Source organism: Streptomyces sp. TE5632, from assembly GCF_054061295.1.
The window spans coordinates 1-57671 of sequence record NZ_JBSSEA010000002.1 but is presented as its reverse complement, the minus strand read 5'-3'; the positions used below and the strand labels follow the sequence as shown (position 1 = coordinate 57671).

Here is a 57671-nt window from a genome sequence, read left to right as displayed (position 1 = left end):
GCCAGACGGAGCTGGACCGCCTGGTGGGCGACGGCCGGCACGTGACGGACGTCCTGCCGCTGACGCCCCTGCAGGCCGGGATGCTCTTCCACGGCCTGGTGGACACGGCGGGCGCCTACTTCGACCGGACGGCCGTACGGCTGTCCGGGGTGGCCGACCCGCAGGCCTTCGCCGTCGCGTGGCAGCAGGTCGCCGACCGCACCGAGGCCCTGCGCACCAGCGTCCACTGGCAGGGCCTGCCGCACCCCGTCCAGGTCGTCCGCCACCGCGTGGAGCTGCCCGTCACCCACCTGGACTGGCGGCACCTGACGCCCGAGCAACGCGAGAGGGAGACCGAGGAACTGCTGGCCGCCGACCGCACGGCGGGCATGGACCTCACCACCGCACCCCTCACCCGCATCACCCTGGCCGCGCTGCCCGGCGACGAGATCTGGCTGCTGTGGTCCTCCCACCACCTGATCCTGGACGGCTGGAGCACCGGGCAGCTGCTCACCGAGGTGTGCGAGCGCTACGCCGCGCTCACCGGCGGCCGCGAAGCCCCCGCGCCGGTCCGGCGCCCGTTCTCCGACTTCCTGCGCTGGCTGAAGGACCAGCACGCCTCGGACGAGCCCGCGGCCGAGGCGTACTGGGCCGGCACCCTCACCGGCTTCCCGGCCCGCACCCCGCTGCCGTACGACCGCACACCGGCCGAGGCACACCGCGCCCGCGCCGCCTCCACGGTGCACCGGCAGCTGGACGAACGGGCCTCGGCGCGGCTGCGGGAGACGGCGGCACGGGCCGGGCTGACGGTGAACACCGTGATCGAGGGGGCCTGGGCGCTGCTGCTGGCCCGCCATGGTGGACGCGACGACGTCGTGTTCGGCACGACCGTCTCCGGGCGTCCGGCCGAACTGCCGGGCGTGGAGGCGATGATCGGCATGTTCATCAACACCGTGCCCACCCGGATCCGCGTCACGGGCGGGGGAGTGGCGTCCTGGCTGCGGGGCGTGCAGGAGCGGCAGAGCGACGCCCGGCGCTTCGACTTCCTCGCGCTGCCCCGCATCCAGACGCTGAGCGAGGTCCCGGCGGGCGAGGCGCTGTTCGACAGCATGGTGGTGTTCGAGAACTACCCCGTCGACGAGTCCGCCACGGCCCGGACGGGCGTGCACGTCGAGGAGGTGCGGGCCGACGACGCGCCGACCTTCCCGCTGTGCCTGCGCGCCCACCTCGGCGACCGGCTCGGCATCGACCTCGCCTACGACGCCGACCTGTTCGACGCGCACACGGCCGAACGCCTCGCGGCCAGGCTCGCGGTCGTCCTGACCGCCCTCGCCGACGGCGTCGAGGCCGACGCGGACGCGACCGGCCTCGAGCTGCTGACCGAGGACGACCGCGCCCTGCTGGAGCGGTGGAACGCCACCGCCCGGCGGACGGCGCCGCGCAGCCCCGTCGAGCTGTTCGCCGAGCAGGCCCGCCGCACCCCCGATGCGCCCGCCCTGCGCGACGGCGACACGGAGCTGACGTACCGCCGCCTCGACGACTGGTCCGACACCGTGGCGTCCCGGCTCCTCGCCGGCGGCCTGCGGGCGGAGGACCGGGTGGCGCTGCTGATGGACCGCTGCGCCGAACTCGTCGTCGCCCAGCTCGCCGTCCTCAAGGCGGGCGGCGCCTACGTACCGGTGGACACCCGCGCCCCCGAGGAGCGGCGCCGCACGCTGATCGAGCGGGCGGGCGCGACGGCCGAGCTGACCGCCGCGGACGTCGACGCCGCACGCACCCCCGTGCCGGGTGCGGCGTCGCTCCTCGGGGGCGTTCCTGCGGACGCCGACCGGCTGGCGTACGTGATGTTCACCTCCGGGTCGACCGGCGAACCCAAGGCGGTCGCGGTACGGCACCGCGACGTGGCCGCCCTCGCCACCGACAGCCGCTTCACCGGCGGGGTGTGCGACCGGGTGCTGCTGCACTCCCCGGTGGCCTTCGACGCCGCCACCTTCGAGGTGTGGGCGCCCCTGCTCACCGGCGGCTGCGTGGTCGTGGCACCGCCCCGGCCCGTGGACGCGGCACTGCTGCGGCACCTGGTCCGCGACGGCGGCCTGAGCGCGCTGTGGCTGACCGCAGGCCTCTTCCGGCTGCTGGCGCAGGACGCGCCGGACTGCTTCGCCGGCCTGCGCCAGGTGTGGACCGGCGGTGACGTGGTGCCCGCCGAGGCCGTACGCCGCGTGCTGTCCGCCTGCCCCGGCCTGACCGTCGTGGACGGCTACGGCCCCACCGAGACGACGACGTTCGCGACGTCCTTCGCGCTCACCGACGCGACGGCCGTCCCCCGCGCCGTACCCATCGGCCACCCGCTCGACGACATGCGGGTCCACGTCCTCGACGGCCGTCTGCGGCCCGTACCACCGGGCTGCGCCGGCGAGCTGTACCTCGCCGGCGAGGGCGTGGCACGCGGCTACCTGGGCCGTCCCGGCGACACCGCCGCCCGCTTCCTCGCCGATCCCGCAGGCCCGCCCGGCACGCGCATGTACCGCACCGGCGACCTGGCCCGCCGCCGTCCCGACGGCACGGTCGAGTTCCTGGGCCGCGCCGACGATCAGGTGAAGATCCGCGGTTTCCGCGTCGAACCCGGAGAGGTGGAGGCAGCCCTCGCGGCGCATCCCGGCGTCGCGGACGTGGCGGTCGTGGCCCGCGAGGACCGGCCCGGCAGCCGGCGCCTGGTGGCCTACGTGGTCGGCCCCGAAGACCTCACGGACGTGCGGGAGTCCGCCCGGCGCTCGCTCCCCGACTACCTCGTCCCCTCAGTGTTCGTCGCCCTGCCCGCGCTGCCGCTCAGCGGCAACGGCAAGGTCGACCGGGCCGCGCTTTTGGCGCCGGAAAACTCCAGCGGGGACCGGCAGGGCGCGCCGACCGCGCCGCGCACCGACGCCGAGCGGCGCACCGCCGACGTCTTCGCGGAGGTCCTCTCCGTGCAACAACCCGGCGTGGAGGACGACTTCTTCCAGCTGGGCGGCGACTCGATCCTCAGCATCCGGCTGGCCGCCCGCCTGTCCGAGGCGTTCGGCACCGACCTGTCACCGCGCGCGGTGTTCACCCACCCCACCCCCGCGGCCCTCGCCGCCCTGCTCACCGCGGAGCCGTCCGGCGACGCCGCGCCCACCGTGATCGTCCCGGTCCCCCGTGACACGCCCGCCCCGATGTCGTACGCCCAGCAACGCCTTTGGTTCCTGGAGGAGTTCGCGCCGGGCAGCGGCGAGTACGTCACCGCGCTGGCCCTGCGCCTGCGCGGCCGGCTCGAGGTGCCCGCTCTCACCGCGGCCCTGCGCGCCCTGGTCGAGCGGCACGAGGCGCTGCGCACCACCTTCGACACGGTGGACGGCCACGGCGTGCAGATCGTCCACCCGGCGCCGGACGTGCCGCTGCCGCTGCACGACCTGTCGGGAACGGACGAGACCGACCGGACGGCCCGGCTGGAGGAACTGCTGGAGGCCGAACGTGCCCGCGCGTTCGACCTGCGGCGCGGCCCGCTGCTGCACGCGGGGCTGATCAGGCTCTCGGACGACGAGCACGTCCTGACGCTGACCCTGCACCACATCGTCACCGACGGCTGGTCCACCGGAGTGCTCACCGGCGACCTCGCTCACTTCTACCGGGTCGAACTGGGCGCGGCTGCCAAGCAGTTGTCGCCGCTGCCGGTCGAGTTACGCCGACTACGCCCACTGGCAGCGCGGCAGCGGCACGGACGAACACCTCGCATACTGGAAGGAGCACCTGGCCGGTCTGGAAACGCTGGACCTACCCATCGACCGGCCGCGTCCGGCGGTGCGCACCCACGACGGCGCCACCGTGCGCCTCGTCCTGCCGCGCGGCACGACCCGCCGCCTCGTCCAGGTGGGCCGGGACCGGCAGGCCACCCTGTTCTCCACACTGGTCGCCGCCGCGCAGACCTATCTGGCCCGCCTGACCGGCGGCCGGGACATCACCGTCGGCACGGTCACCTCGGGCCGCGACCGCGCCGAGACCCAGAACCTCGTCGGGTTCTTCGTCAACACCCTCGTCCTGCGCTCCCGCGTCGAACCCGACCGTCCCTTCCCCGAGTTCCTCACCGAGGTACGCGGGACCGTACTGGACGCCTTCGCCCATCAGGAGGCGCCGTTCGAGCGGGTGGTGGACGAGGTGCAGCCGGTCCGCGACACCAGCCGCACCCCCCTGTTCCAGGTCATGGTGGTGCTGCAGAACGTCCCGGCCGCCGACCTCGACCTGCCCGGCGTCGAGGTCACCGGCGTCGACACGGACCTGCGGCACGCGGCGTTCGACCTCACCCTGGAGTTCGCCGAGACCGACACCGGAGAACTGCACGGCCTGCTCACCTACAACACCGACCTGTTCGACGCGGCCACCGCCGAACGGATGGCCGACCAGCTCGGCACGCTCCTGACCGCCGTCGCCGACGACCCCGACCGGCCCCTGGGCGCCCTGCCCCTCGCCACCGGCGAGACACTCGAGGCCGTCCTCGACCAGGGACGCGGCACCGCCCGTCCGGTACCGGCGGCAACGCTGCCGGAGCTGTTCGAACAGCAGGCCGCCCGCACGCCCGACGCCGTGGCCCTGGCCGACGCCGACGGCCGCGAGCTGACGTACGCGGAGGTCGAGCGCGCCGCCAACCGGCTGGCGCACCGGCTCATCGCCCGGGGCGTGGGACCCGAGCGGGTCGTGGCGCTGGCCCTGCCCCGCGGCGCGGAGACGGTGGTGGCCCAGCTCGCCGTGGCCAAGGCCGGCGGTGCCTTCCTGCCCGTCGACCCGGACTACCCCGAACAGCGGAGGGAGTTCATGCTGCGCGACGCGGACGCCTGGCTCGTCCTGGACGACCCCGCCGCCGTACGGGCTGCCGACGGGCCGGACACCGCGCCCACGGACGTCGACCGCACGGCCGCGCTGACCGTCGCCCACCCGGCGTACGTGATCTACACGTCCGGTTCCAGCGGCACACCCAAGGGCGTGACGGTGACCCACCGCGGCCTGGCCGCCTTCGCCGAGGCCGCCGCCGACCGCTACGACGCGGGCCCCGGCGACCGGGTCCTGCAGTTCGCCTCGCCCAGCTTCGACGCCTCGGTGCTGGAGCTGTGCGTGTCCCTGCTCAGCGGAGCCACCTTCGTCACCGGGGAGGAAGGCCCACTCGTCGGCGAGCGGCTCACCCAGGTCCTCGCCGAGCGGCGCATCAGTCACACGCTGATCCCGCCCGCCGCCCTGGCCACGGTCGCCCCCGAGACCTCCGACGCCCTGCCGCACCTGCGCACCCTCATCGTGGGCGCCGAGGCGTGCCCGGCCCACCTCGTCGAACGGTGGGCACCCGGCCGACGCATGATCAACTCGTACGGCCCGACCGAGGCCACCGTCGTCGCCACCTGGACCGGCCCCCTCGCCCCGGGCACGGGCGCTCCGCCGATCGGCCGGCCGGCCGGCGCCACCCGCGTCCACGTGCTCGACGCCGCGCTGCGCCCCGTCCCGCCCGGTGTCACCGGCGAACTGTACGTGGCCGGACCCGGACTGGCCCGCGGCTATCTGAACCGGCCCGGCCTGACCGCCTCGCGTTTCGTCGCCGACCCGTTCGGCGCGCCGGGGGAGCGGATGTACCGCACCGGTGACCTGGCCCGCTGGGACTCGTCCGGCGAACTGCGTTTCGCCGGACGCGCCGACGACCAGGTGAAGCTGCGCGGCTTCCGCATCGAGCCCGGAGAGATCGAGAGCGCGCTGCGCCGCAGCCCGCGGGTGCGCGACGCGGTGGTCACCGTACGCGGTGGCGGGACCGACCCGGACGGCCGGTCCGGCGGACGACTCGTGGCCTACATAGTGCCCGCCGAGGGCATCACGGAGGAGCTGCCGGTGCCGGAGCTGCGCGACCACCTCGCCGGGCTGCTCCCGCCGCACATGGTGCCGTCGGCGTTCGTCCCGCTGGAACGCCTGCCGCTCACCCCGAACGGCAAGACCGACCGCGGCGCCCTGCCCGAACCCGGACCCACGCACACCGCCGCCGGGCCGCCCACGGCACCGCGCACCGAGACCGAACGCCGTATCGCCCGCATCTGGGCCGACGTCCTCGGCGTGGCGGACGTCGGCGCGCACGACAACTTCTTCCACCTCGGCGGCGACTCCATCCTCAGCATGCAGGTCGTGTCACGGCTGCGGCGGGACGGACTGCACCTGGCCACCCGCGACCTGTTCACCCACCAGACGGTCGCCGAGCTGGCCACCGTCGTCACCGGAGCGCCCCAGCACTCCGGGGACGGCCCGGTGAGCGGAGACGTGCCGCTCACCCCCATCCAGGAGTGGTTCCTGACCAGCCCGCGCGCCGGTCACAGCCACTTCAACCAGTCGCTGCTGCTGGAGCTCGGCACCTCCCCGGACGCCGCCGCCCTGGAAACGGCCCTGAACGCCCTGCTCGACCACCACGACGCCCTGCGCATGCGCTTCACCGAGGGCCACGACGGCTGGCGCCAGTTCAACCCGCCGCCGTCCGACACCGACCGCGACCGGCTCCTGAACCGCCACGACCTGAGCGGGCTGACCTCTGCCGAGGCCGACGCGGCGATGGAGAAGGCCGCCGACGACCTGCACACCGGATTCGACCTGGCGCACGGCCCGCTGTTGCGGGCGGCCCTGTTCACCGGGTGCGCCGGCCGGCCCGCCTTCCTCCTCCTGGTCGCTCATCACCTGGTGGTGGACGCCGTGTCCTGGCGCATCCTGCGCGACGACCTGGAGGCCGCCTACCGGCAGGCCGTCCAGGGCGAGACCGTCGCCCTGGGCGAACGCACCACTTCTTTCCGCGAGTGGGCCCGGAGCCTCGCCGCGCACGTCACGGCTGGAGCCCTCGACGACGAACTGCCCTACTGGGAAAGGGCGGTGAACGCCGATCCCCTGCCGGCCGGGACATCGACCGGGCCGCAGACGGGTGTCGTCGACACGCTCACCGTCGAGCTGGACGAGGCGGACACCGAGGCACTGCTACGCGCCGCGCCCACCGCCTACCGCACCCGCGTCAACGACGTACTGCTCGCCGCCCTCGCCCTGGCCCTGGCCCGCTGGACCGGCCGCGAGGAGGTTCGCCTGGACCTGGAGGGACACGGCCGCGAGGACGTCTTCGAGGACGTGGACCTCTCCCGCACGGTCGGCTGGTTCACCACCGTCCACCCCGTCGCCCTCCAGGTGTCCGAACCCGAAGACCTCGCCCCCGCCCGGGACTGGCGGACCCTGGTGAAGTCGGTGCGCCGCCAGCTGCGCGCCGTGCCCGGCAACGGCCTGGGCTTCGGTGTGCTGCGCACCTTCGGCCCGCCCGAGGTGCGCCGGCGGCTCGGACGGGCCGCGCACGGACAGGTCGTCTTCAACTACCTGGGCCAGTGGGACGCCCGCCCGGAGAACCCCGGCGACGGCCTGGTGCGGGCCGAGCACGGGTCGTTCGGACGCCACCACGACCCGCGCGACAGCGGTTCCCACCCGCTGGAGGTCGTCGGCGCGGTGCAGGGCGGCCGGCTGTCCTTCACCTGGCACCACCGGCCCGCCCTCCACACCACGGACACCGTGCGACGTGTCGCGGACGACTTCGCCGAGGCCCTGCGCCACATCGCCCACTACGCCCGGAACAACCGGTGACGCCCCGCCCCGCGGCCCGCGCCCCACCGCCGGGCACCACACCAGCATCCCGTTGCCTGCCACTCATCCGACCCGAGAGAGCGAGACCGACAGACATGGACGAGAACACCCGCTACCAGGTGCTGCGCAACGACGAGGAGCAGTACTCGCTGTGGCCCGTCGACGTCGAGGTGCCCGCCGGCTGGCAGCCCGTCGGCAAGGAGGGAACGGAGGCGGAGTGCTCCGCCTACGTCGACGAGGTCTGGACCGACATGCGCCCGCGCAGCCTGCGGGAGCGCATGGAGAACGCCGAAGCCTGACGCGTCCCGCACCGCCACGAAGCACAGGCCGGGGTGCGTGCCACCACCGCGCCCCGGCCTCGGCCCTGCCCGCCCATCCGCCCGCCCGCCCGTCCCGAGGAGCCGCCATGACACCGATCCTGCACACCGAACGACTCACGTTCCGGCCCTACCGCCCCGAGGACGAGGACGTCTTCGTGGCCCTGCTGCGCGACGAGGAGGTCTGCCGCTGGATGGGCCAGGAACGCGTGCCGGAGGCCGACGTCCGCACGCTGTTCCGCGCCATCCTCACCGATGTCTACCCGCAGCACAGGTTCGACGTGTGGGGACTGTGGTGCGAGGAGGCCTACGTCGGCCACGCGGAGGTGAAGAAGACCGGCAACGTCGACGGCCACGAACTGATCACCGCCCTCGCCCCCGGGTACTGGGGCCGGGGCCTGGGCACCGAAGTGATCCGCGGCCTGCTCCGCCACGCCGCCGACAACCTGGGCCTGAAGGAGGCCTACGGCATGGTCGGCGCCGACAACACCGCCAGCCTGGCACTGTGCCGCCGACTGGGCTGCCGGCACGTGCGCGACGTGGTCGGCGACGACGGCACCGTGACCAAACTGGTGGTCATCTCGACGACGGACCCGAACTGACACCGGGAGCCGGCCCGGAACGTCACGGTGCCGTCCCGTGCCCTCCCGGTCGTGGCCGGGTCCGGGAGGGCGTCCGGGCCGTGTGGGACGGCTGGTGCCGCGGCTTCGGACGGACAGGTCAGCCCCGACCCCGCCCGAGGTCCGCGACGAACCCGGACCATGCTGTGGGGCTCGTGAAGTCACCGCTGCAGCTCAAGCCGTGTATCGGTACTCGTTGACGGCCCCTGCGCCTGCCGAATGCCTCATCCATGCCGGTCAGGGCTGGTCAGGGCTGGTCGGGCCGCATGGTGGTGCTCGTGGAGGATGCCGCCAAGTCGCGCCCGCCGTCGTATGTCCAGATGGGTGATCCGGTCCGGGTCCTCGATCGGAGCGGGCAGCGGGTGGGTGGGGGAGGGCGTTCGCAAGGCCCTGGTGCGGCCTGTGCTTGTTGCAGAACGTCTCGAACTCGCGCAGGGCGTGCAGAAGATGGCGTTGGTTCCAGATCAATGTGCGGCCCAGCAGCTCTCGCCTGCAGGTCGGCATCCACCGCTCCATGATCGAGTTCGTTCACGGTGTCCGGACGCCGCTGAGCACCACCTCGATACCCGCGTCCTCGAGGTCCGTAACAAGATTTTTGACGGCCTGGACCACCCGGGACGCGGTTGGATGCGCGGTCGCGCCCAGGATCCGGATCCGGCGGTTCGCGTGCTCGATCGCGGCGAACAGTACGAGCGGGCCCCGGACAGGGTGCCGGCTTCGAAGAAGTCGCACGCCAGGAGCGCGTCGGCCTGGGGGCGCCGGAAGCCCGCCCCGGTGCTCGAGGCCCGCTCGGGCGCCGGCTCGTTGCCGGCCTCCTTCAGGATTTCCCAGACCGCGGATGCTGCCGCCTCGCCCAGGACACACCGCTTGAGACATCACTTCACCGATCGACCGCACTTCGTGCGCACTTCGTACGAACAAAGTGCGTGCTTCGTACGGTTCACGGGATAGGGTGCCGGCCAGGAGGTGTTCCATGTCCGAGCTGTTCGACGCGGTCGACGCGCTGGTCGCGTCCCGCTCTGCGCTGCCGCCGACGGAGGAGCGCAAGCGACTGCGTACCGCGCACGGCTTGACACTGGACGAGGTGGCGGCCGCGCTGAAGGTGCGCCGTGCCACGGTGAGTGCCTGGGAGTCCGGCAAGACCGAGCCCCGCCCGCCGGAGCGTGAGGCGTACGCACGGCTGCTCAAGCAGCTCGCGGAGCTCTACCCCGCGCCCAGTGCAACGGAGGAGCGGATCGCCACAGTCCCGGCACCTGCCACGTTCACCGGCACGGCCGCCGCCCCGGCGGAGCAGACTCCGTCCACAGGCCCGGCCCCGAAGGCCGCGGCCATGACTGCACACGAGAACGCGCAGACCGCCCCCGCCTCTGCCGAGCCGGCCGCGCCGCGTCCGGTGCGCACCGGCAGGAGCACGTCGGAGCCGCGCCGCCCGGGTGCGCGGAAGGCGGCCCAGGCCGGTACTCCGGTGGGCGGCGCCGACGCGCGCTTTGAGAACGGGCCGCTCGCCGTCGTCGATGTCGAAGACGGTCAGGTGCTGGCGCACTGCACCGGCGGCCTGGTCCTGGACGTGCCCGCGAAGTCGCTTCCGGCCCTGGTGGAGTGGACGCTGCACGAGGCGAAACTGGGGCAGCCGAAGCTGTCCGGGCCGGGCAAGGACGCCGACCCGCTGCTGGTGCTCACCGAGGCCGCGCTGGAGCGCTACGGTCTGCCGGTCGCCCTCACCGAGGAAGAGCGGCTCGCCGGGCGGCTCCCGGACGGCCACAAGGTCGTCAAGCAGTTGGTCCGCGCCGACTGGAAGCTGACGAAGCGCGGGTTCGGGCCGTGGGCGCGGATCTACCGCCCCGCCACCGGTTCGGAGCGGGCCTGCGTGCAACTGTGCGTCCCGTCCTGGCAGGCGCTCGACTCCCGCCACTGGGGCGGGGCCGCCCAGCTTCCGCCGGCGGACCTCGCCCGGGTGCTGGGCGTGTACGCGTCCCGGGTGATGACGCCGCGTGGCTCCACCGCCGTCACCGGCCTGGAGCTGATGACCGCGCTGCACCCGCCGACCCGGGCCTCCGAGCCCGACACCAACGGCAAGCGGCACTCCGAGCACAACCCCGGCAGCCTGGGCAAGGACCCGGTGGACTGCGCGCCGTGCGAGGCCCCCGACGGGCACCCGCTGCTGGCGGACCTGTCGCGCTTCCATGTGCGCGGCCCGGCGGAGAAGCTGTTCGAGGAGGCGTACGACTGGGCACGTCCGATGACCGACGATGAATGCATGCGCCGCAACCTGGTCGGCATCGACGTGAACATGGCCTTCGCCGCCGGCGCCAACGGTCTGGTCGTCGGCCTCAGCTCGCCGACGCACGTCAAGCAGCCAGTGTTCGACCCGAAGCTGCCCGGCTCGTGGCTGGTCGACCTGTCCCACGTCGACCTGTCCCGCGTGAAGGGCGCCAAGGACAAGTGGGTGGAGCTGGACGCCGGTCTGCTGCCCAGCCCGTTCACGCCGACGGGCGCACGCCCCGGGGGCCCGGCCTGGTACGCGACACCCACCGTCGCCTACGCGGTGGAGCTGGGCTACGAGGTGCGTCCGATCGAGGCGTGGGTCCGCTATGACAACGGCCGCTACCTGGACGGCTGGTACCAGCGGCTGCGCGACGCCTACCTCGCCACGATGGCCGACCTCGGCGTGGACGCGGCCCTGTCGCCGGCAGGCTTCCTGGCGGCCATGGACGGCTACAGGGAGCGCGATCCTCAGCTGGCTGTCGTCGTCTCGGCGATCAAGGCGACGGTGAAGGGCGGCCTGGGCAAGCTGCGCGAGCGGCCCCGCGGGGAGGGCTGGCGACCCGGCGAGCCGTGGCGCGCGCTGTCCCGCCCGACATGGCGGCCGGACATCCGCGCGGCGGTCATCTCCCGCACCCGCATCAACCTGCACCGCAAGATCGTCAAGCATGCGGCGTTCACCGGCGACTACCCGGTCGCGATCCTGTCCGACTGCGTCGTGTACGCGGCCGACGGCACCAGCCCGCTGGACTTCCTGCCCTACCGGGACGGCAAGCCGCTGCCCGGCGGCTTCAAGCTCGGCATCAACCCGGGCCTGGTGAAATGGGAAGGCACCCAGAGCGTGCTGTGGGGCGAGGCGGTCCGCGAGCGGTTCAACGCGCCGGAGCTCAACCTCGCCCGGTACATCAAGGACGGCACCGTCACCGGCCAGGACAACGGGGAGTAGCAGGCGATGAGCATGTTCGGGGACGGCCTGGACGCCGCAGTGCAAAAGGCGTTCACCCGCCCGACGCCCAAGAGCGCGCCCGCGCAGATGCGCTACCTGGTCAAGCAGCTGGGGGGCACCAAGGCGGTCGCCCAGATGCTGCGGATCTCCCAGCGCACCGTCGAGCGGTACGTGAGGGACCAGATCAAAAAGCCGCGTCCGGAGCTCGCCGCGCGCCTGGAGCGCGAGGTGAAGAAGCGGTGGCAGCCGCAGGTGAGGGCCAAGGCGCGGCAGAAGGCGGCGACCACCGGCGGCATCGTCATCGACACCCGCGCCCGCCTCGGTTACACCGCGCCGATCGGGTCGACGGACCAGGACCGCATCCGGCACCTGACCGTCGCCCTGCCGCCCCGCTACGCCGCCCGCCTCTTCGACGCCCAGCAGGCCGGCGCCGGCGACCAGCAGCTCAAGGAGATCGCTGCCGAAGCCCTCAAGGAGGTCTACTTCCAGGACGGCGGCCGCCGTGCCGGCCAGCTGGAGGAGGTCCGCCTCACGGACATCGAGCACCTGGAGTTCGACCTGTAGCGCGCCATACCGCGGCGAACCCGAAGATCGGGCTGACGATCGCGGCGACCCTGCCGCTGGAGGAGCTCCGCTCGGCCCGTGCCGAGCCCCTCCTGCGCGTACTCCACCACATGATCGACCTCCAGGACTCGATCCCCCTGGAGCCGGGCAAGGTGACACAGGCGCGCCCGGAGAGCCAGGAGCTGACCAGCGCCGTCCCCGGCCTGAACCGTGACTTCGTCATTCGCCTCCCCGACCTGCTGGACCGCGAACCGGCTCACCGGGCCGTGGGGGCCGCAGGTGCCTCCCGCAACGAGAAGGAATGGTCGCGCGGCACCACCCGCACCGTGTTCGCCTTCCGGAAGGCGACCGATCTGCACTCCTACGTGTCGACCACGGCTGTCAGTACACGTCCATCAAGCTCACCACACGCTTGATGCGGGCGGGAATTGAGGCGTCCATGGGGTCGGTGGGCGACTCGTTCGACAATGCCCTGGCGGAGAACCCGTGGATGCTGGTCAAAACCGAGTGCATCCGCGGCCGGATCTTCGCCACCCAGGCCGAGGCCAACCTCGCCCTCTTCGAGGATCTCGACGGGCTGCACCAGCTCCTTGAACTCCTCAGCACCCACGGCGACACCGCGAACTCCCCGGTCCCGGTTGCGATCGAGACCTCCCGCGGCCTTCTCGTCGCCTGCCTCCGCGCCACCGGCCGGCCCGTCTACGCCATCAACCCGACGGCCGCCGCCCGCTACCGCGACCGCTACACCGTCACCCGCAAGAAATCCGACCACCTCGACGCGATGGTGCTCGCGAACATCCTGCGCACGGACAAAGCCGCTCACCGTCCCCTGCCCGACGACAGCGAACTCGCCCAGGCCATCGCTATCCTGGCCCGCGCCCAGTAGGACGCCGTCCGGGACCGCACGCAAGCAGGCAACAAGCTCCGCTCCCACCTGCACGAATACTTCCCCGGCTTCCTCGCAGCCTTCCAGCACACCCGCGAAGGGATCAGCAGCAGCGTCGCCCGCACCGTGCTGGCCGCGGCCCCCACCCCCGAGAAGGCGGCCAAGCTCACCCGCACCCAGCTGCGTTCGCTTCTGAAGAAGGCCTGCCGCCAGCGCTGCATCGAGGCGGAAACCGAACGGCTCCGAGACGCACTGCGCATCCCGCAGATGCGCCAGTCCTCGCAGGTCGAGCAGGCCATGGGCCGGCAGGCCATCGCCCTGCTCAGACAGCTCGATGCCGCCTGCAGCAGCGTCGATGACCTCACCCAAGCGACGGTGGAGTCTTTTGATACGAACCCGGACGCCGAGATCATCTCCAGCTTCCCAGGCCCCGGGTCTCTTACCGGCGCCCGGGTGCTCGCCGAGATCGGTGACGACCGATCCCGCTTCACTGACGCGAAAGGGCTCAAGGCCTTCGCCGGGGCCGCACCGGTCACCCGGGCGTCCGGCAGAAACCTCGCGGTCACGGCCCGCAGGGTCAAGAACCAGCGTCTGGCCTCGGTCGGCCACGTCCGGGCTTTCGCCAGCCTGACCGCCTCACCCGGCGCCCGGGCCCGCTACGACCGGCGACGAGCCGACGGAGACCGCCACACCGCCGCCCAGCGCAACCTCTTCACCCGCATGCTCGGCTGCCTCCACCGCTGTCTCAACAAGCGCACCGTCTACGACGAGGGCACGGCCTTCCCTCTCTCTGCAACTCCTGCGCTGAGGGCCGCCGCTTGAGGCTCTCAGTCCGGCAGAGGATGCAGCCTGCCGCTCCAACGCTCGTCGTCAACGTCGTCGGGTTGCCTCAGGCGGATGTCAAAAGCGTGCTCTGCCAATGCCAGGACGCTGTGCAGAGGCGCAACCTGGCCAGGGATGAGCCCAAGGGGCCTCATGGCGTCATCAAGTCTTGCCGGGTCCTGCCCGGTCGGTTCGATCGCCTGGAGAGTGTGGAAGTCGACGATGATCTCGCCGCCCACCGCGTACCTGAACCAGTGCATCGGCTTCTCGTTGTAGTGGAGCACGACGGCCTCAGTGCCCGCGGAGACGTGACGCAAGATCCTTTCATCGAGTCCGTGCACGCCGCCCTGCTCCCATGCCCACGTCCACGAGCCGTCGATGCCGCTGATGACGACGGGTTCCTCATCGTCGAAGAGGTCGTCACCCAAGTCGTCGGACAGGTCTACGGCGCTGCGAAGCCCCAAGGTCTCCGGATCCACCCCCATGCGGGTGAGCAGATCTGCAGGGTGCAGGTCCCGCACGAAGGTCAGCGTATAAATGGGAAAATCGCCCTCTCGGAACAAGTCCAATCCACGGCCTGTCCCTGTACGCGTCATGCCGTGGATGCTGCCACACACCACCGGCACACTTCCCGCAGGGCGAACGCCGGGCGAGAGGGGGTGATGCGCTTGCCGACCCAGCGGTCCTGCGGGCTTGAGGCCACCAGCTGTTTCTCTGTCTTCACACACCGATGCCCACTGGTGGCCGTACGCACACCCCAGGGCACCCCAGCCAGTAAAGCCATGATCTACGGCTGGATTATTCGGCCCGTCGCGTTGGTGGACCGTCCGAGGAAGTGGTCCTGCATCGGGCCGAACCCGGCGGACGGGACGAGGAGAGGGGCGGCGGGGACTTGGGCCCTTCTCCTCGGGACTGTGCCGGGAGTCACCCCATCTCCTCCAGCGCCTTGCCCTTCGTCTCCTTGACGAACTTCAGGACGAACGGGATGGAGAGCGCCGCGAAGAACGTGTAGATCAGGTAGGTGCCGGAGAGGTTCCAGTCGGCCAGCGACGGGAAGCTCGCGGTGATCATCCAGTTGGCGATCCACTGGGCGGAGGCGGCCACGCCCAGGGCGGCGGCGCGGATCTTGTTCGGGAACATCTCGCCGAGCAGCACCCAGACGACCACACCCCAGGACAGGGCGAAGAAGAGGACGAAGAGGTGGGCGGCGACCAGGGCAACCAGGCCCTGGGTGGCCGGCAGCTTGCCGTCGACCAGCGGGTGCGAGAACGCCCAGGCCTCCAGGGCCAGGCTGACGACCATGCCGGAGGAGCCGATGAGCGCGAGCGGCTTGCGGCCGATGCGGTCCACGAAGATCATCGCGATCACGGTGCCGACGATGTTGATGATCGATGTCGTGAACGAGTAGAGGAACGAGTCCGTCGGGTTGATGCCGACCGACTGCCACAGCGTCGCGGAGTAGTAGAACGCGACGTTGATGCCGACGAACTGCTGGAATGCGGACAGGCCGATGCCGATCCAGACGATCCGCTTGAAGAGGAAGCTGCTGCCGAGCAGGTCCTTGAAGGTGGACTTGTGCTCGCGCTTCATGGCGTGCTCGATCTCGGCCACGCGGGCGTCGAGGTCGACGCCCTTGCCCTCGACCTCGATGAGAATCTCGCGGGCGCGCTCGCGGCGGCCGACGGAGAGCAGGAAGCGCGGGGACTCGGGAATGACGAAGGAGAGCATCCCGTACAGCACGGCCGGGACGACCATCACGCCCAGCATGACCTGCCAGGTCTCCAAGCCGATCAGGTTGCCGCGCTGGTCGCCGCCGGCGGCGTGGAGCAGACCCCAGTTGACCAGTTGGGAAGTGGCGATGCCGACGACGATCGCGGCCTGCTGGAAGGATCCGAGCCGGCCGCGGTAGGCGGGCGGGGCGACCTCGGCGATGTAGGCGGGGCCGATGACCGAGGCCATGCCGATGGCGAAGCCGCCGACGATCCGCCAGAAGGCGAGGTCCCACAGGGCGAAGGGCAGGGCCGAGCCGATGGCGCTGACGGCGAACAGGGTCGCGGCGATCTGCATGCACCGGATGCGGCCGATGCGGTCGGCTATGCGGCCCGCGGTCGCGGCACCGATGGCACAGCCGATCAGGGCGATGGCGATGACCTGGGCCAGCTCCGCGGATCCGATGCCGTAGCGGCTCCGGATGGCCTCGACGGCGCCGTTGATCACGGAGCTGTCGTAGCCGAAGAGGAAACCGCCCATGGCGGCTGCCGCCGCAATGAAGATGACGTGTCCGAGATGTTCGGGATGAGCCGTACCGGATCCTGGCCTGGGGGCCTGCTCTGTGCTGGTCACGTGTACTCCTCGGGCGCACCGGCAACGCTGCCGGGGTGGGGTCAGCCCTTCCAGGTGAAACCTGAAGGCAAAAACAACGCTGCAGAGACCATCTCTTCACATATCGAAGTCAGCATTCCTGCTGCTGCGAAATTTCGCCGCCCGTCGAGCGGGCTTGTTTTCACATGTTGTAGTCAAATATCGGACATGATCCGACTACCCCGAAGTCGCGAAGGCACGCGGGGTCCATGGCACAGGAGTTCCCAGTCAGCGCAGCCCCACCCCGTGGCCCTCACCCACCTCCGGCTGCTCACGGCCATCGGCCTGCTGCGCACCAGCCACGTCGCCGGACGCCGGTACTACCGGCGCGACGAGGTACGGATCGCCGCGGTCGCGGCGGTGTTCGAGAAGGGCTGGCGGCGCACGCCACCGCGCGACGACCACGGCAGCGTGCAGTGACCCCTGGGCGAGTCTTTTTGGGTGCCTGCGGGCACGGAGTGAGGGTGCTCAAGATCCGTTTGTGACGGCGAGCTCGACCACCCCCGTGACCGCGCCGTGTGTGAAGGCCGGCGACGACCGGGCCGGGATCGCCCGGCTGCCGGGCGGGCCACCGCGAGAATCCCTCCGAGTCGCCGTGCCCGGCCGTCATGCGGGCCCTGCCCGGCTTTCGCAGCGGGGCCCGCCGGCTGCGGCAGGCACGCGCCCGCCACCGCGGCATGCTCGCACGCCCCGCAGCACGCCGGCTGCCGCAGGCGCCCACGGGCCGCGCTGCCGCGGGGCGAACGCCTGCTGCGGGGCCTCGCCGGGGACACCGGCTTCCGGCACGACACCGTGTGGCTCGGCGACTTCGCGCCGGTGCCCTGCGGGATGTCACGGCCCACGGTGAAGCGGTCCGAGGCGGCGGCCCGGCGGCGGCTGCTCGCCACCTTCACGGTTCTGCCGGGGGCCGCGGCCGTTTCCGGCGTGCACCCTCGTCGGGCGTGCCGGTCCCTCGGGCCCCGGCCGGCCCGGGGCCCGAGGGGCGTGCGGTCCTGGCGGCGATGCGGGGGGCCGCCCAGTTCGTGCGGGAGCGGCCCGGCCTGCTGCCGGTCACCGGCAGGGGGTGTGCGTCCAGGGTCTTTGCGCGGTCGCTGGGCGAGCAGGGCCGCACGCTCCCGCGGCCGTCGCTGCAACGCGGGGCCGCCCGCCCCGGAGGGCCGGTGCCCCTGGAGGTCCGCCGGCCGATCGAGTCGGTGAACGACAGCCTCAAGGGCCGGCTCGACCTGGAACATTGCGGCGGTCGCGGCTGTGCGGGCGTGGCCGCGCGCGGCGCGCGGCGCGTCCTGGCGCCGGCCGCCGTGCTCTGGCGCGGCTTCCGGACCGGGCAGGCGGTCAGCCGCTCACTGACCGCCTACGACCCCTGAACGCGTTCGGAAAGACTCGTCCAGGAGACGACGACACCGCGCTCGGGCATCAGCTCCTCGACCTCGAGGAAGCTGAGCGGGAAGCGGAAGCACCGCCACACGTAGTGGGAGATGATCTTCATCGGGTACCGGTGCCCTTGGTACGACGACGGCGCGCTGCCCACGGATGACCCACCCAGCGTGACCAACCAGAAGATCATCCCCGGCCGGTCAGCCAACGCGACTCTAAAACTGACGATCATCGTTGACACCTGGGTCTCCGATCACTACGGAGATCCACGTGCCGAATGTCGAAGCTCGAAGGAGATCAGCACGATGACCGCACCCGACAGTGTGCCCCTGCACGCCCTTGCCGAGGAGAACCTTGCCTGGGGGTGCCCCCGCTGGCGGGGGAGAGTCCCGGCGGGGCCGTGCGGGGCGTGGCGGGGTGTGTCCTGGCCGGAGTTCTTTTTCTGGCCGGTGCCGGGATCGGTGCCTGCGGGGTCGTCGATGCGGGTGTGCCCTTCCTGGTCGGCGGTTTCATCGCCGCTGTGGCCGGTGCCGTTGCGGGTGTTCTTCTGCTGACTCGTGGACCGCGGCCGGGCGGGGTCGTGGGAGGGCTGGCCGTGTGGCCGGCCGTCATCGGCTGCGTCGTCATCGGTGCCATGCCGGTTCCCGCCGGCGGGGGCGGCTGCGGCAACTGGCTGGAGCCCCTGGGTGTCTGCTCGTTGGTCATCCGGGGCGTCGTGGTCATGGCCGTCGTGGCGCTGGGCGGGCCCGTCCGGCTGCGGGCGGGCCGCCTTGTTTGGGGGGCGAAGCCGGTGGCACCCGGCTTTTGTCCCGGTGAACCAGGTTCCGGTCCGTCTGGCGAGCCGTCCTCGTCACCATGAACAGAGCCGGTTGCGGGCGGCGGACACGCGTCCGGGACGCTCACGTGGGTTTGCCGGCCGGCCGCAGGTGCACAGTGGTGAGGGTCTGGGCCAGCGTCAGGTCTTCGCCTTCATCGAGATGTTCTGCAGGAACGTCACCCTGCGGACGGCGGCACGTCACGGGCCCGCCCGCGCGCTCGAGCGTCCCACCCGCCGCCCGGCAGTACAGCGGGAGTGCCGGTTTGGCCTGATGTGTCAACGAACGACACGCTGCGGCTGGGGGTGAGCGGGCGCCGGCAAAGTCCCCCGGACAGCGTATCGGGGCTTCAAGTCCACTACAGGAAACCTCATCTGAGTGTCCATCAGAAAACCGTGACACAGCATGCAGGCGCCCGCTGTGACCTGATCGGAGTCAATCCGACCACGTCACTTCATCTCCCGATATGACAGATATGAGAACCGGTCAGTACGTTCATCACGAGTCGGCCGGCCAGCCGACCCCCCGAGACAGGAGAAGCGCGTGATGATTACCCGTCCCACCGTCGTTACCGTGGCCGTCGCGGCCGCCGCGGGCCTGGCCGTCACCGGTATCACCTACGCCTCGGCGTCCGCCTACGAGCCGGCCCGGGCCGTCCCCGCGGTCCGGCAGGCGGCCGCCCCCGCCTCGGCCCCCCTGGACGGGGACTCCGGCCGGGGCGGCGAAGGGCGGGGTGATGAGGGCCGGGGCGGTGAAGGCCGGGGTGATGAAGGGCGGATTCACATCAACGAGCGTTCCTACTCGGACAACCCGGGCGACTGCATCACCGTCGTGAGCGGCCTGGGCTCCCGAAGCCTGAACATCCGCAACGACAGCCGGAGGAGCGTCGAGGTCTTCCGCGGAGTCACCTGCGACAACGGTGCCCCCATCGCCATCGTCGGACCGCACAGCTCCAGCGACGGTGTGTTCCCCTACCACGCCGAGGGCGGCGTGTTCCCCCACCACGTCGAGGGCGGCGTCTTCGTCGAGGACGGCGTGGTGGCCAGCTTCCGGGTCATCGACCGCCACTTCGGCGGACACGGCGGACACGGCGGATACGACGGACGCGGCGGACACGGCGGACACGGCGGACAGGGCGGACAGGGCGGACAGGGCGGACAGGGTGGGCATGGCGGTAACAACGGATTCGGCGGTCAGGGCGGACGCTGACCGAACCGCCACCCCGGCGCAACGTGAAGACCCCGGCCCGCTGGAATCGGGCCGGGGGCCCCCTGTGGCACCCCACCCCGAACGCCCCGCTTTCACATGCCCGCCCGGGCATCCCGCCATGAATCCGGACAACGGAGCCCTGCCGGCCCGGCCCCGCCACGCCGGCGCACCCAGGGCGTTTTCAAAGCCGGAGTGATCATGCAGGTGTGCAGGTCACGGCGGTGTGACGATGCCGGATGGGTACGCGACCGTACGCACCGGAGTTCCGTTGGGGGTGGCCTTCCCAAGTGCCCTTCGCGCACCGGAGCTTCGATGTGCCGTCAGTCTTCCGCCGTCTGTCCGGCCAGGTCGCCCGCTCATCAGCACCGCTCGGCCGGTCCGCCGGCCGAGCGGTGCTGACGCAGCCGATCCGCGGCGCCGGTGCGGGAAGCGTCATCCGTCCGGGGCGGTACTGCTGATCGCGTGCTCCGCTGTCGTCACCGGAGCGAAGACGTTCACGGCGCTCGGTGGGTGGGCGGCAAAGGCCCGGCAGGACGTCCTGGCCCGTCGCGGTGCCCGCACCGCGACGGCCCCGGCCGTACGTATCCCGCCCGGCAGCGCGACCGGGCGGATCGTCGGTGCCGGCGGCGACGGGAAACCGGCGAGGACCCGACCGGCATGGTCGCCTCCTCCTTGTATGCGGGACTGAGCGGGGGCACCCGCCCGGCCCGCGAGCGAGTGCTGGAGCTGGCGTCACCTGAGCTGTCGCGCCAACGGCGGAGACAACGACTTCGGCGGAACACGCCGGAGCCGCCCTTCCGGGAGGTGGCAGGTGAGCGTGCCCCGACCCGGATCAGCCGTACGCAAACCGGCGCCACCCGGCCCGGGGCGGCGGTCTGTGCGGGCGGTGACCTGCCGCTGGGCCGGGCCTGCCTCCAGGCGCAAGAGTCGCTCCGTGATCTACCGGTCCTGCCGCTGGCGCTCGGAGGGAGGGGTGGTTGGTGTGCGGGGTGGCGGCTGAGCTGACCCTGTGAGGTCCGGGCCCCCTTGCCTGCTCAGCCCGGCGGTGCCTGCCGTCCGGGTATGGAACGGGCCCGGGAAGGAGGCCCTCGCTGTCTGTCTGCGTCGGTATCGACGTGCAGCGCAAGCGGTCGCAGATCGCCGTGGTGGATCACGATGGCGCGGTGCGGGTCAACCGGAATGTGCCCAGCGGGGTCACGACGGTGCTGTCGGTGGTCGGGGATCCGCCGATCGGGGCACCGGCCGCGTTCGAGGCCGCCTGCGGCTGGGGCCGGCTGGTTCAGCTGCCGGAGGATCACGGCTTCGAGCCGCACCCGGTGCCTCCGCTGCGGTGCAAGGCGATCGCCTCCGCACGGCTGAAGAACGACAGGGCCGACGCCGCGGCCCTGGCCCGGCTGCTGCGGGCCGACCTTTGCCGGCGTACTCGCGCATGTGGCGCTGGCAAGATTTTCGTGGCCGGAGACCATCCTGCTGCGGCGGTCGCCCCGCCCGCACAGTGGGCAGCCTATGAGTGTCCTCTGGTGAACTTGCCTCGCTCTTACCGCAGTTGGCTGACGTGCTGGTGGTCTCGGCGGATGTTTCCGGTCCTGTCGTCGTAGTCCACGCCCATACGAGATCGGGTGTTCCAGCAGGGTGCACGGGGTGCGGCATGCCGAGCGGGTGGACGCACAGCCGTTACGTTCGGCACCTCGCCGATGTCGCGCCCGGAGGTCGGCCGGTCCAGATCGACTTGATCGTACGCCGTCCGTACCGCGAGAACTCGGACTGCCCGAAGGTGACTTTCGCCGAGCAGGTGCCGGGGCCGACCGTGCGCTATCCGCGTCGCACTTTGCTGCTGCAGCACCTCGTCGAGGCGGTCGGCGTGGTGCCGGCAGGCCGGGGCGGAGCGAGGATGCTGCGCCTCCTCGACAGCGGGCTGTCGCGGTGCACCGTGCTCGCCCAACGGATGCGGGTACCGCTGCCGCCGCTGCTCACCCCCCCCGGGTGCTGGGGGTGGACGACTTCACACTGTACGGCGAGACGTACGGCACGCTCCTGGCCGACGCCGGCACCAGGCCCCCGCTGACGCTCTGGGAAGGCAGAGGCGCCGAACAGCTCAGCCGCTGGCCGCGGGGACATCCGGGAGTGGAGATCGCCTGTTGCGACGGCTCGCGCACCTATCGGCAGGGCATCGCCGCCGGCGCCCCCGGTGCCCTCCAGGTCAGCGACCGCTTCCGTCTGCGGCAGGACCTGTCCCGGCGGGTCCAGGAAGTCGCTGCCGCCCACCGCGGCTGCCCGCCGGCGGCTCTTCCCGCCCCTGGACCGGCCGGGCCCAGGCTCCCGGAGGAACCGGCAAGGAAACCCGCGGCAGCGGACACTCCGGCCGTGCGGCATGCCCGAGGGTTTTCGAGGCCGTGCACGCGCTGACCGACGCCGGCCGCTCCCACAGCTCGGCAGCCCGCGCACTCGGACTCGACCGCCGGACGGTACGCACGTACGCCCGGGCCCGCACCTGGCAGGAGGTGGTCCGCCGGCCACCGCGCCGCCCCTCCACCCTCGACCCGTACCTCGACCACCTGCGCAGGCGCTGTGGCTTCGTTGATCTCCAAGAACAGCGTTTGTCGACGGTTTCCGGAGGCAGTTGGTGATCAACCGGCTCTGGAATGTGGATGAGAAATGGGTTCTGGCACAGATCTTGGGGAGCGGTCGCAGAACGCAACGGCAGCGTTCGATTGCGAGGGTTCGGGTTCGGGTGAGACCGCGCATACCCTGCCACCCTACAAGCGAAGTGACGCTTCCTCAGGTACGTGACAGTCTCCGCCGTAGTCCGCTGTGGCCGGTGACGGTACTGGTCATGCAGGCCGACGCATCATTCTGGGACTCTCTCGTATTCGGCGGGATCGACGACGTGGACGTCGAGGCGGTGACCGCTGCCTTCGGCACGGTCGACGTGACGGCCAGAGGCCGGGCAGCCGACGCGGCATGTCCGGACTGCGGCCGGTTCTCGGACCGGGTGCACGACTCCTACCAGCGCAGGCTGAAGGATCTTCCGCTCGGCGGGCAGAGCGTCGTGATCCGGCTGACGGTCCGGCGCTTCATCTGCGGTGCAGGCGACTGCCCGCGCCGTACCTTCGCCGAGCCGTTCGCCCGGCTGACCACCCCGTACGCGCGCTTCACCACGCGGCTCAACCACGTTCTGGGACGTGTCGGGCTCGCCCTCGCCGGGCGGGCCGGCGCCCGGCTGGCGGGCCAACTGGGCATCAGTGCAGGACGGATGACCTTGCTGCGCAGGGTCATGGCACTGCCGGATCCGCAGTTCAGCACGCCGCGCGTGTTGGGTGTGGACGACTTCGCGATCCGCCGGGGGCAGACCTACTCCACCGTCTTGACCTGCCAAGAAACCCATCGTGTAGTCGATGTGCTCCCGACCCGAGAAGCGGGACCGCTGGCCGCGTGGCTGACCGCCCACCCCGGCGTGGAGATCATCTGCCGGGACCGGGCGGGCGCCTACGCCCAGGGTGCCCGGCTCGGTGCCCCCGGCGCGCTCCAGGTCGCCGACCGGTTCCATCTGTGGCAGGGCCTCGGCCGGGCCGTGGAGACCTGCGTCGCCGCTCACAGGGAGTGCTTCCGAGCATCGGCACCGCTCAAGGCGACGAGCGCCGACACTCCGCCGGGCGGCTCGGAGTGTGCGGTCCGGGAGCCGGTCGGCAGGCGGGCTCAGCGCAAGAAGGCCGCGCACGCCCTGGTCCATGAGTTGCTCGCGCAGGGCCACTCGCGCCGGGCGATCGCCCGCCACCTGGGATGGGGCCTCAACACCGTGCTGCGCTACGCGCGCGCCGCGCACTGGCAGGACACCCTGCGTGAAAACCGCCCCCGGCCCAGCAGGCTGGACCCCTACAAGCCCTACCTGGAGCGGCGATTCACTGAGGGCTGCTCGAACGTCACCCTGCTGCACCGCGAGCTCCTCGCCGAGAACGCCCCCGTCACCTATCAGATGGTCCGCGCCTACATCGCCACCCTGCGCGCCGCACCGCCGCAGGCACCGCACCCTCCGCCGAAGGTGCGGCAGGTGACCGGCTGGCTCACCCGCCACCCCACAGCCCTGAGCGAGGAAGAGCACGCCGCTCTGAAGGACGTCCTGGCCCGCTGCCCCGAGCTGGACGCCGCCGCCGGGCACGTCCGCGACTTCGGCGAGATGATGGCCCACCGCCGCGGTCCCACGCTCCCCGCCTGGATCGACGCCGTTGACGGCAGTCAGCTGCCGGGCCTCACCGGCTTCGCCCTCCACCTGCTCCGCGACCTCGACGCCGTGACGGCCGGACTCACCCTGCACTGGAGCTCCGGCGGCACCGAAGGCGCCGTGAACCGCATCAAAAAGATCAAGAGGCAACTCTACGGACGAGCCGGATTCGACCTGCTCCGCAAGATGATCCTGCTGCAGTGACCCACCCTCGATATTCGAGTGAACGTACGGAAGGGGCTGCGTAGGGTGACGAGCGTGGCTCCAGCTGACTTCTACACCGGCATCGTTGCGGAGCTCTACGGACCGCTGAAGTCCTTCTCCCAGGACCCCGAACCCTACGCAGCCTTCATTCAGCAAGCCGGCATGCCCGCGCTGGAGCTGGGGTGCGGAGACGGTGATCCCCTGCTCGAACTGCGCCGACGCGGCCTGGACGTCGACGGCGTCGACTCCTCCGCCGACATGCTGGAGCGGCTCCGGCGCCGGGCGGACGACCAAGGCATCCGTGCCACCGTGTTCCACCAGCGCATGGAGGCTTTGAACCTGCCCCGCCGCTACCGGGCGATCTTCCTCGCCGGGCCGACCTTCACCCTGCTCCCCGACGACGCCACCGCGCTCGCCGCCCTGCGTGGCATACGTGCGCACCTGGCCGAGGGCGGCACCGCCCTGGTGCCCCTGTTCACCCCCGCACGGACCCCGGCCGAACAGATCGGCCGGGTGCGCACGGCCGCCGCACCCGATGGCGCCGAGCTCCGGGTATCCGTCGTCGCCGAGCAACGCGACGAGACCGCCCGGACACAGACGACGCTTCTACGCTACGAACGGCACCACGGCTCCGACAGCACCATCGAAGAGCGCCCGTGGGTCATGCACTGGTACACCCGGGAGCAGTTCGAGAAGCTGGCCACGACCGTCGGCCTGGCCTTGACCGCGGTCACCGATCCGGACGGCAAGCCAGCCCCTGCCGATGTCACCAACCTGCTGCACTTCCGACTCCGAGCCACCTGACCGCCTACCTCTGAGAAGGTCCGGGAACACCTTCCGTGACCGCTCCCCAAGATCTGTGCCAGAACCCACTACTGCTCGATAAAGCCAGCGCTGGGACGAGCGCGAACGAAATGCCACCATCCTTCATCAGGAACTCCTTGCCAAGGGCTACCGGGGCCACTACCGGCGCGTGAAGACGGTCGTCGCACCTCTACGGCGTGGCCTTCCCCCGGACGAGCCGCGCGAGAGGCCGCCCTCGCCCCGTGAGGCCGCCCGCTGGATCATCACCCCTCCCGACCGGCACGGCCCGCAGACCACCGAACGTCTGCGACGGCTGCCGGGGCACTGCCCGGAGCTTCACCGCACCCACGAGAACCGGTACGGCAGTCTGCCGCCATGCTCGATGCCCGTGATGCCGCACCCTTGCCGGACTGGCTCGACACGCCCGCTGCCAGCGGGCGAGCTCCGCTCGCTGGCGTCGCCACGGCTCTGCGCGAAGACCAGCACACGGTTGCCCAAGGGGATCACCACCCCCTGCAGCGCGGGGGTCAACGAAGGACGCATCACCGACCTGAAACTCCCCAAACGCATCATGGGAGGACGTGCCGGCATCCCACTCCTCCGCCACCGGGTGATCCTGACCGCCCGCTTACTGAGCCGGAACTGATGGGTTTCCTGCCGGACCGCGCATCCGCGGTCGGGCCGCTTCTACGCGAGGGTCCGGGGCGGTGGCGCGGGCGAAGTTCACCGCCCGGTACAGGATCCACTGGTGGTCGGAGAGGAGCCGGAATGCCCGCTTTCTGAGATCGTCGAAGTCGTCGTCGACGGACAGTCGGCTCAGGCGCGCGCTGAGCTTGTGGGAGACGGAGATCTGTTCCCCGCCGGTCTGCGTCACCACGCGGTCGGCGACGGGCTGGGCTGCCCACGGCCTCGTCCACGATCGCCGGCAGCGCGGCCGGCTGCTCCGGCCGGGGCACCGGCCCGCTCGCAGCGCCTCCTCGGCCACCCGTGAGACAGGGCGGCCACGGCCCGCCGCGGCCGCCCCAAAGAGGCGGCGGTGCCCGGTGCAAGATGCCCGCCGCGCACCGCGGCGGGCATCTTGCACCGGCGTGCCCGGGCGGCACACTTCCCGTGTGCCGCCCGGGCGGATCAGCACGCCGCCCGGTCGCTCACCTGACACAGGCAAGCCGGTTCACCCACTGGGACAGCGTGAGCGAGGCGGCCCGGGCCCCCCGGGCCGCGCCGGGCCGGCGGCGTCGGTGCCGCGCGCCGGGGCGGCACCCGGCCGCCCCGGGCAGGTACGACGGCTGCTGCCCGCCCGAACCGTGTGCCAGGGCCTGGCGAAGAGAGGACAGGTGTGCGGCCACGGCCGCGAGACAGTGGTGCTCCTCCCGGCAGCCGGGGCAGGTCGCCAGGTGGGTGCGGACCGCGCTCGCCTCGCCGGGGTCCAGGACGTTGAGGGCGTGTCCTTCGAGCAGGTCGCCGATGGTGCGGCAATCCTGGGCGGGAGTGAACATGGCGAATCCCTTCGTGCCGGGGCGCGAATCGCACCGTCAACGGGGCCGGTGTGCGGCTGGCGCACCGGTACCCGGCTCCGTTTCCTGACCTCACCCTCGCCCAGGAACGGCCCCGTGCGCGTCGTCCCCGGGCAGCAATTCCCGGGTACCACGGCCGCGGTATCCGGCAGGCCGGCCTACCACAGGGCCACAGCGCGCTCCGCGGGCCCGCCGGCACTCACCCGGCCCCCGAGGGGTGTGACCGAGATATGCGTCAAAGGGGCAACGGGGTGATCTTGAAGCCTTGAGCGCCCGTCACCCATTCGGCTCAGTGTCGTTGGTGGTGATGTTGAGCGTCGTCTGGGGCCCGGGGTGGGTTGTGACATCGATTGAACGGACCGCGTATCCGCGGTTCAAGCGGCTGATCACCGCGTACGAGCTGCATCTGTTCTTCTCCCCGAGCCGCGATGAACTGGAGTGGGCGGCCGATGCCACGGACTGCGATGAGCATCTGCTGGCGCTGCTGCTGATGCTGAAGTCGTACCGGCGTATGGGGTGTTTCCCCGCGCTGGAGGACGTCCCGGAAAGGGTGGTGGACTTCGTCCGGCGAGCGGTGGAGCTGCCAGAGGGCACGCTGCCGGTGTACCGGGCGGAGCGGACCGCCAAGCACCACCGGGGCCTGGTCCGCAAGCGGGTCGGCGTGACGTACGACCAGGCCAAGGCCCGGCAGATCGTCGGGCAGTCGATCCGCAAGGAGGCCGCGGCGAAGAACCGCCCGGTGGACCTCATCAACATCGCGCTGGAGAAAGTGGTGGGGGCCGGGCTGGAGCTGCCCGGGTTCTCGACCTTCGACAAGATGGCCTCGAAGATCCGCACCGAGGTGAACGCCTCGATCTGTACGGGTATCCACGACCGCATGAGCGCTGCTCAGCGGGCGGGGCTCATGCGGCTGCTGGAGGACCGTGACAGCGACGGGACGACGCTGTTCAACCGGCTGAAGAAGCCCGCCAAGGGCCCGACCTGGTCGCACTTCAAGAACCTGACCAAGCGTCTGGAATGGCTGGACGAGCTCGGCGACACCGACGTGTGGATGGACGGAGTCATTGCGGGAAAGGTCACCGACTTCGCCGGGGAGGCCGACGCGGCGGACGCCTCGGAGCTGCGGGACTTCGTTCCCGTCAAGCGCATCGCGCTGGTCGCTGCCCTGACACACGAGGCGAGGATGCGGGTGCGGGACGACCTGGCGACGATGTTCTGCAAGCGCGTGGCGACGAAGATCAAGAAGGCCAAGGCGGAGCTGGAAGAGATCCGGCTCGCGGAGCGGGAGATCGTCGAGGCCCTGATCGGGAACTACCGCACGGTGCTCAAGCACATCGACGAGGGCGGCCCGGCCCAGGAGGCGCTCGCGAAGGCTGCGGCCATGACCGCCGAGGCCCGCCAGGCCCTGGAGGGTCTGGACGAGGAGGCGTCGGTGGACGAGGTCACGCGGCGGCTGGAGGGCAGGGTCTCCCCGGCGGTCCTCGCCCTGGTGAAGGCCCAGGTGGTGCAGGCCGACGGGTTCGGCGCGGTCACCCGCGCGGTGGACGGCCTCGGTGGCTTCGCGAAGCAGTACGAGCAGATCGAGAAGGTCTCTGCCCATCACGGCAACTTCTGGGAAGTGCTGCTGTACGGGCAGATCGGCCGGGACCGGGCGGTGATGTTCGACCTGGCCGACAACGACAAGCTGAAGTTCACCGCGACCAGCGAGGACAGCCGGGTACTGGACGCCCTCGCGTACGCCCAGCGGCACCAGGCGGCCCGCGGCGAGTACATCACCGCCTTCAACGCGGAGGGCAAGGAGGTCGACATCTCCTTCGCCACCCAGAACTGGCGCAAGGCCGTGGTCGACAAGACCCGGACTGGGCAGTTCGTGCGCAAGCACTTCGAGGCGATGGCCTTCACCGCGCTCGCCGAGGAACTGCGCACCGGCGGCGTCGCGGTGGTCGGCTCGGAGGAGTACGCCGACTGGTCCGAGCAGCTGCTGGCCTGGGAGGTCGTCCAGGAGACGCTGGGGTCCTACCTGGTGGAGGTCGGTCTCGCCGAGGCGGGCGAGAGCGCCGAGTCCGACGCGACGTTCTTCCGCCGACAGCTGGAGGACAAGCTGCGAGGCGCCGCCGCGGCAGCGGACGCCGGGTACCCGGAGAACGACGGCCTGGTCATCGATCTGGAAACGGGCATCCCCTCGCTGAAGGCGTTCAGGGCGGACGGCCAGCGGCCCTCGGCGAAGCGGCTGGAGCAGGAGATCAAGGCGAGGATGCCGGAGCGTTCCCTGATGGGGATCGTGGCCCGGACCGCGTACTGGGTGGAGTGGTGGCGCCGTTTCGGCCCCCCCGTCGGGCAACGAGCCCAAGCTCACCGACCCCTTGGGCCGCTACGTGATCGTCACGTTCGTCAAGGGCACCGACATGGGCCCGTACGAGGCCGCCCGACACATTCCCGGCGTGAGCGGGCACGAGCTGTCGTACGTCGCCAACAAGCACTTCTCCATCGTGCTGCTGAACGAGGCGATCTCCGACCTGGTGAACGCGCACGCCCGTCTGGACATCTCGCAGGCATGGGGCGACAGGACCGCCGTCGCTGCGGACGGCACCCGCATGGACACCTATCTCGACAACCTGCTCTCCGAGACGAGCGTCAGGTACGGCAAGCCGGGCGGGATCGCCCATCACCACGTCTCGGACACCTACATCGCGCTGTTCACGCACCTCATCCCGTGCGGCGTGTGGGAGGCCGTCTACATCATCGAGGGCCTGCTGAAGAACACCAGTGAGGTGCAGCCGACCACCGTGCACGCGGATACCCAGGGCCAGAGCTTCCCCGTCTTCGCGCTCGCCCACCTCCTGGGCTTCGACTTGATGCCCAGGATCAGGAACTGGAAGGCACTGACCTTCTACCGGCCCTCCAAGCAGACGGAGTATGTGCACATCGACGCCCTGTTCGGCGAGCCGGGCAAGAACGTCATCGACTTCGACCTGATCGAGTCCCAGTTCCGTCACCTGATGCGGGTGGCCGTCTCCGTACGCGAGGGCACCATCTCCTCCTCCACGCTGCTCAAGCGGCTGCGCTCCGGGTCGCGGAAGAACGCCACCTACGCCGCCTTCCGCGAGGTCGGCCGCGTGATCCGCACCGTCCAGCTCCTGCGCTACCTCTCGGACGCGCCGCTTCGCCGGCGGGTGACCGCGGCGACCAACAAGGTAGAGCCGTTCAACCGGTTCTCCCAGTGGATCGGCTTCGGCAACCGCGGCGTCATCGCCGACAACGACCCGGTCGAGCAGGAGAAGGCGATGAAATTCAACGCCCTGCTCACGAACATGGTGATCTTCCACAACGCCCTGGACATCGCCGAGATCATCCGCCAGCTGCTGGAAGAAGGCTGGGAGATCGACCCCGAGGACCTGGCCCACATCTCGCCGTACCTGACCGAGCACGTCAACCGGTTCGGCGAATACAGCACGCACGAACTCGGTATCCAGCCGGAAGCGTACGACCCGAAGCTTGACGTCGACTTCACCCCGCTCCGTGAGCAGAGTCTGATCGCCGCCGGCCCCGGTCAGGCCGCTTGACCCAACGTTCTCGCCCACGCGGCCGCCCCATTTTTTTGGATCGGGATGCGGGTCGGCTATGTGGTGGGCCGCAGGAAGCGGGCGACGGCGTCTTCCTCCACATCGACCTCCCGCTGGATCTGAGGGGGGACAGGTTCGAACGCATCCACCTTGATGGAGCGCGCGCCGGAGCCACGGCTCCAGGTGGCGATGGCCAGGCCGTCGGCGATGACGGTGGGCCGGATGAGGCCGCCTCCTGGCCAGACGCGGGCCTGGTGGAGAGCGGGGACGGACATCTCGCGAGTGCGGTAGCCGATCAGGTAGTTGTCGTAGGCGGGCAGCATGCGAACGTCCGGGGTGTCAGACGGGCCCGGGAGTTCCTCCACCCGTCCGGCGAGCATGGTCGACGCGCCGTATTCGTTGATCGCGCCGTATTCCGCCAGCATTTTCCAGGCCGTGCGGGCCCAGGTGACCGGCAGCCCGGACCAGGCGGCGAAGTCCTCCAGGGTGGCGGGGGCGTGCGCGGCCAGGTAGCGACGGGCCAGCTCGGCGAGGGCAGCGCCTTCCTCCCACTGGGCGCCCACGGTGGTGGGCAGCCAGTCGTCGAGCAGTACATACGTGGCCTCACCGGCGCGCTGCGGACCGTGACAGAGGACGCCGGTGAGTGCCGCGTGGCGGATCAGGTGGAAAGGCGCCTGCCCGTCCGGCGAGATACCGAGGGTGGTGAGGTGCTCGGTCAGCTCGGCCCGGGTAAGCGGGCCGTGCGCGGCGAGAACGCGCCGGATGAGATGGTCGGCGCGCTGGCGCAGATCGTCGTCCAGGCCCAGCTGCTGGTAGCGGCGGTTGGTTGCGGCAAGGATCCGCGGGGACAGCAATCGCAACACCCAGCGGGCGTCGTCGCTGGGGATGGTGTGCAGGGTGCCGCGCATGTACCAGCCGCGGACGAGGCTCCGCTCTTTCTCGTATGCCGTGCGGATGGCCTGGGCGGTGATGTCCCGGCCGCGTACCCGGATGCCCAGGTCGGAGGCTGTGGCGTCCTGGGCCTGGATGGCGAAGACCCGTCGGACGACCGCCTCGGCAGAGTCCTCCCGTGCTCCGCCGGCCAGGGCCTGGGCGTGGGCCCGCAGTCGGCGGACGCTCTCGTGGTCAAGCATCGGGCCGTGCCTCTCGGCCGGCCGCGGTCAGGAGACGGCCTTGTCGAGGATGTCGGCGAGTTCGGCGGGCGCGGACAGCATCGGCCAGTGGCCGGTCGGCAGATCGAAGCGCCGCCATGGCGGCTGGTTCAGGTAGGCCAGCATCGGCACCCCGGCATCCAGCAGTCCCGTGAAGTCATGGCAGGCGACCAGGACACGGTCCACACCGGGACCGGGCTCGGCCGGGCCGGCAAGACGCTGGGTGAAGGCGCCGAATGGCTGAGGGGTGGCACGCGAGCGCAGAGCGTCCCGCTGGCCCTCATCGAGCCCGTCGAGGCTGCTGGACAAGCCCAGGACCTCAAACGGCGGCATCGGCAGCCGCCACCCGTCGCCAGACGCGTCGACCTGCTGGCGCAGCTGGTCCGCTGCCTGCGGTGGCATGAGGTCCAGCATGCACATGCCCGCGGCGAACGGGGCGCTGTCCACATAGACCACGCGCTCCAGCCGGTCACCGAGACGTCCGGCTGCCCCGGTCACCGGAGCAGCCGCATAGCTGTGGGCGACCAGCGTGACGTCGCGCAGATCGTTCCGCTCGACGAATCCGGTGATGTCCGCGATGTGCGCATCCAGGTCCGTCTCGGGTCCGCCCTGGTCTGCGTGCTCGGCCAGGCCCGTCAGTGTCAGCGGCAGCGCCGTGTGACCGCGCTCCCGCAGAGCGCGGGCGGTGTCTTCCCAGGCCCACGCCCCGAGCCAGGCGCCGGGAACGAGTACGAAGGTGGTCATGTGATCTCCCAGAAGTAGGTGCTGCGGGGAGCGTAAGGTCGATACAGGACAGAATCCGCCCTGAAATGCCGAGTGATCCATGTCGCATCCCCTGACCCGTGTGCTGACCCTGCTGGAACTCCTCCAGTCCAACGTCCGGCTCACCGGGGCGGAGCTGGCCGACCGCCTGGACACCGACGTCCGCACGGTGCGCCGCTACACGGCCCACCTTCGCGACTTGGGCATCCCCGTGGAGGCCGAACGCGGCCGCTACGGCGGCTACCGACTGGCCCGCGGCTACCGCATGCCACCTCTGGTCCTCACCAATGACGAGGCCCTCGCCGTCGTTCTTGGCCTGCTCGCGGCAGAACGGCTGGGCATGGGCACTGCCGCGCCGGCCAGTACCGGTGCCTTGGCCAAGATCGAGCGGGTGCTTCCGCACGCCCTGCGCGAACCGCTCGCCGCCATGCGGGAGACCCTGTCCTTCACCGCCAACGCCGTGATCGGGCAGGCACCCGGAACCGGCGTCCTGCTGGCACTGGCCCAGGCCTCCCGCGCCCACACGACCGTCGGTATCAGCCACCAGTCCTGGCGCCAGGAACACACCGAACGCGACATCGACCCATACGGCGTGGTCTTCCACACCGGCCGCTGGTACGTCGTCGGCCACGACCACCTCCGCGACAGCCTGCGTACCTTCCGCATCGACCGCATCGCCTCCGTCACCTCCCGAGCCGACAGCTTCACCGCACCCGACGGCTTCGACCCCGTGGCCCACCTGACCTCGACCCTCGCCCAGGGGCCCTACCGCTGGCAGGTCGAGGTGACGATCCATGGCCCCCTCGATGAGATCGGCCGCCGGCTGCCCCGCTCAGCGGTGACCCTCACCGCCCAGCCCACCGGCGTCCTGATGCACGCACGGGCAGAACGGCTGGACGGCATGGCCCACATGCTCGCCTCCCTGGAGTGGCCCTTCACCATCCACCATCCCGACGAACTACGGCAGGCGCTCAAGAATCTGGCCGCCCAGCTCACCGCAGCCGCCCAGCGGAGACCGGAAGAACTACCGCAGTGAATACCGGATTTACTGCGACGGAGCCCTGGCCGTGATCGTCGCGACCTGCGGCGGACCGTTCCGGCTTCCAGGGCGAGATGTGCGCATTTACTGCGGCGTCACTGTGCTGACCACGCGTAAAGCCGCATCAAGATCTACTCATTGCCCCCTTGACGCGTATCTCGGCTGAACCCCCCCCGAGGGGCGAGTCGCCGGCGTCGGGCTGACCACGCCGCACTGGTAGGCGATGACCACCAGCTGGGCCCGGTCGCGGACGGCCAGCTTGGTCATGGCCCGGTTGACGTGGGTCTTGGCCGTCAGTGGGCTGACGAACAGACGCTCGGCGATCTCGTCGTTCGACAGTCCCAGCGCGACGAGCCCCAGGACATCGCGTTCCCGTCGCGTCAGGCATTCCAGCCGCTCGTGCACGGCTGCCGTGCACGGTTCCGGCTGCGCCAGAAACCGCCTGATCAGCCCCCGGGTCGCCGAGGGGGACAGCAGCGCGTCCCCTGCGGCGACCGTGCGGACGGCGTCGAGCAGCTCCTCGGGCCGGGCGCCCTTGCCGAGAAAGCCGCTCGCACCTGCCCGCAGGGCCTCCGCGACGTACTCGTCGTCCTCGAAGGTGGTCAGGATCAGGACCTTCACCGCCGAGAGGTCCTCGGCCTCGCCGATCAGCCGCGTGGCGACGAGGCCGTCCATCTCAGGCATGCGGATGTCCATCAGGATCACATCCGGTTGCCGTGCCCTCGCCAGGTCCACCGCCTCGCGGCCGTTGGACGCCTCGCCCACGGTCTCCATGTCGTCGGCGGAGTCGAACAGCATCCTGAAGGTGCCCCGCAGCAGGGCCTGGTCATCGGCGAGCAGTACGCGGATCGTCATGCCCATCGCTCCTCGGTGTCCCGCCCGACCGGTGCCACGACTGCCGCGCCCGGCCGCAGCGGCAGTTCGGCGGTCACGGTGAAGCCCCCGCCGGGGCGCGCCGCGGCCTCCAGCTTTCCCCCGACGCTGGCCGCACGCTCGCGCATCCCGATCAGTCCGTGGCCGGTCCCGGGGCGGGGCTTGTGCGGTCGGGCGCGCCCGTCGTCCTCGACCGTGATCGTCAGCCATCGGGGCCGGTAGCGCAGGCAGAGGCGGGCGTGATCGGCCCCGGCGTGCTTGCGCACATTCGTCAGGGCCTCCTGCACGATGCGGTACGCGGCCAGGTCCACCGCCGGCGCCAGCGGCTCGGCCATGCCGTGCCGCATGTGCCTGACGGACAGGCCGACACGCTCGAAGGACGCCAGAAGCTCCGGCACCTGCGCCAGGCCCGGCATCGGATCCCGCGGCGCTTTTGGATCATCGGACTGCCGCAGGAGGCCCACGGTCACCCGGAGCTCCTCCAGCGCGGACCGGCTGGTGTCCCGGATGCCCTCCAGAGCGGTGACCAACTGCTCCGGCCGCCGCTCCACCAGGTGAACAGCAACACCGGCCTGCGCGTTGATCAAGGCGATGTGGTGCGCGACCACATCGTGCAACTCGCGCGCGATCCGGATCCGCTCGGCCGCCACCCGCTGCCGCGCCTCCTGCTCACGGGTCCGCTCCGCGTACTCCGCCCGTTCCTCCACGGCCGCCACATAAGCGCGGCGTGAGCGCACCCCGTCTCCTACGGCGGCGGGCAGGGCCGTCCAGGCCAGCATCGCCACGTTGTCCCCGAGCCATGAGCCGGAGCCGAACACCACGGCCGCCCCGACCAGCAGGGCGGCCGAGGCCGACGCCACCATCCACGTAGTCCGCCGGTCGGTCCGGACGGCCACGGTGTAGACGGACACGATGACCGGACTCGTCACCAGCGGACTCTCCCGGATACCGAGCACCTGGAAGACCACCCCGCAGGCGAGGGCGGTGACCAGGACTCCGAACGGGTGGCGATGACGCCACAGCAACGCGAAACAGCAGACCGCCGCCAGCACCACAGCAGGCGGGCGGACCGAAATCCGGTGCTCCTGCGGGATGACGGAGGCGGCCACGACCGACAGCACGAACAGCACAACCGGCCCCAGCACGTCCAGCGTGCCGACCGGGGCGCCCACTTTCCGCCGCCAACCGTTGATCACCGCCATGCCACCACCGTAGGGCCGACACCCGAGTGCCGCTGGCCTGCCATCGCCGGCCACCACTGCGGAAGCGTCCGATCGGGCGATGACCGACCGCCGCCGCCCGCCGGGCACCAAACCCGCCCTTGCCGAGCCGCCTCGCGCAGACGGCAGCCCGCCCCGGCGCCACGCGCCCGGCTCGCCGCCAAGCGCCTTCCCGCCGCCGTCCCGGCCGCCGCAAAGCCGGCGCCCACGCCCCGCGTCCGGCCGGACGCCGCACCCTGGGCACCGGCCCCTCCCCCCTTCCTTCCCCGCGTTCCGGGCACCTCAGCGGCCGGGTGAGCGCGGCGGCCCGCTGACGCGCAACACCCGAGCCCAAGCGCAACGTGCCGCAACCAGTGCGGCGTCAGTCCCGGCCCGGCTACCAGCGGCGCCGCCTGCCCGAGGCGGCGCCGCGCTCGGCCGCCCGGCCTCCGTCGGCGCCGGGGCCGGCGCGGGGACGACGGGCGCCTCGAACAACGGTGCGGGCCGGGGACGGCCGCGCGGTCAGGAGCCGGGGTCAGGTCCGCCAGGACGCGCTGCAGATCCCCGATGCGGGGCGGCGCGTTCGTCCAGGCTCACCTTGAGGTGCCGGGCCTCAGCCTCGGCGAGTTGACGGGCGGTGCGTTCGCCGGCGAACGCCAGGACGGGCGTTGTCACGTCGGTGGGGTATTGATCGACTGAGGGCGCGTCAGAGCGTGGAGGGGGCAGGCGGGAGCCTGGGGCAGGCTGCGGCAGGCAGGGCACGAAAGCCGAAAGCCGGAACCCGGCCCCACCGCACCCGACACACCATCAGGCACTCCCACACTCAACAACGTGACAGCGCCCCCGCCGGGGCCCACGGGCGGGCGGCCCGTTATGGTCGTGTACATGCAGGCACAGCAGCCGTACCAGGCCCCCGCCCCACCGTCCGCGCCGGCCCGCAGCCGGGGTCCGCTGGTGACCGCTTTGCTGGTCGGCCTGCTGGTGGGCGGCGCAGGCGTAGGCGCGGCCTGGGCGCTGACCGGTGGCACGTCGGACGCAGGCAGCAGCGCCGGGGACGACGCCCGAGGGGCGTGCGAGGCGCTGGCCGGCACGGACGAGTCGAAGCTCTTCACGAAGGGCAAGGCGGGCGAGCAGGCGCTGTACCGCTTCGCGGGCGCCTTCGACCTGGCCACGGCCGCCGCCGCGGGCGACTCCTCGTATGAGCCGCTCGCAAAGGCCATCACCCGGGCACACAACCGCCACCGCCAGGTCTTCGAGGTCGACGCCGAGGTGGAGAAGGAACTGGCCAAGGCCCGCAGGATCTGCGCCGACCTTTGACCCTCCCGCCCAAACGGCAGGGTCCTGGGCGGTTCGTGCGGCAATCCGCGAGTTCCACCGTGCTCCCCGTCGCCTCGGCGTGGGGCCTGAGCAAACACCTCTTCACTCTCGGCCTGTACGTCTATGCAGGGATCATGAGGGTTCTTCAGGAATCCTGAAGGCCCTGTCACATTATTGGGTGCGTAAGTCTCTGACGGTGCGTCGGGGCGTGGTGGGGCCGGGTCCCGGGCCGGTGCTCAGGCCTCGGCGGGCCGGCCGGCGACGCTGGTGATCTGGCCCCAGACGGCGAAGCATGTGGTCATCTCGGCTCGGAAGCCGTGCGCGCTCATCAGGTCGCGGCAGGACCGAAAGTGAGGTGAGATGCCGCTGAACACGGACCAAAACCGCTGCGCCCCGCCGACCGAGCGGAAGCCCTTCACCGCGCGTTCCCGCTGCCGGGTGGGCTGGTGGCTGTTCTCCGCCCGGTTGTTGAAGTATTTCGACTGCCGGTGCTCGGCGCAGGGCATGAGCTCGCGGTGGGCGGCGCCGCAGGAGCGGAGCCTGTCCGTGACGACCACCCGCGGCACCGTGCAAGTCGCCGTGAGCAGGCGGCGGAAGAAGCGCCGGGCCGCGACTTTGTCCCTTCGGTCCTGGGCCAGGACGCCGAGCACGGTGCCGTCGGCGTCGACCGTCCGCCACAGGTACTTCGGCTCTCCGTCGATCTCGACGAACACCTCGTTCAGGTGCCACTTGCCCCGGGCCGGGGCCGGCGGCGGCACAGTCCTGCCCGAACTTCGCGCACCAGCGGCGTACAGCCTCGTGGGAGACGAGCACACCGAGCCAGAGCATCAGCTCCTCGACCTCGCGGAACGACAGCGGGAAGCGGAAGTGTCGCCACACGCAGTGCGCGATGACCTCCACCGGGTGCCGGTGCCCCCTGTACGACGGCGGCGCGGACGACATGAGCAATCCCCCTGTTCGGCACCCCGCGAGCTTTGTCCCGATCAAGGAGAAAGTCGAGAGATCTCTCGCGAAAGGGGTTACGCGCCGGAACCAGGGCCGCTAGCTTCCTTGAATCGAACCGTTCATGCACCTGAAGCCTGGCTCGACGGCGCGACGGCGCGCGCCGGTGCTCCCTTCGACAGGACTGATCATGTCCTGTTGTCTACCCCACACCTCGGGAGACGTCTGTGCGCACAAAACTGCTCAGACCCAGACTCGTCCGCTCGTTAGCACTGGCGGTGGCGTGCGCCACCAGCTGCTTGATACCGGGAACAGCGGCTGCCGCACCGCCGGACCCAGCCGACGGCCCCAGGACGGAGGCCGCGGAGTTCCAGCAGGTCACCCTCGCCAAGGGCGTGGCCGAAACGGGCGAACCCATGACACTGGCCGTGCTGCCGGACCGCTCGGTGCTGCACACCTCGCGCGACGGCACCCTCCGCCGGACCGATGCGGCCGGCACCACCACTGTCGCGGGCACGCTGGACGTCTACAGCCATGACGAGGAAGGCATGCAGGGCGTGGCCGTAGACCCCGCCTTCTCCGCCAACCGCTTCATCTACCTCTACTACGCTCCCCGGTCGGCCACTCCGGCCGGCGACGCACCCGCCGACGGAACGGCATCCGACTTCGCCCCGTTCGACGGCGTCAACCGGCTGTCCCGGTTCGTCCTCAAGGCCGACGGAACCCTGGACACCGGCAGCGAGAAGAAGATTCTCGACGTGCCCGCCTCCCGCGGCCTGTGCTGTCACGTCGGCGGCGACATCGACTTCGACGCGGCAGGCAACCTCTACCTGTCGACGGGCGACGACACCAACCCCTTCGCCTCGGACGGCTACACCCCCATCGACGAGCGCGCCTCGCGCAACCCCGCCTACGACGCCCAGCGTTCCTCGGGCAACACCAACGACCTGCGCGGCAAGATCCTGCGCATCAAGGTGAACCCCGACGCGACCTACAGCATCCCGGCGGGCAACCTCTTCGCACCCGGCACCGCCAGGACCCGGCCCGAGATCTACGCGATGGGCTTTCGCAACCCCTTCCGGATGAGCGTGGACAAGGCCACGGGCACCGTCTACGTCGGTGACTACGGCCCCGACGCGGGCACCGCCAACGCCTCCCGCGGCCCCGCCGGGCAGGTCGAGTTCAACCGGATCACCAAGGCCGGCAACTTCGGCTGGCCCTACTGCACCGGCAAGAACGACGCCTACGTCGACCACGACTTCGCCACCGGAGCCACCGGGGCGGCCTTCAACTGCGCGGCACCGAGGAACACTTCGCCGCGCAACACCGGCCTGACCGAGCTGCCTCCCGCCCAGCCCGCCTGGATTCCCTACGACGGCGGTTCGGTCCCCGAGTTCGGCAACGGCTCCGAGTCGCCCATGGGCGGACCCGTCTACCGGTACGACGCGAACTCCACCTCCGAGGTGAAGTTCCCCGCCGAGTACGACGGCGACTTCTTTGCCGGCGAGTTCGGCCGCCGCTGGATCAAGCGGATCGAAGCCGGCGGCGACGGGACCGTGCAGTCCATCAACTCCTTCCCCTGGAGCGGCACCCAGGTGATGGACATGACCTTCGGCCCGGACGGCGCCCTCTACGTCCTGGACTACGGCACCGGCTATTTCAACGGCGACGCCAACTCGGCCCTGTACCGCATCGAGCACGTGACCGGCGGCCGAGCCCCGGTGGCCCAGGCCAAGGCGAACGTCACCTCCGGCGGAGCACCCCTCGCCGTCGCCTTCTCCTCGGCCGGCAGTTCGGACCCGGACGGCGACGCGCTCGGCTACGCCTGGGCCTTCGGCGACGGCACCACCTCGACGGCCGCCAACCCGTCCCACACCTACACCACCAACGGCCAGTACACCGCGACACTGAAGGTCACCGACTCCACCGGCAAGTCCGCCACGGCCTCCGTCCAGATCACCGTCGGCAACACCGCCCCGACCGTACGGCTCGACACACCCACCGACGGACGGATCTACGACTTCGGCGCCGCCATCCCGTTCAAGGTGACGGTCACCGACCCCGAGGACGGCACGATCGACTGCGCCAGGGTGAAGGTCACCTTCATCATCGGTCACGACAGCCACGGACACCCGCAGACCTCGGCCACCGGCTGCACCGGCACCCTGCAGACCCTGGCGGACGGCGAACACGACCCCAACGCCAACATCTTCGGCGTCATCGACGCCGAATACACCGACAAGGGCGCCAACGGACAGCCCGCGCTCACCGCCCACGACCAGCACATCACCCAGCCCAGCCACCGCCAGGCCGAGCACTACGGTGACTCCGCGGGCGTCCAGGTCATCAACCACACACCCGCGCACGGCGGCAAGACGGTCGGCGAGATCCACAACGGCGACTGGATCTCCTTCACGCCCTACAGCCTCGACAACGCCACCGGCTTCACCGCCCGCGTCTCCTCGGGCGGCAGCGGCGGCACCCTCGAGGTCCGCGCCGGTTCCCCCGCCGGCACCCTGCTCGGCACGGCCACCGTGCCGAGCACCGGCGGCTGGGAGACCTTCCAGGACGTCACTACGTCCCTGACCGACCGACCGGCCGGCTCCACCACCCTGTACCTCGTCTTCAAGGGCGGCAGCGGCGCCCTGTTCGACGTCGACGAGTTCTCCTTCACCACCTCCACCGGCGGCGGCCCCCGTACGGGTGAGGTGAGGGGGGTGAACGGCAAGTGCCTGGACGTGGACAACGCGGGCACGGCGGACGGTACGGGTGTGCAGGTCTGGACGTGCAACACGTCGGCCGCGCAGCGGTGGACGGTGGTGGATGACGGCACGTTGAGGGCGCTGGGCAAGTGTCTGGACGTCTCCGGTGGCGGGAGTGCGGACGGTACCCGGGTCCAGTTGTGGACGTGCAACGGCACGGGCGCGCAGAAGTGGGCGGCCCAGTTGGACGGTACGGTCCGCAATCCGCAGTCGGGCAAGTGCCTGGACGCCTCGGGCGGTACGTGGAACGACGGGACGCCGGTCCATCTGTGGACCTGCCACACCGGACCCAACCAGAAATGGACCCTGCCGTAGAAAGGAGGCGACCCACCATGCGTACCCTGCTCAAGACGGCGCTCAGCCTGTGTGCCGGCGCCCTGCTCTGCCTGACCCCCCAGGCCGCGGCCCTCTCCGGTGCCGCACCCTCCTTTGACCACGCCGCGCACGCCCCGGACCGCACGGTCACCGCCACGGCCGACCCGGCGTACGAGATCCTCGTCTTCTCCCGTACGGCGGGCTTCCGCCACTCCTCGATCGACGAGGGCATCGAGGCCCTGCGCGACCTCGGGGCGGCGAACAACTTCACCGTCACCGCCACCGAGGACCCGACGGCCTTCACCACCGCCCACCTGGCCCGGTACCGGACCGTGGTCTTCCTGTCGACCACGGGCGACGTCCTCGGTCCCACCCAACAGACCGCCTTCGAGCAGTACTTGGGCGCGGGCGGCAGCTACGTCGGTATCCACGCCGCCGCCGACACCGAGTACGACTGGCCCTTCTACGAGGGACTGGCCGGCGCCCTCTTCCAGTCCCACCCCGCCATCCAGCCCGCAACCGTCAAGGTCGAGGACCGGGCGCACGACGCCACCGCGCACCTGGGCCGCACCTGGCAGCGCACCGACGAGTGGTACAACTACCGCACCAACCCCCGCACCACCGCCCACGTCCTGGCATCGCTGGACGAATCCAGCTACTCCGGCGGCACCATGTCCGGCGACCACCCGATCGCCTGGTGCAAGGACTACGCCGGTGGCCGCGCCTTCTACACCGGCGGCGGCCACACCGAGGAGTCCTACGCCGACCCCGCCTTCCGCAGGCATCTGCTCGGAGGGATCCGCTGGGCCGCCGGCACCACCCGGGCCGACTGCCGCCCGGAGACCGGCTACACGCCCCTGTTCGACGGCACCTCCACGACCGGCTGGAAGCAGGCGGGCCCCGGCGGCTTCACCCTGGCCGACGGCACCCTCACCTCGCACGGCGGACTGGGCCTGCTCTGGTACAACGCGAAGGAGTTCACCGGCGACTACTCGCTGAAGCTGGACTGGAAGCTGAGCGGTGACGACAACTCCGGTGTCTTCGTGGGCTTCCCGGCGTCCGACGACCCGTGGTCGGCGGTGGACAACGGCTACGAGATCCAGATCGACGCCACCGACGCGGCCGACCGCACCACGGGAGCGGTGTACGGATTCCGCTCCGCCGACCCGGCCGCACGCGACGCCGCGCTGAACCCGCCGGGGGAGTGGAACACGTACGAGATCCGCGTCACCGGAGAGCGGCTCGAGATCTTCCTCAACGGCCGGAAGATCAACGACTTCACCAACACGGACCCGGCGCGCAGCCTGAAGCAGGGCCACATCGGACTCCAGAACCACGGCGCCGACGACGAGGCGTCCTTCCGCAACATCCGGATCAAACAGTCCGGATCACCGTCCGATCCCCGTACGGGTGAGGTGAGGGGGGTGAACGGCAAGTGCCTGGACGTGGACAACGCGGGCACGGCGGACGGTACGGGTGTGCAGGTCTGGACGTGTAACACGTCGGCCGCGCAGCGGTGGACGGTGGTGGATGACGGCACGTTGAGGGCGCTGGGCAAGTGTCTGGACGTCTCCGGTGGCGGGAGTGCGGACGGTACCCGGGTCCAGTTGTGGACGTGCAACGGCACGGGCGCGCAGAAGTGGGCGGCCCAGTTGGACGGTACGGTCCGCAATCCGCAGTCGGGCAAGTGCCTGGACGCCTCGGGCGGTACGTGGAACGACGGGACGCCGGTCCATCTGTGGACCTGCCACACCGGACCCAACCAGAAATGGACCTTCCCCTGACGCGGGGCTCGTCCGGTGGTGCGTCGGCGTCGGACCGCTGATGCCCACCGGGCGGCACGGAGCCCACGGCTGAGCCCGACAGGCCCGGCGCACCGCCCTTCTCGGCGGTGCGCCGGGCCTGTCGGCCACGCAACGTGAACACGCGCTGTCCATGATCGTAAGGGGACTTCAAGGCGGTGTTCACCCTTACCGACGTCCAGGCTGAGGAGGACGCCGATGTCGTCGATGTCGCCGGTGTCGCCGGTGTCGCCGGTGTCGATTCCGTCCGGGAACCTTCCGGACGCCGCCGTAGCGCCCCTTGAGCACGGCCCGAGCACCACGAGGCAGGCAGCGCTCCGCCTCGTTCACGAGGGAGAGCAATTCAACTGAGAGTGATCGCGTAGACCTGTACCCGAGGATCGTTCTGCAGGCCGAGGGAAAGCACGGTCTTCGAGACGTCGAGCCCCGCGGAGGAACCGAACAGACGCACCGGCGGGCCGTCCACGCCCTGCCCGCGCTTGATCCGGTGCGGCATCTCCAGCGCCACGGAGCTGCCCTGCGGTGCCGCTCCCGCCCAGTCGCCCACGGTGACCGGCACTTCGGCGGTGGTGCCGTCGGTGTAGCGGACTGCGAGCAGGGTCGTCACCGGGCCGTGGTGGGCCGTGGTGACCAGACGCAGCGAACTGTACGACCCGGCCGGGAGCAGCAGGGCCTGACCGCGGGCCTCGACGAAGTTCGAAGCAGTCCCGGACGGATCAGGAGCGTGGTAGGCCACGCCGTCCCAGACGACCGGCCCTGCTGCGGGCAGCAGATCGCCGTCGTAGTTCCATCCCGGTCCGTCGAAGTCGCCCTCGCCGAAAGCCGCGACGGTTGCGGTACCGTCGTGGTTCACCTCCTTGCCGAGGTCCACGGCACACTCCTCACTGACGTCCGCCGCGCAGCGTGCCGCGGCGCGCACCTCGATGGACGCGACGCGTTCCACGCTCTCCACACCGTTCGCGGTCGCCGTGATCCGTACGGTGTACGAACCCGGCGCGGTTCCGGCCGGGACGGTCACGTCCACCGCCGCGGTCCGCTGGACCGGCAGCCGCCGGGACACGAGAGAAAAAGGCCTGGTGGTCTTCACGGTCCAGCCCCGGGGAGCCGTCGCGCCGACGCCCACCCGTAGCGTGCCGGGGGACTGGCCCTGCCCTTGCCGAATACCTCATCCATACAGGTGGGAGCGGGTTTCGGGGTGCCGGCCGCGGCCGATCGAGTCGCCGCTGTCGCACGGCGGCGGTGGGCGCGGCATGATGATCGGTCGTGCTGCTGAGACTGGCGTACCCGGGCGTGACGAACGCGTCCGCGATGCTGCGGCTGCTGCCAACGAGCGACCGTGAGAAGGACATCGAGATCCTGGCCCTGCGCCAGCAGATCGCCGTCCTGGACCGGCAGCTGGACGGGCAGCGAGTCCGGATGCACGCGAGCGACCGGGCTTTTTTGGCGTCGCTGCTCCACGGTCTGCCAAGGGAAGTACTGCGCCGGATGCGGCTGCTGGTGCGGCCGGACACGGTACTGCGCCGGCACCGCGATCTCCTCGCCCGCCGGCACGCTGCCCAGTCCAGGCCGAAGCGCGGAGGCCGGCCCCGCACCGTGCACTCGGTCCGAGCACTCGTACTGCGCCTGGCCGGGGAAAATCCAAGTTGGGGCTACCGGCGCCTGCACGGTGAACTGCTCGTGCTCGGCGTGAAGGCGGCAGCATCCACGGTCTGGGAAGTCTTGAAGGGGGCCGGCATCGAGTCGGCGCCCGAGCGGACCTCGAGCACGAGCCCACCGGTGATCGAGACACGGTGACTGAGTGAACACCGATGGCCACTGCTGCGCGGAACCCGATAGACGGGCGGTCGAGGGACTGCTGCTGTTCTCCCTGGCGTCGGCCGTCGCCGGAGCCGCGTACGCCTTCGACTTCGCCGGCGGGCTCACGGTGCTCAGCCGATCCGCCCCCGCCCCGCACCGGGCGGGCATGGTGTCCGGCGACTACCTCGTCGGATACGCCGCCCAGGGCATCGGGGCACCGGCCCCGGCGCCGTCGTGACCGCGCACGGACTGATGGCCGGTCCGGTGACCGGCGCGGCCGTGCTCGGCGGCTTCTTCGTCCTCGTCGCGGTCGTCGGCCTCGTGATACTGACGCCCCTGCACCGAGCCGACCGCGAGGCCGTCCGCCCTGCCCCCGCACCGGTCCGGGAGCCGACCCGGACGGACTCCGCCTGAACACGGGAGCAACGGTGCCCCGCTTCGCCCCGCGGTGGAGGCGGGGCGAGCGGCGCACCTGGCCGGGGCGGTCGCTACGGATTCACACAACCGATCGTGCCCACCGGGAAGTTGTTGCCCGACGACGTGGCCGTGAAGCCGAACGTCGCACTTCCGTCGGGATTGATCACCCGATTGTGAGCGACGTTCCGTACCGTCACCGTGCCGTCGGATCCGGTGGTGAGGGAGCCGTTCCAGGCACTGCCGATCGTGGTCCCGGGACCGGGCTTCCACTGCACGGCCCAGCCGTTGAGCGGCGAGGTCCCGTGGTTCATCACCTCGACGGAGCCCTGGAAACCGCCGTTCCAGGAGTTCACCACGTTGTAGACGGCCATGCACTCACCCGTGTGGGGCGGGTCGGTCGGGTCCGGGTCCGGGGGCGGCGTGCTGCCCGAGCCCCGGATGCCGGTCACCTCGCCGTTGCCCCCGTCGAAGACGACGTCGGAGCAGGAGAAGAAGTTCTCCTGGCTGTCCGAACGCACCCACTGCATGAAGATCAGCGCGTCACCGGAGCGGCCGGAGGGCAGCTTCAGGTTCCAGTAGTAATGGCCCCCGTTGGCACCCGGGGAGCCCTGCTGGGGCGGGTCGGTGACGGTCTGGATCAGCTCCAGGTCGTTCCAGCCCAGCTGGGACGTGGGCGACCAGCCGGGCTTGGTGACGTAGACCCGGAAGTCGCCCGGGTGCGCAGCCCAGTTGCTGTACTGCACCTTGATCGTCGCTCCGGACGTCAGATGCGTGCGGGGCCAGTCGGAGCGGGCCGCGTTGTAGGCGGAGAAGTCGTACGGCGACCGGTCGCCGGCACTGCACAGCGTACCGTCCGGCACATACCCCGGGCCGCGCCCGGCAGCCCGGGAGTCCAGGACGGCGAACCAGTTGTACAGGGCCGACGCGCCGCTCTGGTTCAGCGCGGCCCGGCAGGCGGGGTTGGTCGGGTCGAGTGAGCCGGTGCCGGTGATGGCGTCCAGCTGACAGAGGTAGGTGCGCGAACCGGGCATCATCGCCACGCCGTGCGCCTGCGCGTCCTTCTGCCAGAGGAAACTGAGACCGAGCCCTCCGAGGAGGGTCGCCAGTACCGCTGCCAGAGAGACCAGTCTGCTTCTCAGAGCCATGGAGTCTCCTGTCCCGATGCTGAGTTCTTCATGAGCGGTGAAGGGGTGGAACCCCCGCCCGGCCGGGGAGGGCGCCAACCGGACGGGCGGGGGGCTTGGAGGGACCGTCCCGAGGCGGAACGGGACCGGCCGGGCGGCCGGTGCGTCGGCACCGGCCCTCGGCGCGGCCGTTCGCGGTGCGGTGCGGCCGGGGCCCGCCCTTCGGCGCAGGGAGGGAAGAACGGGCCCCCGGAGCGAAGGGGCACGGCGGGGCGCGGCCCGCCGTGCGCCTCACGCGGTCCGGCAGGCGGTGCCGTTCAGCCGGAAGGCGTCGGGCCGTGCGAAGGCGCCGCTGTGGCTGCCCTGGAAGCCGAAGCTCTGGCTCCCCCCGGCGGCGATCCGCGTGTTGCCGGCCGGTGCGGTCGCCGTGACCGCACCCGAGGAGGGGGTGACGGACGCGTTCCAGGCGTGGACGATGCTCTGCCCGGAGGGCAGGGTGAAGGCGAGCTGCCAGCCCTCGACGGCGGCCGGGCCGTTGTTGGTGACGGTGACGTTCGCGGTGAAGCCGCCCGGCCAGACGTTCGTGGCGTACGACACCGTGCAGGCGGCCGGGGCGCCGGGGTCCCCCGGATTCGAGCCGCCGCCCGTGTTGACGGTGGACGAGAACGAGTGAACGGCGAGTCCCGCGCCATTCTGCCAGGGCTCGAAACCGGCCTGAATACTCGTCAGGTACCAGTCGTTGCCCGCCAGTCCGCGCGCGACGGTCTCCCGGACGAAGTCCATCACGTCGAAGCTCCAGCTGCTGATCGCCGACGGCGCGACGAACGACAGCACGTCGTTGGTGCCGTTGCCGCCGGACCACACCTGCCAGGTGCGCCCGGCCACGGTGGCCGTGCCGACCTGCGAGCCGATCGGCTGGATCTGCCCCACCTTGTTGAACCAGATCATGATCTCGGTCCGGTTCACCCCGTCGGTCCGGGGCGTCGGGTCCAGCCAGATGTCGTACGAGGCGTTGTACACGGCGTTGTCGACGTAGCCGTACGAGATGCTGGTGGGGGCGTTCGCGATGCCGCTGATGCGCGCAGGGAGGGCGGTGCCCGGCGAGCAGTTGGTGTAGTGGCAGCCGTTGAAGACCGACGGGTAGGACTTCGGCGCGCCGTTGGTCGGCACCGAGCCGTCGGCCTGGGCGACCCGGAAGCCGGTGTCCGTGGCGGTGACGCACTGGGTGGCGCTGGTGCCCCAGCGGTTGTTCTGGACGACGTAGCGCCCCTGGATGACGGTTGATCCGTACTGTTCGCAGACCGTGGTGTCGGCCTGGGCCGGGGCGGTCGCGGTCAGCAGCGCCGCGAGCGCGGCGAGAGCGGTGAGGAGCGCGGCCGACACGGTGCGCAGCGTGCGGGGGTGGTGCCGTAACCGTGGCATGTGGGGGACCTCTCCGGGAGGGTGTGCGGGGTTACCGGCGGGAGCGCTCCCGCCTCCCCGATGATGGGAGCGCTCCCAAAAGTGTTCCGGAAGGGGACTGTAGAAGGCGCCCATGTCCCTGACAACCCTGTGCGCGGCAACCCGTCGAATGCGTTTCGAAGGCGCTGCTCAGAGAGGTGAGCCACTCGAACTCCGAACGCCGGGAGCGCTCCCGAAACATTCGACGTGCACCGAGGGCGCGCCCGGCGGGCCGGGGCGGCGGGTCGTCAGGCGGAGCCGCGCAACACCAGCTCCGTGCGGAGGATGACGTGCCGCCAGGCCACCGCCGGCTCCTCCATCTCCTCCAGGAGCAGCCGCACCATCGTGCGCCCGATCTCCTCCAGCGGCTGACGCACCGTCGTCAGCTTCGGATCGGTGTGCTGCGCGAGCGGAAAGTCGTCGAAACCGATCACCGCGACGTCGTCCGGGACCCGCCGCCCCGCCGCGCGCAGGGCGCCCAGCGCGCCCGCAGCCATGGTGTCCGACGCGGCGAACACCCCGTCGATCTCCGGGGCACGCTCGATGAGTTCGACCATCGCGCGGTGCCCGCTGTCCGCGGAGAAGTCGCCCTCGACGGTCCAGGACGGCCTGCCCTCGGCACCCGCCCGCTCCAGCGCCTCCCGGTAGCCGCGCAGCCGGCACTGGGCCACGTACATGCCGGACGGTCCGGTGATGGTCGCGACCGCGCGGCGGCCGGTATCCAGCAGATGCGCCACGGCGCTGCGGGCCCCGCCGACGTTGTCGGCGTCGACGTAGGTCACACTCTCGTCCCCGGAGCGCCGCCCCAGCAGGACGGTGGGCAGGCCCACTTCGGCCAGCATGTCGGGCAGCGCGTCCTCGGCGTGCACGGACATCAGCATGACGCCGTCGACCCGGCCGCCGCGCGCGTACTCCACGAGACGCTGCCGCTCGGCGTCCGTGCGCACCAGGGTGAGCAGCAACTGCACCTCGGTCTCGGTCAGCGCGTCACCGACGGACCGCACGATCTCCGAGAAGAAGGGCTCACCGAACTGCCGCCAGTCCGGCTCCGTCATGACCAGCGCGACCGCGTCGGCACGCCGGCCCGCCAGCGTACGGGCCGCCAGGTTGGGGACGTACCCCAGTTCCGCGATGGCGCGCTGCACGGCGCGTCGCGTCGTGTCCTTCACGCCCGCCGCGTTGTTGATGACGCGGGAGACGGTGCTTCGCCCCACACCGGCGAGCGCGGCCACCTCCTCGAGCGTCGGTGGGCCCGGACGCCGCCTGAGCATGACCACCCCCACGAGATCACTTGATCCTACGGCCCCAGCCATGCCCGTATCGACCGTTCCCCCAAGCCCCCGCAACGGGTCGGCCCGTACATCATGCTGCCCCGCACAAGGTGCCAAGTACTCGCCGCCACACCCGCGCCTGAGCTTGGCGTTTAACCTCGCCGGTTCACTCGACCCGCTGATCTTGTGTTCTTCGAGGGACGGCAGGACGGCAGTTCTTCGCGCTTCGAGGTGTCGAGCAATGTCGCGTGAAGGAACGGCCGCTGGTGAAGAGTCTCGCTCCTGCACGTCCCGCCGACGCCGCACTGGGCGTCCTGTCCCACTTTCGTGTCGGGTTCTACGACTGCCTGTACAGCCGCGCGGACGTGCTCGTCGAGCTCACCGACGCGGTGCTGTGCGCGGACGGTCCGGTGAAAACCCTGGTCGAGCTCTCCTTGGCGGCCGAGCACCGGCGCGGGCACGGTGCGCCGCAAGCGGCCCTGGACCGTGGCTGGCTGGAGCCGACACGGTTGCGCCGCGCGCTGGCGGGCCTGCCGCTGCCGAAGGCGGCCGAGGGGCGGATCATGCTCGCCGTGGGCGTGTCGCACTGGCTGCGACCCGACACTCCCACCAGCGGCGACCGGCTGTTCTGCCATGTCTAAGGACGCGGCGACCGCAGCTCGAACCAACTGGTGCCCGGCCGGCCCTACTCCTTCGTCGCCGCTCTGGAGTCCGGCCGCACCTCCTGGGTCGCTCTGCTGGACGCGGTCCGCCTGGGCCCGGCCGACGACGCGACCACCGTCACTGCCGCCCAACCCCGCGATGTCGTCGAGTGGTTGACGAGAGCGGGCCACTGGAGGCCGGGCGATCCGGACATCGTGATCGTGAGGGACTCCGGCTACGACGTCGCCTACCTGCCCCACGCTCTCGCCGGCCTGCCCGTCGTGCTGGTCGGACGGCTGCGCTCGGACCGGGTCATGCTCCGAGACCCCGGCCCCGCCCGGTCGGGCCCCCGGGGCGGGCGTCCCCGCCGGCATGGCGGCGTCCTCACGTTCAAGAAGCCCGACAGCCGGCACGAGCCCGACGTCACGACCGCCACGGACACCACCCGCTACGGCACGGCCACCGCGACGGCCTGGGACCGGATGCACCCCCGGCTCACCCACCGCGGGCCCTGGCTGAACCACGCCAAGGAAGAACTCCCCGTCCTGCACGGCACGTTGATCCGCCTGAAGGTCGAGCGTCTGCCCGGTGACCGGGACCCGAAACCGGTCTGGCTGTGGTGCTCGGCCACCGCCGCCGCACCGGCGGACGTGGACCGCTGGTGGCAGTCCTTCCTCCGCCGCTTCGACCTGGAGCACACCTTCCGGCTGATGAAACAGAGCCTGGGCTGGACCGCCCCGAAAATCAGGCATCCCGACACGGCCGACCTGCGGACCTGGCTGATCATCGCCGCCCACACACAACTCCGCCTCGCCCGGCCGCTCGCCGAGGGCCTCCGCCGCCCCTGGGAACGGTTCGCGGAACCCCGCTGCCTCACCCCCGCCCGGGTCCGCCGGGGGTTTCGCAACGTCCGCGCGACAGCAGCCCGCCCGGCAATCGCGCCGAAACCGTCCCGCCCCGGTCCCGGACGGCCCCCCGGCTCGAAGAACAAGCAACGGGATAGGTGTATTGATCACGAGCGTTGTTGACGCGCGTGGGGCTTGATCATGACGAAGACCTCCGGTGTGGTGGAGCTGTCTAGGACTACACCGACCGGAGGTCTTCGTGCCCCACCGTAACGCCCGGCTGACCGTTCACGGCAGACGGCTCCTGGTCGAACGCGTCGCATCGGGCCGTCCGATCGCGCATGTCGCCGCCGAGATGGGCATATCCCGCACCACCGCCCACAAATGGGTCCGCCGGTTCGCCGCCGAGGGCGACGCGGGCCTCCACGACCGGCCCAGCCGGCCGCACACCATCCCGCACCGGACCCCGGCCCCGACAGAGGCCGAGGTCTGCCGGCTGCGGCGGGAGCGCAAGCTTGGCCCTGCCCGGATCGGCCCGGTTCTCGGCATGCCCGCCTTGACCGTCCACCGCGTCCTGACCCGCCACCGCCTGAACCGGCTGGCGTTCCTGGACCGGTCCACCGGACAGGTCATCCGCCGCTACGAACGCGACCGGCCCGGCGAACTGGTCCACATCGACGTCAAGAAACTCGGTCGGATCCCCGATGGGGCGGCCACAAGGCCCTCGGCCGCCAGGCCGGACGCGCCACCCGCTCCAGCATGGGTTTCGATTACATCCACTCTGCCGTCGACGACCACACCCGCCTTGCCCGCAGCGAGATCCACCCCGACGAGAAGTTCGCCACCTGCACGGCGTTCCTCCTGCGCGCCGCCGCGTTCTTCCACGCCCACGACATCACCCGCATCGAACGCGTCCTCACCGACAACGCCTGGGCCTACCTGCAAGAGCCTCGCCTGGAAGCAGGCCCTCGTCCAGCTCGGCGCCACGGGCCAACTCACCCGGGCCTACCGGCCCCAGACCAACGGCAAGGTCGAGCGCTTCAACCGCACCCTCGTCGAGGAGTGGGCCTACGTCCGCCCCTACACCAGCAACGACGAACGCACTGCGGGGCACTGCCACGTTGGGGAGCTCCCGTAGGGTGCTCTTCAGATTGATCGCTCCGGGAAGGGGTTTGCTCGTGGGTGCCGCGCTGCCGTCGCACGAGGGGCACCGGTACCCGGCCGAGATCATCTCCCACTGCGTATGGCTGTACTTCCGCTTTCCGCTGTCGCTCCGGGAAGTCGAGGAGCTCATGCTCGAGCGCGGCGTGATCGTCTCCCACGAGACCGTCCGCCGCTGGTGCGCCACGTTCGGCCAGGCCTACGCCAACGCGCTGCACTGTCGGCGGCCTCGGCCCGGGGACACGTGGCATCTGGACGAGGTCTTCATCAAGATCAACGGAGGGCAGACGTATCTGGGGCGGGCCGTCGACCAGGATGGCAACGTGCTGGACATCCTCGTGCAGAGCCGCCGGGACACCGCCGCGGCCCGGCGGTTCTTCCGCAGGCTGCTCAAGAAGACCTGCTCGGTGCCGCGGGTGGTCGTCACCGACAAGCTGCGTTCCTACGGCGCGGCCCCCCGCGAGGTCATGCCCTCGGTCGAGCACCGCTCGCACAAGGGCCTGAGCAATCGGGCCGAGAACAGCCACCAGCCCACCCGGCAGCGCGAACGCGCGATGAAGGGCTTCCGCTCCACCGGCGGCGCCCAGCGGTTCCTGTCCGCGTTCAGCGGCATCTCATCCCACTTCCGGCCCCGCCGCCACCTGATGACCGCCACCGAGTACCGCACCGAGATGAGCGCCCGATTCACGATCTGGGATCAGATCACCAGCCGCGCCGCCCTGCCCACAACAGCCTGACCCAGGCCGCCGCCCGAGGCCGACCCACACCCCGACGCATCATCAGGCACCCCCACCCTCACCAACGTGGCAGTGCCGATCCACCGGCTGCGCCTGACGGTCGAGGCTTGCGGACGGGCATCCGCAGGCCAGAACGCGAGAAGACCAGTGAGCGACGAGGCGTGGCCGGTCAGGCGCGTGCGAATTCGAGGAGGTCGGCGTTGAACCGTCCCGCGAACTCGGGGACCATCGACAAGCCGTGCGGAGCACCCGGGTAGACCTTGAAGGTCACGTCCTTGACGAGCTTCGACGATTTATTCGCAGATGCCACGATGGGAACGATCTGGTCGTCGTCGCCGTGAATGATCAGCGTGGGGATGTCGAACTTTTTGAGATCCTCAGTGAGGTCGGTCTCGGAGAACGCCTTAATGCAGTCGTGGGCGCCCTTGATGCCCACCGTCATGCTCCAGATCCAGAACTCGTCGCGGATCCCTGGCGAGACGGTCGATCCTTCGCGGTTGGCGCCGTAGAAGGGAGCACTGAGGTCCTTGTAGAACTGAGAACGGTCCGTCAGCACGCCTTTTCGGAGCTCGTCGAAGACGTCGATCGGCAGCCCCTCCGGGTTCGCTTCCGTCTTGAGCATCAACGGGGGGATCGCGCCGAGCAGAACCGCCTTGGTGACACGACTCGAACCATGTCGGCCGATGTAGCGCGTGACCTCTCCCCCACCGGTCGAGTGACCGACCAGGATGACGTTACGAAGGTCGAGGGCCTCGATGACCGAGGCCAGATCCTCAGCGTACGTGTCGAGGTCGTTCCCCTCCCAGGGCTGGCCCGAGCGTCCACCCCCGCGCCGGTCGTGGGCCACAACCCGGAAGCCGTTGTCCGCCATCAGCTTCAGCTGCGGATCCCACGCGTCCGCGATCAGTGGCCAGCCGTGGGAAAAGACCACCGGTGGGCCCGACCCCCAGTCCTTGAAGTAGATCTGTGTGCCGTCCTTGGCAGTGGCAAAGGCCATGGTTGCCTCTCTAGCACTTGTCTGGAACTTCGCACTTCAGGGGAATTCAGTGCCCGAGCCGCACTTGGAATGTCACGCCACGACCAGCAGCGGACGCACAAGGGGCGACGGAGAGGCCTGCAACGGAAGGCGGCCGATGGGCACGTCGTGTGTCCCACCCTACTCGGGAAGCTCCACTTCAGCGCATCGAGCAGGCCACAGCGATCACCCCGCCCGCAGTTCGCATCGAGAGGCGCACCGCGACGTCGAGCGACGAGGAGGAGGAAGGCGTGGCACAGTCTGCGCTGGCCGACATGAAGACCATGCTCGCCACCAAAAACATGGTTTTCATGGAGCCCACCGTCACCTTCAACAAGCGGGCGCAGACGGTGTTGGTCACCGGGGGGCCGATTGCCCAGATCCCCGAGGAGAATCTGGAGGTCTTCCGCAGGGCCGCCGAGAGGGCGGTGTGCTCCGCCTCCGCGCACCGGCTGAAGGACCACCCCAGCACCTGGCTCTACGGCCGTTACTCCGTCCACTGGAGGGGGGCGAAACCGATCCCGAGCCGATCATCCTCGGCTTCGGCCAGGCCACCAGCGGATGCTTCAGCGAGGTCGCCGGACAGTGGCAGGGCGATGATCTTGGCATCGCGACCGCACGCATTCCGAGCGCCGACCAGAACGAGATCCGCGTCGCGGACAACGCGGACAACGCGGGCAAGGTCATCATCGCAGCCTGGGACGCCGCCGTCGGGGAGGGCAACGGCAACGAGTCCTTCGCCACGAACGACGCCATCAACCTCGGCTTCGACCTCGTGGAGAAGGCGGCGTAGGGAGGGGCCTCGGACAGCTCCGGGGTCCTCATCGGCCGTGTCCGGCGCTCCAACTTCCGGGGTGTCACCTCGTCGACCCTGTGCCCCGGGCTGCTCGCCGAGTTCAAGGCCAACAAGAGCTGGAGCTACACCCGTTGGTCGGTGGCGGTGTACCCGGCAGGGGAGGCCGAGCCGGAGATCATCTCCTCGGGCGGCTGTGCACCGTGAGGACGCGGGGCGGCGGTGCTGCGGGATTCAGTTGCCCACCGGGGGCACCATGTCGAAGCCCTCGAACCGGACGAACTCCAGCGCCTGGTCCTCGCCGCCGTCGCCCCGTACAACGACCGCCGGGTACTCGCGCAGCAGATGTGCCTACGAGGAAGAGCAGCGTCGCGCCCTGGCCGACTTTCTGAGCGGCTGGGGCGTGCTGGCGGGGCATAGCTCTACCGCTGCGTCGGGGCGTGGGCAGCTTGGCCCATGGCAAAACCGTCCCCTCGACCGCGTCTACCCCGTTCTGGTCGTGGACAGCGCTTCCCTTCGGCGCGCTCGCCCTCGGTGAGCCGGTCGCGGAAGTCGGCCGGCACGCTGTGGCGGAAGCCGGGCCGTCCAGCTCCAGGGCCAGGGCGTATGTGAAGTCGATGCGGCAGCGCACCGCCTGGGCGGCCTGCCGGTCCGACAGGCCGAGCAGGAACTGCAGCACACACGGTGGCCGGCTGGGCCGGCGAGAGGCCTGGACGGCCGTCGCGCGGGTACCGCGCCGTGAAGTCCTCGGCGCACCACAGCCCGTCGAGGCGGTCTCTCACCCACATCGCCGCCGTCCCGGCCGGGTTGCTCGCCCGCGCGACCTGCGCGGTCAAAGACGGGACCTGCTCACCGGAACGGGAACGGAGCGGCAACGAACACCTCGACCACTGCATCGGCCTACGGAACAGCCCCGAGCATGCCCGGTGATCATGCTGTCGCGCCGCGAAACTCCAAGATCCCCGAGTCAAGCTGAGAAGCGGCAAGACGGACGCGATCGATGCCGCAGCCGCCGCTCAGGCGGTGCTTTCCGGCCGGGCCACCGCAACCGCCAAGACTTCCGTGGGCCGCCACCAAGCTCCGCTGGAACCTGGCCGCCGACAGCACCGAACTCGCCGTCCGTGATGACCTCGCCGGCGCCTGCCCCGGGCAGGCCGTGACGTACGAACCTGCCGGATAGCGCTGCCCTGGCTGCCCGTCCCCGCCGCTGTGGGGGCGGGGCGACGCAGCGGGCCTCTGCCTACGGTTGGTGCAGACTGGGCACAGGGCCGCCTCGTCTTTCCCGTCGAGGCGGCCCGTTGTTTGTCAGCCCCAGTCGCAGCCGGGGCCGTCGCGGTCGAGGCGGCGGCCGTAGCCGGGCTCGCCGCGGTGGACGGGTGCGGCTCCCGCGGCACGGGCTGCCGCACAGTTGGCGCAGCAGACGCTCCCTGCGCCGCTGCCGCTTTCCGCGCTGCTGTCGTCGCTGCCGCCACCGCCGCCCGAGGCGGGCTGGGCGGTGACGGTTTCGGTGACCTCGACGGTCTCGGTGGCCGTGGGCGCAGGCGCAGCCTGCGCGGTGGCGGTCATCGTGGCGCTGACGGCGGCCGTCGGCTGCGGCGTGGCGGAGGCCGGTCTGGCGTCATCGGCCTGGGAGCCGGAGCCGGATCCGGCTCCCAGGCCGATCAGGAAGGCCGGGCCAGGAGCGGGAAGCACATGGCGTTTCCGCGTTCACCGGGGGGCGGGGCGCGGTGGCTGCGGTGCGGTGTATGGGCTGGTCACGTCGTCCCCCTGGGCGGTAACAGGTGCGCTGAGGCCAGCGGTTCGATGGGACGGCTGTGCCAGTATGGGGGAGCAGTCACCGTTTCGTGACGCTCGCTGCCCACGGGGCGGTTTTGCTCCCTTGCCGGCTCGTGGGTCCCGTCTGCCCGGTGCTGGTGCCCCGGCCTGGCCCGTCAACCGGGCGGTGCCGGCCGTGCGCTTGCCCCGTCGCTGTTCGGGTTCGATTACCTCACCGTCGAACACGCGGAAATCTATGGCGGCCGGAGTAGACATTGGGTGGTGGTGTGGTTATGGTTTCTCTCGTAGTCGAGATCAACAGGGCCCGGCAGAGACGAACTGCCGGGCAGCAGTACCCGCAGTTGCAGGACGCAGGACGGTGCGGTGGTGGAGTCCCGAAGCCAGAGCGGTTGCAGGACGGCGACGGGACTGGCGACCGCACCGGGTGGCCCGCAGTGATCAGGGGCCGCCGTGAGCAGGACCCCGCAGCGAAGTCAGTGAGCAGCACCCCGGTGAAGGCGTCGGCTGCGGACGCGCGCACCGGGAAGTTCGGCAGTGGGGTCCCAGGCCAGAGCAGACGCAGGACGGGCGACGGGGCCGGCTGCCGAAGGGTGGCGCTGTCACAGGCCACCAGCAGTTCGCAGTATCAGCAGTACCAGCAGTACCAGCAGTGCGCAGTCCCCCGTTTGGTAAGTAGTTGATCAAGAGGGAAGAACGGAGGAGCCGAGCGCCATCAGGATCGCCCGGGCGGACGTCTTGGGCCCGGGTACCGCAGGACTATCGATAGTGAGGTGGTCTCCGGTCACGCAACCGCGATCCCCGCACCCCCGGCAGCATCTCGGCCGGGTCTGCGGACACAGGAGGCCGGCGCAGTATCAGGGCCGGCAGATGGTGTAGTAGTTCCTTCGGGGCCCTGGTGCCATTGGCACCAGGGCCCCTCCCCGCGTTTTACCGAGAGGTGCAAGTGACAGCAGACGACTCCTTCGGCCGTCTCGATGACGACGACTACCCCGCCTACACCATGGGCCGGGCCGCCGAGATGCTCGGCACCACCCCGGGCTTCCTGCGCGCCCTCGGCGAAGCCCGCCTGATCACCCCGCTGCGCTCCGAGGGCGGCCACCGCCGCTACTCCCGCTACCAGCTGCGCATCGCCGCCCGCGCCCGGGAACTCGTCGACCAGGGCACCGCCATCGAGGCCGCCTGCCGCATCGTCATCCTCGAAGACCAGCTCGAGGAAGCCCAGCGCCTCAACGCCGCATACCGCCACGCCGCCGGATCGGCGACCCCGACGACCGCGCCCTGAGACGGCGGAGACCTGCAACCCCCAGGAGCTTCGCGGCCGCCCGGAAAGGGGCCGTCGACTGTCCGGGCGCCGGCCGGGTCGACCTGTGCCGCCCCCACGGCCTGGCCGTGGAGGACTTCCTCGCGGGCCTTTGGGCGAGTGCTGTCACGGCGGGCCTGTCGCTGCGCGTCGACACGCCGGACGGAGGCTGGTGGTAGCCCCGGCCCTGACCGGCGCTAGGCGGTGTCTTCAAATGGTCTTGGGTGGTGGATCATGGTCGGGTGATACGTCGCCATGAACTGTCGGACGCCGAGTGGGAGTTCGTCCGGCCGCTGCTGCCCGCATCGCTGCGGGGCCGCAAGCGGCTGGACGACCGCACGGTGCTCAACGGGATCGTGTGGAAGTTCCGCACCGGGACCGCCTGGCGGGACGTGCCCGAGCGGTACGGCCCGTGGGCCACGCTGCACACCCGCTTCCGCCGTTGGGCCCTGGATGGCACCTTCGAGCGGATGCTCCAGGCCGCCCAGGCCAGGGCGGACGCGGCCGGGGACATCGACTGGCTGGTGTCGGTCGACTCCACCGTCGTGCGGGCCCACCAGCACGCCGCCGGGGCCCGAAAAGGGGGCTCCGCAGCCCCGCCCTCGGACGCTCCCGAGGCGGCCTGACCAGCAAGATCCACCTGGCCTGCGATGCATGGGGTCGTCCGCTGGCCTTCACCGTCACCGGCGGCAACACCAACGACTGCACCCAGTTCACCGCCGTGATGGAGGCGATCCGGGTGCCCCGCCTCGGCCCGGGACGCCCCCGGGTGCGGCCCGATCACGTGCTGGGCGACAAGGGCTACAGCTCCAAGGCGATCCGGGCCTGGCTCAGGCGGCGGGGCATCGCCCACACCATTCCGGAGCGGGCCGACCAGGTCCGCAACCGGCTCCGCCGGGGCAGCCGCGGCGGGCGCCCGCCGGTCTTCGACCGACAGCTCTACAAGCGGCGCAACGTGGTCGAACGCTGCTTCAGCCGGCTGAAGCAGTGGCGCGGCATCGCCACCCGCTACGACAAGACCGTCGAGTCCTACCGGGCAGCCGTCACCCTTGCCTCGCTCCTGATGTGGGCGTGACATTTGAAGACACCAC

40 protein-coding genes and 10 pseudogenes (1 of these 50 running past the window's edge) are annotated in these 57671 nt (G+C 70.9%); 32 read left to right on the top strand and 18 right to left on the bottom strand.

Translation table 11 applies throughout. The annotated features are described in order from the left end of the window. The 8 genes and pseudogenes from ACVW19_RS02460 to ACVW19_RS02425 form a co-directional block, all read left to right on the top strand. Positions 1 to 7620, top strand: a pseudogene (locus ACVW19_RS02460) (non-ribosomal peptide synthase/polyketide synthase) (it extends 12322 nt beyond the left edge of the window). Positions 7621 to 7715: 95 nt separating this feature from the next. After that, positions 7716 to 7919, top strand: coding sequence for an MbtH family protein (locus tag ACVW19_RS02455; protein ID WP_042166983.1), 204 nt, complete (start codon positions 7716 to 7718; stop codon positions 7917 to 7919). Between the two features lie 107 nt (positions 7920 to 8026). Next, positions 8027 to 8539 carry a GNAT family N-acetyltransferase gene (locus ACVW19_RS02450; protein ID WP_457456134.1) on the top strand — a complete coding sequence of 171 codons (513 nt, stop codon included), beginning with the start codon at positions 8027 to 8029 and terminating at the stop codon, positions 8537 to 8539. Between the two features lie 991 nt (positions 8540 to 9530). Then, positions 9531 to 11765, top strand: a complete 2235-nt coding sequence (gene tap, locus ACVW19_RS02445) for a telomere-associated protein Tap (RefSeq protein WP_457456132.1) — start codon at positions 9531 to 9533, stop codon at positions 11763 to 11765. A 6-nt stretch (positions 11766 to 11771) separates the two neighbouring features. After that, positions 11772 to 12329, top strand: coding sequence for a telomere-protecting terminal protein Tpg (tpg, locus tag ACVW19_RS02440; protein ID WP_457456130.1), 558 nt, complete (start codon positions 11772 to 11774; stop codon positions 12327 to 12329). A 110-nt stretch (positions 12330 to 12439) separates the two neighbouring features. After that, positions 12440 to 12745: a hypothetical protein gene (locus ACVW19_RS02435; protein ID WP_457456128.1), complete on the top strand. Its 306-nt coding sequence runs from the start codon at positions 12440 to 12442 to the stop codon at positions 12743 to 12745. Then, positions 12700 to 12852: pseudogene (locus ACVW19_RS02430) on the top strand (IS3 family transposase); the annotation flags it as partial. The gene ACVW19_RS02435 and the pseudogene ACVW19_RS02430, both read left to right, overlap by 46 nt. Positions 12853 to 12873: 21 nt before the next feature. Continuing rightward, a pseudogene (locus tag ACVW19_RS02425) lies at positions 12874 to 14037 on the top strand (IS110 family RNA-guided transposase); the annotation flags it as partial. Positions 14038 to 14042: 5 nt separating this feature from the next. On the opposite strand, the gene ACVW19_RS02420 reads toward ACVW19_RS02425, so the two are convergent. Then, positions 14043 to 14633 (bottom strand): DUF6461 domain-containing protein, encoded by a 591-nt coding sequence (locus ACVW19_RS02420; RefSeq protein WP_457456127.1) that lies wholly within the window; start codon positions 14631 to 14633, stop codon positions 14043 to 14045. 328 nt (positions 14634 to 14961) lie between these two features. Beyond that, positions 14962 to 16380: a sugar porter family MFS transporter gene (locus ACVW19_RS02415; protein WP_457456125.1), complete on the bottom strand. Its 1419-nt coding sequence runs from the start codon at positions 16378 to 16380 to the stop codon at positions 14962 to 14964. 264 nt (positions 16381 to 16644) lie between these two features. Here ACVW19_RS02415 and ACVW19_RS02410 point away from each other — a divergent pair, with 264 nt between their 5' ends. Next, a complete protein-coding gene (locus tag ACVW19_RS02410; RefSeq protein ID WP_457456123.1) occupies positions 16645 to 16818 on the top strand; it encodes a hypothetical protein in 174 nt (57 codons plus the stop codon). Positions 16819 to 17339: 521 nt separating this feature from the next. Next, entirely contained in the window at positions 17340 to 17762 is a 423-nt protein-coding gene (locus tag ACVW19_RS02405; protein ID WP_457456121.1) for a hypothetical protein, read from the top strand. A 23-nt stretch (positions 17763 to 17785) separates the two neighbouring features. Here ACVW19_RS02405 and ACVW19_RS02400 read toward each other — a convergent pair. Next, positions 17786 to 17884, bottom strand: a pseudogene (locus ACVW19_RS02400) (IS6 family transposase); the annotation flags it as partial. Between the two features lie 58 nt (positions 17885 to 17942). Between ACVW19_RS02400 and ACVW19_RS02395 the strand changes: the two are divergent. The 7 genes from ACVW19_RS02395 (at position 17943) to ACVW19_RS02365 (ending at position 25023) form a co-directional block, all read left to right on the top strand. Next, a complete protein-coding gene (locus ACVW19_RS02395; RefSeq protein WP_457456119.1) occupies positions 17943 to 18326 on the top strand; it encodes a hypothetical protein in 384 nt (127 codons plus the stop codon). Positions 18327 to 19133: 807 nt separating this feature from the next. Further along, a complete protein-coding gene (locus ACVW19_RS02390) occupies positions 19134 to 19796 on the top strand; it encodes a hypothetical protein (protein ID WP_457456117.1) in 663 nt (220 codons plus the stop codon). 1115 nt (positions 19797 to 20911) lie between these two features. Continuing rightward, entirely contained in the window at positions 20912 to 21394 is a 483-nt protein-coding gene (locus tag ACVW19_RS02385; RefSeq protein ID WP_457456115.1) for a hypothetical protein, read from the top strand. Positions 21395 to 21788: 394 nt separating this feature from the next. Further along, positions 21789 to 22202: a transposase gene (locus ACVW19_RS02380; protein WP_457456113.1), complete on the top strand. Its 414-nt coding sequence runs from the start codon at positions 21789 to 21791 to the stop codon at positions 22200 to 22202. Further along, positions 22190 to 22423, top strand: a complete 234-nt coding sequence (locus tag ACVW19_RS02375) for a hypothetical protein (RefSeq protein WP_457456111.1) — start codon at positions 22190 to 22192, stop codon at positions 22421 to 22423. The genes ACVW19_RS02380 and ACVW19_RS02375 overlap by 13 nt, the downstream gene beginning before the upstream one ends. A 206-nt stretch (positions 22424 to 22629) precedes the next feature. Continuing rightward, positions 22630 to 24219, top strand: a complete 1590-nt coding sequence (locus ACVW19_RS02370) for an ISL3 family transposase (protein ID WP_457456933.1) — start codon at positions 22630 to 22632, stop codon at positions 24217 to 24219. A 54-nt stretch (positions 24220 to 24273) separates the two neighbouring features. Beyond that, positions 24274 to 25023, top strand: a complete 750-nt coding sequence (locus ACVW19_RS02365; protein WP_457456109.1) for a class I SAM-dependent methyltransferase — start codon at positions 24274 to 24276, stop codon at positions 25021 to 25023. A gap of 628 nt (positions 25024 to 25651) precedes the next feature. Here ACVW19_RS02365 and ACVW19_RS02360 read toward each other — a convergent pair. Both ACVW19_RS02360 and ACVW19_RS02355 read right to left on the bottom strand, forming a co-directional pair. Further along, on the bottom strand, positions 25652 to 25900 hold the full coding sequence (locus tag ACVW19_RS02360) for a hypothetical protein (RefSeq protein WP_457456107.1): 249 nt from the start codon (positions 25898 to 25900) through the stop codon (positions 25652 to 25654). Between the two features lie 271 nt (positions 25901 to 26171). Then, positions 26172 to 26519: an anti-sigma factor family protein gene (locus tag ACVW19_RS02355; RefSeq protein WP_457456105.1), complete on the bottom strand. Its 348-nt coding sequence runs from the start codon at positions 26517 to 26519 to the stop codon at positions 26172 to 26174. 325 nt (positions 26520 to 26844) lie between these two features. On the opposite strand from ACVW19_RS02355, the pseudogene ACVW19_RS02350 reads away from it, so the two are divergent. Together ACVW19_RS02350 and ACVW19_RS02345 are read left to right on the top strand one after the other, a co-directional pair. Next, positions 26845 to 27354, top strand: a pseudogene (locus tag ACVW19_RS02350) (DUF4158 domain-containing protein); the annotation flags it as partial. A gap of 1558 nt (positions 27355 to 28912) precedes the next feature. Next, positions 28913 to 30100 carry a transposase gene (locus ACVW19_RS02345; RefSeq protein WP_457456103.1) on the top strand — a complete coding sequence of 396 codons (1188 nt, stop codon included), beginning with the start codon at positions 28913 to 28915 and terminating at the stop codon, positions 30098 to 30100. Between the two features lie 56 nt (positions 30101 to 30156). Here ACVW19_RS02345 and ACVW19_RS02340 read toward each other — a convergent pair whose 3' ends face one another. Next, the gene (locus tag ACVW19_RS02340) at positions 30157 to 31233 is read right to left on the bottom strand and encodes a winged helix DNA-binding domain-containing protein (protein ID WP_457456101.1); all 1077 of its coding nucleotides are present in this window, start codon (positions 31231 to 31233) and stop codon (positions 30157 to 30159) included. A gap of 27 nt (positions 31234 to 31260) precedes the next feature. Continuing rightward, positions 31261 to 31995, bottom strand: a complete 735-nt coding sequence (locus tag ACVW19_RS02335) for an alpha/beta fold hydrolase (RefSeq protein ID WP_364741789.1) — start codon at positions 31993 to 31995, stop codon at positions 31261 to 31263. Between the two features lie 79 nt (positions 31996 to 32074). On the opposite strand from ACVW19_RS02335, the gene ACVW19_RS02330 reads away from it, so the two are divergent. After that, entirely contained in the window at positions 32075 to 33049 is a 975-nt protein-coding gene (locus ACVW19_RS02330; RefSeq protein WP_457456099.1) for a helix-turn-helix transcriptional regulator, read from the top strand. Positions 33050 to 33187: 138 nt separating this feature from the next. Here ACVW19_RS02330 and ACVW19_RS02325 read toward each other — a convergent pair whose 3' ends face one another. The 3 genes from ACVW19_RS02325 to ACVW19_RS02315 all read right to left on the bottom strand — a co-directional run bounded on the left by ACVW19_RS02325 (position 33188) and on the right by ACVW19_RS02315 (position 35799). Continuing rightward, the gene (locus ACVW19_RS02325) at positions 33188 to 33907 is read right to left on the bottom strand and encodes a response regulator (protein WP_457456097.1); all 720 of its coding nucleotides are present in this window, start codon (positions 33905 to 33907) and stop codon (positions 33188 to 33190) included. Next, positions 33904 to 35127, bottom strand: coding sequence for a sensor histidine kinase (locus tag ACVW19_RS02320; RefSeq protein WP_457456095.1), 1224 nt, complete (start codon positions 35125 to 35127; stop codon positions 33904 to 33906). Before ACVW19_RS02320 ends, ACVW19_RS02325 begins: the two co-directional genes overlap by 4 nt. A gap of 519 nt (positions 35128 to 35646) precedes the next feature. Continuing rightward, positions 35647 to 35799 carry a hypothetical protein gene (locus ACVW19_RS02315; protein ID WP_457456093.1) on the bottom strand — a complete coding sequence of 51 codons (153 nt, stop codon included), beginning with the start codon at positions 35797 to 35799 and terminating at the stop codon, positions 35647 to 35649. 210 nt (positions 35800 to 36009) lie between these two features. Between ACVW19_RS02315 and ACVW19_RS02310 the strand changes: the two genes are divergently transcribed. Next, positions 36010 to 36441 carry a hypothetical protein gene (locus ACVW19_RS02310; RefSeq protein ID WP_457456091.1) on the top strand — a complete coding sequence of 144 codons (432 nt, stop codon included), beginning with the start codon at positions 36010 to 36012 and terminating at the stop codon, positions 36439 to 36441. A gap of 236 nt (positions 36442 to 36677) precedes the next feature. Here the strand turns inward: ACVW19_RS02310 and ACVW19_RS02305 are convergent. After that, positions 36678 to 37383, bottom strand: a pseudogene (locus ACVW19_RS02305) (IS6 family transposase). A 227-nt stretch (positions 37384 to 37610) separates the two neighbouring features. Between ACVW19_RS02305 and ACVW19_RS02300 the strand changes: the two are divergent. Continuing rightward, the gene (locus tag ACVW19_RS02300; RefSeq protein ID WP_457456089.1) at positions 37611 to 40460 is read left to right on the top strand and encodes a lectin; all 2850 of its coding nucleotides are present in this window, start codon (positions 37611 to 37613) and stop codon (positions 40458 to 40460) included. Between the two features lie 17 nt (positions 40461 to 40477). Beyond that, the gene (locus ACVW19_RS02295) at positions 40478 to 42244 is read left to right on the top strand and encodes a lectin (protein WP_457456088.1); all 1767 of its coding nucleotides are present in this window, start codon (positions 40478 to 40480) and stop codon (positions 42242 to 42244) included. A 361-nt stretch (positions 42245 to 42605) separates the two neighbouring features. Here the strand turns inward: ACVW19_RS02295 and ACVW19_RS02290 are convergent, their stop codons facing one another. After that, a complete protein-coding gene (locus ACVW19_RS02290) occupies positions 42606 to 43385 on the bottom strand; it encodes an NEW3 domain-containing protein (protein ID WP_457456086.1) in 780 nt (259 codons plus the stop codon). Positions 43386 to 43525: 140 nt separating this feature from the next. Here ACVW19_RS02290 and ACVW19_RS02285 point away from each other — a divergent pair. The 3 genes and pseudogenes from ACVW19_RS02285 to ACVW19_RS02275 form a co-directional block, all read left to right on the top strand. Beyond that, positions 43526 to 44029 (top strand): annotated as a pseudogene (locus ACVW19_RS02285) (integrase); the annotation flags it as partial. 31 nt (positions 44030 to 44060) lie between these two features. Continuing rightward, positions 44061 to 44297 (top strand): hypothetical protein, encoded by a 237-nt coding sequence (locus tag ACVW19_RS02280; protein WP_457456084.1) that lies wholly within the window; start codon positions 44061 to 44063, stop codon positions 44295 to 44297. Then, positions 44294 to 44473, top strand: coding sequence for a hypothetical protein (locus ACVW19_RS02275; RefSeq protein WP_457456082.1), 180 nt, complete (start codon positions 44294 to 44296; stop codon positions 44471 to 44473). The genes ACVW19_RS02280 and ACVW19_RS02275 overlap by 4 nt, the downstream gene beginning before the upstream one ends. Before the next feature lie 74 nt (positions 44474 to 44547). On the opposite strand, the gene ACVW19_RS02270 is transcribed toward ACVW19_RS02275, so the two are convergent. The 3 genes from ACVW19_RS02270 to ACVW19_RS02260 form a co-directional block, all read right to left on the bottom strand. Then, positions 44548 to 45621 (bottom strand): lytic polysaccharide monooxygenase auxiliary activity family 9 protein, encoded by a 1074-nt coding sequence (locus ACVW19_RS02270; protein ID WP_457456080.1) that lies wholly within the window; start codon positions 45619 to 45621, stop codon positions 44548 to 44550. 270 nt (positions 45622 to 45891) lie between these two features. Continuing rightward, positions 45892 to 47022, bottom strand: a complete 1131-nt coding sequence (locus ACVW19_RS02265) for a GH12 family glycosyl hydrolase domain-containing protein (protein WP_457456078.1) — start codon at positions 47020 to 47022, stop codon at positions 45892 to 45894. Positions 47023 to 47288: 266 nt separating this feature from the next. Further along, positions 47289 to 48311 (bottom strand): LacI family DNA-binding transcriptional regulator, encoded by a 1023-nt coding sequence (locus ACVW19_RS02260; protein ID WP_457456076.1) that lies wholly within the window; start codon positions 48309 to 48311, stop codon positions 47289 to 47291. 305 nt (positions 48312 to 48616) lie between these two features. Between ACVW19_RS02260 and ACVW19_RS02255 the strand changes: the two are divergent. The 3 genes and pseudogenes from ACVW19_RS02255 to ACVW19_RS02245 all read left to right on the top strand — a co-directional run bounded on the left by ACVW19_RS02255 (position 48617) and on the right by ACVW19_RS02245 (position 51696). After that, positions 48617 to 49981, top strand: a pseudogene (locus tag ACVW19_RS02255) (NF041680 family putative transposase). 76 nt (positions 49982 to 50057) lie between these two features. Continuing rightward, positions 50058 to 50903, top strand: a pseudogene (locus ACVW19_RS02250) (IS481 family transposase); the annotation flags it as partial. Positions 50904 to 50976: 73 nt separating this feature from the next. Next, the gene (locus ACVW19_RS02245; protein ID WP_457456074.1) at positions 50977 to 51696 is read left to right on the top strand and encodes an IS6 family transposase; all 720 of its coding nucleotides are present in this window, start codon (positions 50977 to 50979) and stop codon (positions 51694 to 51696) included. A gap of 169 nt (positions 51697 to 51865) precedes the next feature. Here the strand turns inward: ACVW19_RS02245 and ACVW19_RS02240 are convergent, their stop codons facing one another. Both ACVW19_RS02240 and ACVW19_RS02235 read right to left on the bottom strand, forming a co-directional pair. Then, positions 51866 to 52693, bottom strand: coding sequence for an alpha/beta fold hydrolase (locus ACVW19_RS02240; RefSeq protein WP_457456072.1), 828 nt, complete (start codon positions 52691 to 52693; stop codon positions 51866 to 51868). A 178-nt stretch (positions 52694 to 52871) separates the two neighbouring features. After that, positions 52872 to 53072, bottom strand: a complete 201-nt coding sequence (locus ACVW19_RS02235) for a hypothetical protein (RefSeq protein ID WP_457456070.1) — start codon at positions 53070 to 53072, stop codon at positions 52872 to 52874. A 69-nt stretch (positions 53073 to 53141) separates the two neighbouring features. On the opposite strand from ACVW19_RS02235, the gene ACVW19_RS02230 reads away from it, so the two are divergent. Then, complete coding sequence (locus ACVW19_RS02230; RefSeq protein WP_457456069.1) at positions 53142 to 53504, top strand: hypothetical protein; 363 nt, start codon at positions 53142 to 53144, stop codon at positions 53502 to 53504. A 1305-nt stretch (positions 53505 to 54809) separates the two neighbouring features. Here ACVW19_RS02230 and ACVW19_RS02225 read toward each other — a convergent pair. After that, complete coding sequence (locus ACVW19_RS02225) at positions 54810 to 55196, bottom strand: excalibur calcium-binding domain-containing protein (protein WP_457456067.1); 387 nt, start codon at positions 55194 to 55196, stop codon at positions 54810 to 54812. Between the two features lie 1027 nt (positions 55197 to 56223). Between ACVW19_RS02225 and ACVW19_RS02220 the strand changes: the two genes are divergently transcribed. Further along, complete coding sequence (locus tag ACVW19_RS02220) at positions 56224 to 56562, top strand: helix-turn-helix domain-containing protein (protein ID WP_457456065.1); 339 nt, start codon at positions 56224 to 56226, stop codon at positions 56560 to 56562. Positions 56563 to 56825: 263 nt separating this feature from the next. After that, positions 56826 to 57655, top strand: a pseudogene (locus ACVW19_RS02215) (IS5 family transposase). The last annotated feature ends 16 nt before the right edge of the window (positions 57656 to 57671 follow it).

Bases quoted from the DNA above. Each gene is read 5' to 3' on its own strand.
- ACVW19_RS02310 (WP_457456091.1), top strand. From the start codon at position 36,010: ATGCAGGCACAGCAGCCGTACCAGGCCCCCGCCCCACCGTCCGCGCCG.
- ACVW19_RS02340 (WP_457456101.1), bottom strand. From the start codon at position 31,233: ATGCTTGACCACGAGAGCGTCCGCCGACTGCGGGCCCACGCCCAGGCC.
- ACVW19_RS02455 (WP_042166983.1), top strand. From the start codon at position 7,716: ATGGACGAGAACACCCGCTACCAGGTGCTGCGCAACGACGAGGAGCAG.
- ACVW19_RS02325 (WP_457456097.1), bottom strand. From the start codon at position 33,907: ATGACGATCCGCGTACTGCTCGCCGATGACCAGGCCCTGCTGCGGGGC.
- tpg (WP_457456130.1), top strand. From the start codon at position 11,772: ATGAGCATGTTCGGGGACGGCCTGGACGCCGCAGTGCAAAAGGCGTTC.
- ACVW19_RS02330 (WP_457456099.1), top strand. From the start codon at position 32,075: ATGTCGCATCCCCTGACCCGTGTGCTGACCCTGCTGGAACTCCTCCAG.
- ACVW19_RS02320 (WP_457456095.1), bottom strand. From the start codon at position 35,127: ATGGCGGTGATCAACGGTTGGCGGCGGAAAGTGGGCGCCCCGGTCGGC.
- ACVW19_RS02260 (WP_457456076.1), bottom strand. From the start codon at position 48,311: ATGCTCAGGCGGCGTCCGGGCCCACCGACGCTCGAGGAGGTGGCCGCG.
- ACVW19_RS02240 (WP_457456072.1), bottom strand. From the start codon at position 52,693: ATGGCCTTTGCCACTGCCAAGGACGGCACACAGATCTACTTCAAGGAC.
- ACVW19_RS02270 (WP_457456080.1), bottom strand. From the start codon at position 45,621: ATGGCTCTGAGAAGCAGACTGGTCTCTCTGGCAGCGGTACTGGCGACC.
- ACVW19_RS02265 (WP_457456078.1), bottom strand. From the start codon at position 47,022: ATGCCACGGTTACGGCACCACCCCCGCACGCTGCGCACCGTGTCGGCC.
- ACVW19_RS02435 (WP_457456128.1), top strand. From the start codon at position 12,440: ATGATCGACCTCCAGGACTCGATCCCCCTGGAGCCGGGCAAGGTGACA.
- ACVW19_RS02450 (WP_457456134.1), top strand. From the start codon at position 8,027: ATGACACCGATCCTGCACACCGAACGACTCACGTTCCGGCCCTACCGC.
- ACVW19_RS02390 (WP_457456117.1), top strand. From the start codon at position 19,134: ATGATTACCCGTCCCACCGTCGTTACCGTGGCCGTCGCGGCCGCCGCG.
- ACVW19_RS02370 (WP_457456933.1), top strand. From the start codon at position 22,630: ATGCAGGCCGACGCATCATTCTGGGACTCTCTCGTATTCGGCGGGATC.
- ACVW19_RS02355 (WP_457456105.1), bottom strand. From the start codon at position 26,519: ATGTTCACTCCCGCCCAGGATTGCCGCACCATCGGCGACCTGCTCGAA.
- tap (WP_457456132.1), top strand. From the start codon at position 9,531: ATGTCCGAGCTGTTCGACGCGGTCGACGCGCTGGTCGCGTCCCGCTCT.
- ACVW19_RS02295 (WP_457456088.1), top strand. From the start codon at position 40,478: ATGCGTACCCTGCTCAAGACGGCGCTCAGCCTGTGTGCCGGCGCCCTG.
- ACVW19_RS02420 (WP_457456127.1), bottom strand. From the start codon at position 14,633: ATGACGCGTACAGGGACAGGCCGTGGATTGGACTTGTTCCGAGAGGGC.
- ACVW19_RS02335 (WP_364741789.1), bottom strand. From the start codon at position 31,995: ATGACCACCTTCGTACTCGTTCCCGGCGCCTGGCTCGGGGCGTGGGCC.